This is a genomic window from Endozoicomonas numazuensis (assembly GCF_000722635.1).
Taxonomy (GTDB): Bacteria; Pseudomonadota; Gammaproteobacteria; order Pseudomonadales; family Endozoicomonadaceae; genus Endozoicomonas_A; species Endozoicomonas_A numazuensis.
This window is the reverse complement of the sequence record NZ_JOKH01000001.1, coordinates 1,246,887-1,304,557: the sequence shown is the minus strand read 5'-3', so window position 1 is coordinate 1,304,557 and position 57,671 is coordinate 1,246,887. Positions and strand designations below refer to the sequence as shown.

53 protein-coding genes and 1 riboswitch (2 of these 54 cut by a window edge) are annotated in these 57,671 nt (G+C 46.9%); of the genes, 17 read left to right on the top strand and 36 right to left on the bottom strand.

The features are described from left to right. The 4 genes from GZ78_RS05740 to adk all read right to left on the bottom strand — a co-directional run. Positions 1 to 531: the 5' portion of a peroxiredoxin gene (locus GZ78_RS05740; protein WP_034833410.1), read on the bottom strand. Its footprint begins 129 nt before the window's first position; only the first 531 of its 660 coding nucleotides appear in the window; it begins with the start codon at positions 529 to 531; its stop codon lies off the left edge, out of view. Positions 532 to 820: 289 nt separating this feature from the next. After that, positions 821 to 1,624 (bottom strand): undecaprenyl-diphosphate phosphatase, encoded by an 804-nt coding sequence (locus GZ78_RS05735; protein WP_034833409.1) that lies wholly within the window; start codon positions 1,622 to 1,624, stop codon positions 821 to 823. Between the two features lie 116 nt (positions 1,625 to 1,740). Then, entirely contained in the window at positions 1,741 to 2,412 is a 672-nt protein-coding gene (gene tsaB / locus GZ78_RS05730; protein WP_034833407.1) for a tRNA (adenosine(37)-N6)-threonylcarbamoyltransferase complex dimerization subunit type 1 TsaB, read from the bottom strand. 152 nt (positions 2,413 to 2,564) lie between these two features. Continuing rightward, positions 2,565 to 3,215, bottom strand: coding sequence for an adenylate kinase (gene adk / locus GZ78_RS05725; RefSeq protein ID WP_034833405.1), 651 nt, complete (start codon positions 3,213 to 3,215; stop codon positions 2,565 to 2,567). A 224-nt stretch (positions 3,216 to 3,439) separates the two neighbouring features. Here adk and GZ78_RS05720 point away from each other — a divergent pair, with 224 nt between their 5' ends. Beyond that, positions 3,440 to 3,925, top strand: a complete 486-nt coding sequence (locus GZ78_RS05720; protein WP_152558566.1) for a hypothetical protein — start codon at positions 3,440 to 3,442, stop codon at positions 3,923 to 3,925. Here the strand turns inward: GZ78_RS05720 and GZ78_RS05715 are convergent. Beyond that, positions 3,918 to 4,301, bottom strand: a complete 384-nt coding sequence (locus GZ78_RS05715; RefSeq protein ID WP_034833402.1) for a gamma-butyrobetaine hydroxylase-like domain-containing protein — start codon at positions 4,299 to 4,301, stop codon at positions 3,918 to 3,920. The genes GZ78_RS05720 and GZ78_RS05715 overlap by 8 nt on opposite strands. 300 nt (positions 4,302 to 4,601) lie before the next feature. On the opposite strand from GZ78_RS05715, the gene GZ78_RS05710 reads away from it, so the two are divergent. Continuing rightward, a complete protein-coding gene (locus GZ78_RS05710; protein ID WP_161787315.1) occupies positions 4,602 to 5,837 on the top strand; it encodes a Wzz/FepE/Etk N-terminal domain-containing protein in 1,236 nt (411 codons plus the stop codon). On the opposite strand, the gene hslU is transcribed toward GZ78_RS05710, so the two are convergent. The 4 genes from hslU to GZ78_RS27190 all read right to left on the bottom strand — a co-directional run bounded on the left by hslU (position 5,779) and on the right by GZ78_RS27190 (position 11,135). After that, positions 5,779 to 7,119 carry an HslU--HslV peptidase ATPase subunit gene (gene hslU / locus GZ78_RS05705; protein ID WP_034833399.1) on the bottom strand — a complete coding sequence of 447 codons (1,341 nt, stop codon included), beginning with the start codon at positions 7,117 to 7,119 and terminating at the stop codon, positions 5,779 to 5,781. The two genes, GZ78_RS05710 and hslU, sit on opposite strands and share 59 nt — an antisense overlap. Before the next feature lie 103 nt (positions 7,120 to 7,222). Continuing rightward, a complete protein-coding gene (gene hslV, locus GZ78_RS05700; protein ID WP_034833397.1) occupies positions 7,223 to 7,771 on the bottom strand; it encodes an ATP-dependent protease subunit HslV in 549 nt (182 codons plus the stop codon). 523 nt (positions 7,772 to 8,294) lie between these two features. After that, complete coding sequence (locus GZ78_RS05695) at positions 8,295 to 10,397, bottom strand: S9 family peptidase (protein WP_034833395.1); 2,103 nt, start codon at positions 10,395 to 10,397, stop codon at positions 8,295 to 8,297. A gap of 141 nt (positions 10,398 to 10,538) precedes the next feature. Continuing rightward, entirely contained in the window at positions 10,539 to 11,135 is a 597-nt protein-coding gene (locus tag GZ78_RS27190; RefSeq protein ID WP_051785859.1) for an SPOR domain-containing protein, read from the bottom strand. 595 nt (positions 11,136 to 11,730) lie between these two features. On the opposite strand from GZ78_RS27190, the gene argS reads away from it, so the two are divergent. Then, positions 11,731 to 13,473: an arginine--tRNA ligase gene (argS, locus tag GZ78_RS05685; protein WP_034834294.1), complete on the top strand. Its 1,743-nt coding sequence runs from the start codon at positions 11,731 to 11,733 to the stop codon at positions 13,471 to 13,473. Between the two features lie 59 nt (positions 13,474 to 13,532). Here the strand turns inward: argS and GZ78_RS05680 are convergent, their stop codons facing one another. From GZ78_RS05680 to pip, 3 genes are all read right to left on the bottom strand, one after another. Continuing rightward, complete coding sequence (locus GZ78_RS05680) at positions 13,533 to 15,149, bottom strand: FMN-binding glutamate synthase family protein (RefSeq protein ID WP_051785858.1); 1,617 nt, start codon at positions 15,147 to 15,149, stop codon at positions 13,533 to 13,535. A 341-nt stretch (positions 15,150 to 15,490) separates the two neighbouring features. Beyond that, a complete protein-coding gene (gene dtd, locus GZ78_RS05675; protein ID WP_034833394.1) occupies positions 15,491 to 15,928 on the bottom strand; it encodes a D-aminoacyl-tRNA deacylase in 438 nt (145 codons plus the stop codon). 90 nt (positions 15,929 to 16,018) lie between these two features. Next, on the bottom strand, positions 16,019 to 16,972 hold the full coding sequence (gene pip / locus GZ78_RS05670) for a prolyl aminopeptidase (RefSeq protein WP_034833392.1): 954 nt from the start codon (positions 16,970 to 16,972) through the stop codon (positions 16,019 to 16,021). Positions 16,973 to 17,211: 239 nt separating this feature from the next. Here pip and GZ78_RS29955 point away from each other — a divergent pair, with 239 nt between their 5' ends. After that, positions 17,212 to 18,849, top strand: a complete 1,638-nt coding sequence (locus GZ78_RS29955) for a CAP domain-containing protein (protein WP_051785857.1) — start codon at positions 17,212 to 17,214, stop codon at positions 18,847 to 18,849. Between the two features lie 230 nt (positions 18,850 to 19,079). On the opposite strand, the gene typA is transcribed toward GZ78_RS29955, so the two are convergent. Further along, positions 19,080 to 20,894 carry a translational GTPase TypA gene (typA, locus tag GZ78_RS05660; RefSeq protein ID WP_034833391.1) on the bottom strand — a complete coding sequence of 605 codons (1,815 nt, stop codon included), beginning with the start codon at positions 20,892 to 20,894 and terminating at the stop codon, positions 19,080 to 19,082. Between the two features lie 241 nt (positions 20,895 to 21,135). After that, positions 21,136 to 21,777, bottom strand: a complete 642-nt coding sequence (locus tag GZ78_RS05655) for a BUD32 family EKC/KEOPS complex subunit (protein ID WP_034834290.1) — start codon at positions 21,775 to 21,777, stop codon at positions 21,136 to 21,138. A gap of 322 nt (positions 21,778 to 22,099) precedes the next feature. Between GZ78_RS05655 and msbA the strand changes: the two genes are divergently transcribed. From msbA to GZ78_RS05630, 5 genes are all read left to right on the top strand, one after another. Further along, positions 22,100 to 23,938, top strand: a complete 1,839-nt coding sequence (msbA, locus tag GZ78_RS05650; protein ID WP_201772656.1) for a lipid A export permease/ATP-binding protein MsbA — start codon at positions 22,100 to 22,102, stop codon at positions 23,936 to 23,938. Positions 23,939 to 24,126: 188 nt separating this feature from the next. Continuing rightward, positions 24,127 to 25,560, top strand: coding sequence for a bifunctional D-glycero-beta-D-manno-heptose-7-phosphate kinase/D-glycero-beta-D-manno-heptose 1-phosphate adenylyltransferase HldE (gene hldE / locus GZ78_RS05645; RefSeq protein ID WP_034833389.1), 1,434 nt, complete (start codon positions 24,127 to 24,129; stop codon positions 25,558 to 25,560). Between the two features lie 121 nt (positions 25,561 to 25,681). Next, a complete protein-coding gene (locus GZ78_RS05640; RefSeq protein ID WP_152558565.1) occupies positions 25,682 to 26,050 on the top strand; it encodes a VOC family protein in 369 nt (122 codons plus the stop codon). A 130-nt stretch (positions 26,051 to 26,180) separates the two neighbouring features. Next, positions 26,181 to 27,548 (top strand): hypothetical protein, encoded by a 1,368-nt coding sequence (locus GZ78_RS05635; RefSeq protein WP_034833387.1) that lies wholly within the window; start codon positions 26,181 to 26,183, stop codon positions 27,546 to 27,548. A 116-nt stretch (positions 27,549 to 27,664) separates the two neighbouring features. After that, the gene (locus GZ78_RS05630; RefSeq protein ID WP_051785854.1) at positions 27,665 to 28,600 is read left to right on the top strand and encodes an SdiA-regulated domain-containing protein; all 936 of its coding nucleotides are present in this window, start codon (positions 27,665 to 27,667) and stop codon (positions 28,598 to 28,600) included. On the opposite strand, the gene GZ78_RS27180 is transcribed toward GZ78_RS05630, so the two are convergent. The 3 genes from GZ78_RS27180 to GZ78_RS05615 form a co-directional block, all read right to left on the bottom strand. After that, positions 28,601 to 29,425, bottom strand: a complete 825-nt coding sequence (locus tag GZ78_RS27180; protein ID WP_152558564.1) for a VOC family protein — start codon at positions 29,423 to 29,425, stop codon at positions 28,601 to 28,603. Positions 29,426 to 29,598: 173 nt separating this feature from the next. Continuing rightward, a complete protein-coding gene (locus tag GZ78_RS05620) occupies positions 29,599 to 30,468 on the bottom strand; it encodes an aldo/keto reductase (RefSeq protein ID WP_152558563.1) in 870 nt (289 codons plus the stop codon). Beyond that, positions 30,461 to 31,678: an FAD-dependent oxidoreductase gene (locus GZ78_RS05615; protein ID WP_034833385.1), complete on the bottom strand. Its 1,218-nt coding sequence runs from the start codon at positions 31,676 to 31,678 to the stop codon at positions 30,461 to 30,463. The genes GZ78_RS05620 and GZ78_RS05615 overlap by 8 nt, the downstream gene beginning before the upstream one ends. Positions 31,679 to 32,018: 340 nt before the next feature. On the opposite strand from GZ78_RS05615, the gene pxpB reads away from it, so the two are divergent. From pxpB to rsuA, 6 genes are all read left to right on the top strand, one after another. Beyond that, a complete protein-coding gene (gene pxpB / locus GZ78_RS05610; RefSeq protein ID WP_034833384.1) occupies positions 32,019 to 32,753 on the top strand; it encodes a 5-oxoprolinase subunit PxpB in 735 nt (244 codons plus the stop codon). 106 nt (positions 32,754 to 32,859) lie between these two features. Next, positions 32,860 to 33,849 carry a 5-oxoprolinase subunit C family protein gene (locus GZ78_RS05605; protein WP_034833382.1) on the top strand — a complete coding sequence of 330 codons (990 nt, stop codon included), beginning with the start codon at positions 32,860 to 32,862 and terminating at the stop codon, positions 33,847 to 33,849. 3 nt (positions 33,850 to 33,852) lie between these two features. Beyond that, a complete protein-coding gene (locus tag GZ78_RS05600) occupies positions 33,853 to 34,632 on the top strand; it encodes a LamB/YcsF family protein (RefSeq protein WP_034833381.1) in 780 nt (259 codons plus the stop codon). Next, the gene (locus GZ78_RS05595) at positions 34,632 to 35,324 is read left to right on the top strand and encodes a Dph6-related ATP pyrophosphatase (RefSeq protein WP_051785852.1); all 693 of its coding nucleotides are present in this window, start codon (positions 34,632 to 34,634) and stop codon (positions 35,322 to 35,324) included. Before GZ78_RS05600 ends, GZ78_RS05595 begins: the two co-directional genes overlap by 1 nt. A gap of 265 nt (positions 35,325 to 35,589) precedes the next feature. Next, positions 35,590 to 36,396, top strand: a complete 807-nt coding sequence (locus GZ78_RS05590) for a YccT family protein (protein ID WP_034833379.1) — start codon at positions 35,590 to 35,592, stop codon at positions 36,394 to 36,396. Further along, positions 36,383 to 37,084 carry a 16S rRNA pseudouridine(516) synthase RsuA gene (rsuA, locus tag GZ78_RS05585; protein ID WP_034833378.1) on the top strand — a complete coding sequence of 234 codons (702 nt, stop codon included), beginning with the start codon at positions 36,383 to 36,385 and terminating at the stop codon, positions 37,082 to 37,084. Before GZ78_RS05590 ends, rsuA begins: the two co-directional genes overlap by 14 nt. A gap of 93 nt (positions 37,085 to 37,177) precedes the next feature. Here the strand turns inward: rsuA and GZ78_RS05580 are convergent, their stop codons facing one another. The 18 genes from GZ78_RS05580 to GZ78_RS05490 form a co-directional block, all read right to left on the bottom strand. Then, complete coding sequence (locus GZ78_RS05580; RefSeq protein WP_034833376.1) at positions 37,178 to 37,711, bottom strand: DinB family protein; 534 nt, start codon at positions 37,709 to 37,711, stop codon at positions 37,178 to 37,180. Further along, positions 37,701 to 38,930, bottom strand: coding sequence for an MFS transporter (locus GZ78_RS05575; protein ID WP_034833372.1), 1,230 nt, complete (start codon positions 38,928 to 38,930; stop codon positions 37,701 to 37,703). The genes GZ78_RS05580 and GZ78_RS05575 overlap by 11 nt, the downstream gene beginning before the upstream one ends. Positions 38,931 to 38,946: 16 nt before the next feature. Beyond that, the gene (locus GZ78_RS05570; protein WP_034833370.1) at positions 38,947 to 39,855 is read right to left on the bottom strand and encodes a cyanophycin synthetase; all 909 of its coding nucleotides are present in this window, start codon (positions 39,853 to 39,855) and stop codon (positions 38,947 to 38,949) included. Then, entirely contained in the window at positions 39,852 to 40,706 is an 855-nt protein-coding gene (locus GZ78_RS05565) for an ATP-grasp domain-containing protein (RefSeq protein WP_051785851.1), read from the bottom strand. The genes GZ78_RS05570 and GZ78_RS05565 overlap by 4 nt, the downstream gene beginning before the upstream one ends. Before the next feature lie 35 nt (positions 40,707 to 40,741). Further along, positions 40,742 to 41,260 carry a ZIP family metal transporter gene (locus GZ78_RS05560; RefSeq protein WP_034833369.1) on the bottom strand — a complete coding sequence of 173 codons (519 nt, stop codon included), beginning with the start codon at positions 41,258 to 41,260 and terminating at the stop codon, positions 40,742 to 40,744. An 87-nt stretch (positions 41,261 to 41,347) separates the two neighbouring features. Continuing rightward, on the bottom strand, positions 41,348 to 41,821 hold the full coding sequence (locus GZ78_RS05555; protein WP_051785849.1) for a YHS domain-containing (seleno)protein: 474 nt from the start codon (positions 41,819 to 41,821) through the stop codon (positions 41,348 to 41,350). Positions 41,822 to 42,198: 377 nt separating this feature from the next. After that, positions 42,199 to 43,143: a CNNM domain-containing protein gene (locus tag GZ78_RS05550; RefSeq protein WP_034833368.1), complete on the bottom strand. Its 945-nt coding sequence runs from the start codon at positions 43,141 to 43,143 to the stop codon at positions 42,199 to 42,201. A gap of 109 nt (positions 43,144 to 43,252) precedes the next feature. After that, positions 43,253 to 43,738 (bottom strand): hypothetical protein, encoded by a 486-nt coding sequence (locus GZ78_RS05545; RefSeq protein ID WP_034833367.1) that lies wholly within the window; start codon positions 43,736 to 43,738, stop codon positions 43,253 to 43,255. 72 nt (positions 43,739 to 43,810) lie between these two features. After that, positions 43,811 to 44,383 (bottom strand): adenosyltransferase, encoded by a 573-nt coding sequence (locus GZ78_RS05540; RefSeq protein WP_034833366.1) that lies wholly within the window; start codon positions 44,381 to 44,383, stop codon positions 43,811 to 43,813. 204 nt (positions 44,384 to 44,587) lie between these two features. Then, a complete protein-coding gene (locus GZ78_RS05535; protein WP_051785848.1) occupies positions 44,588 to 46,441 on the bottom strand; it encodes a TonB-dependent receptor domain-containing protein in 1,854 nt (617 codons plus the stop codon). A gap of 4 nt (positions 46,442 to 46,445) precedes the next feature. Next, a complete protein-coding gene (locus GZ78_RS05530) occupies positions 46,446 to 47,369 on the bottom strand; it encodes a cobalamin-binding protein (RefSeq protein WP_051785847.1) in 924 nt (307 codons plus the stop codon). Between the two features lie 305 nt (positions 47,370 to 47,674). Next, positions 47,675 to 47,865, bottom strand: a riboswitch (cobalamin riboswitch). A 100-nt stretch (positions 47,866 to 47,965) separates the two neighbouring features. Next, positions 47,966 to 48,556 (bottom strand): cob(I)yrinic acid a,c-diamide adenosyltransferase, encoded by a 591-nt coding sequence (locus tag GZ78_RS05520; RefSeq protein WP_034833364.1) that lies wholly within the window; start codon positions 48,554 to 48,556, stop codon positions 47,966 to 47,968. 152 nt (positions 48,557 to 48,708) lie between these two features. After that, the gene (gene cobU / locus GZ78_RS05515) at positions 48,709 to 49,227 is read right to left on the bottom strand and encodes a bifunctional adenosylcobinamide kinase/adenosylcobinamide-phosphate guanylyltransferase (protein WP_034833362.1); all 519 of its coding nucleotides are present in this window, start codon (positions 49,225 to 49,227) and stop codon (positions 48,709 to 48,711) included. A gap of 11 nt (positions 49,228 to 49,238) precedes the next feature. Beyond that, positions 49,239 to 50,282, bottom strand: coding sequence for a nicotinate-nucleotide--dimethylbenzimidazole phosphoribosyltransferase (gene cobT, locus GZ78_RS05510; RefSeq protein ID WP_201772655.1), 1,044 nt, complete (start codon positions 50,280 to 50,282; stop codon positions 49,239 to 49,241). Positions 50,283 to 50,408: 126 nt separating this feature from the next. Then, on the bottom strand, positions 50,409 to 51,917 hold the full coding sequence (locus tag GZ78_RS05505; protein ID WP_034833361.1) for a cobyric acid synthase: 1,509 nt from the start codon (positions 51,915 to 51,917) through the stop codon (positions 50,409 to 50,411). Positions 51,918 to 51,954: 37 nt separating this feature from the next. After that, the gene (locus tag GZ78_RS05500) at positions 51,955 to 52,782 is read right to left on the bottom strand and encodes an adenosylcobinamide-GDP ribazoletransferase (protein ID WP_051785846.1); all 828 of its coding nucleotides are present in this window, start codon (positions 52,780 to 52,782) and stop codon (positions 51,955 to 51,957) included. Then, the gene (locus GZ78_RS05495; RefSeq protein ID WP_051785845.1) at positions 52,775 to 53,410 is read right to left on the bottom strand and encodes a histidine phosphatase family protein; all 636 of its coding nucleotides are present in this window, start codon (positions 53,408 to 53,410) and stop codon (positions 52,775 to 52,777) included. Before GZ78_RS05495 ends, GZ78_RS05500 begins: the two co-directional genes overlap by 8 nt. Before the next feature lie 71 nt (positions 53,411 to 53,481). Further along, positions 53,482 to 54,201, bottom strand: coding sequence for a hypothetical protein (locus GZ78_RS05490; RefSeq protein ID WP_034833359.1), 720 nt, complete (start codon positions 54,199 to 54,201; stop codon positions 53,482 to 53,484). Between the two features lie 87 nt (positions 54,202 to 54,288). Here GZ78_RS05490 and waaA point away from each other — a divergent pair, with 87 nt between their 5' ends. Further along, on the top strand, positions 54,289 to 55,578 hold the full coding sequence (gene waaA / locus GZ78_RS05485; protein ID WP_034833357.1) for a lipid IV(A) 3-deoxy-D-manno-octulosonic acid transferase: 1,290 nt from the start codon (positions 54,289 to 54,291) through the stop codon (positions 55,576 to 55,578). Between the two features lie 71 nt (positions 55,579 to 55,649). Here waaA and GZ78_RS05480 read toward each other — a convergent pair whose 3' ends face one another. Continuing rightward, entirely contained in the window at positions 55,650 to 57,050 is a 1,401-nt protein-coding gene (locus GZ78_RS05480; protein ID WP_034833355.1) for a TolC family outer membrane protein, read from the bottom strand. A gap of 399 nt (positions 57,051 to 57,449) precedes the next feature. On the opposite strand from GZ78_RS05480, the gene GZ78_RS05475 reads away from it, so the two are divergent. Next, positions 57,450 to 57,671: the 5' portion of a cupin domain-containing protein gene (locus GZ78_RS05475; protein ID WP_034833354.1), read on the top strand. It continues 429 nt past the right edge of the window; the window shows 222 of its 651 coding nt (coding positions 1-222); it begins with the start codon at positions 57,450 to 57,452; its stop codon lies off the right edge, out of view.

Below are 57,671 nucleotides of genomic sequence, written 5' to 3'. Positions count from 1 at the left end.
AGGGGTTGCGACTGTGTGCCTGCTGGTCAGTTGAATCGAATCCAATGACCGAAGTATTTCATCGAAATTCCTGCCAGTGGTCATTGGATAGGTCATCATTAGCTTAATCTGCTTGTCAGGACCAATAATAAACACAGTTCTAACCGTCGCATTAGTAGCAGCAGTTCTCCCCTCAGAGCTTTCTCCCGCATCAGCTGGCAGCATGCTATATAACTTGGCAACATTAAGATCTGTATCACCAATCATTGGGTACTGTGGCAGGTAACCCTGAGTTTCTTCAATATCTCTGGCCCAACGTTCATGGTCATCAACCGGATCCACACTCAAGCCAATAATCTTGCAGTTCCGCCGCTCAAACTCAGGCTGCAGACGCGCCATATAACCCAACTCCGTTGTGCAGACCGGAGTAAAGTCTTTTGGATGGGAGAACAAAATAGCCCATGAATCACCTATCCAGTCATGAAACCGGATAGAGCCACGGGTGGTTTGAGCCGTAAAATCCGGGGCAACATCATTAATTCTCAGAGTCATATCAAATCCTCAGAAACAGCTTTGGATTAAGCATTATTTTCTCATCGCGTTTATAAGGGTGAAAAAATTTTTCATCCCTATAAATCTGAAGCAGGTACAGTCTTGCCTGACCTGCCCTTAATTGCTATCTATGAGAAGTAAAGCCTGTTTAAGCAAATGATCAACTGGAATTTACAAACTGAAAATAAAGCCACTTTTTCAAAAAAAAATGTGAACTTTAATTCACCGATAAAACCACCCATTCAAACTGAAAAGGTGGTTTTATATCTGACTCTGAAAATAAGTACGGTTAAACAACCATCACTGCAATCAATACCGCACCAAGAATAAAGCGATAAATCACAAAAGGCATCAACCCGATTCGATTGATAAAAGACAGGAAGAAGTAAATACAGATCCAGGCACTGACTGCCGCGACCAATGCACCAGAGAACAGAACATTCCAGTTTACCGGCTCTGTGGCTTTCACCAGATCCAGCGTCAGGAGCAACCCGGCTCCCAAAATCACGGGAATGGAAAGCAGGAACGAAAAGCGGGCGGCTGCCTCACGAGTCATTCCGAGCATGAGGCCTGCGGTAATGGTAATGCCAGAACGGGAGGTTCCCGGAATCAAGGCAACAGCCTGAGCCAACCCGATAATCATAGCCTGACGAAAAGTCAGCTTTTCTATAGGCTGTATTTTTTTCCCCTTGTAGTCGGCCCAGCCCAAAAGAGCACCGAATATCAAGGTAGTACCAGCAATCACTGCGATACTGCGCATGGCTTCGTCCAAGCCCATAGATTTTAATAAAAAGCCAACCAGAATAGCTGGCAAGGTAGCAAAAATCAGATACCACCCCAAGCGGCTATTCACCGTTGAACCTTTACCACTTAAAGACCCAAACCAGTCCAGGCCAATCCGAATCAGATCTTTTCTAAAATACCCTACAACAGCCACCAGGGTACCTATATGAACGGCAACATCAAATGCTAACCCCTGATCACTCCATCCCAGCAGCTGTGCTGGCAAAATCAAATGACCTGAACTGGAAATCGGCAGAAACTCAGTAACGCCCTGAAGCAGAGCAAGAATAATAATCTGAAGGCTATCCACGATAGCATCTCCCTTTACTGGGTAATATCAGTCCTTGCAGGTTTCAAAGCCGACCTCATTGATGAGAAACCTTGGCACTTCAGGACTATAACTGTTATCAGTGAAGTGAATGATTTTTATCGTTCACTTTTTTTGAGCGCTACCTTATCTCTGAGATAAACAGGCCTGGTTCTTTCGGCAGGTACAGCATGCCCTTCGTTAAAATCGGCTGCTGCCAGAATTGCTATATCTGCCGCCCTGGGATAAGCATCAGGAAAACAATTAATTGTTTTGGCAGCCAGCTGATCCTCGAACTGCCAACCTGTTCCCATCCCCAACCAGTTTTCTTCACCTTCAGGTACGATCACCCGCTCAGGAGCTATGACCCTCTCGTTAATAACAGGTTGCATCAGTCCGTCTTTGGCCTTGAAGGCTCCCCAGTACACTTCTCCCATACGGGCATCAATAGCCGCCAACACAGCGTTTGATTGATGCACCCTGAGACCTTCCTGAGCCAGAGCTCTTAGTGTTGATACCTGTACGACCGGTTTATCAATAGCAAAGGCAAGCCCCTGCACCATAGCCGTAGCGACTCTGAGTCCTGTGAATGCACCGGGCCCACAGCCAAAAGCCAAAGCATCGAGATCAGACAAGCTGACATTCTGCTTTTTCAGTAGATTGTCGATCATTCCCAGTAGCTCACGACTATGTCTTCTGGGCAGCAACTCAAAATGCTCAACAATCTCACCATTCAGGTTCAATGCAACTGAACAGGCTTCTGTAGCGGTATCAAGAGCCAGAATTTTCATCAAAGTATCTCTGTAGATAGGTGCATCTCATGCATTCAACGGCGCATTATATAGTTGTCCGATCATGAGAGAGTATCCTGAAAACGTAAAAAAGGACGCACAAGCGTCCTTTTTCTTAAATACACATCTTGCGATGTGGTTTCAAAAGCGTATCAGGCAGTGACAGGCTTCAGGGCACTGATCACTTTCGCCTTGATCTCATCCACACCGCCAATACCTTCTACCCGACTATAACGGGTCTGGCCTTCAATATTCTTGTAGAAGCTGACCAGAGGCGCTGTCTGGTCATGGTAAACCCCCAGACGCTTGCGAACAGTCTCTTCAATATCGTCATCACGCTGAATCAGATCTTCACCAGTGACGTCATCTTTGCCTTCAACCTTGGATGGGTTGTAAACAACATGATAAGTACGGCCACTGCCAGGGTGAACACGCCTGCCAGCCATACGTTCAACAATGGCTTCGTCATCCACTGCTATCTCGATCACATGATCAATAGCTACACCCGCTTCACGAAGCGCTTCTGCCTGAGGAATCGTTCTTGGGAAACCATCAAAAAGGAAACCTTTAGCACAATCGTCTTTAGCAATACGCTCCTTCACCAGCTCAATGATGATTTCATCAGAGACCAGGGATCCGGAATCCATAACAGCTTTCACTTTCTGGCCCAGCTCGGTGCCTTCTTTGATCGCTGCACGCAGCATGTCACCGGTAGAGATCTGGGGAATACCAAACTCTTCCATGATGAACTGGGCTTGCGTACCTTTTCCGGCACCCGGGGCACCCAACAGAATCACTCTCATGAACAAGCTCCTGTCTGACAAGACCACGCGTTCGAGCCTTGTTTAGACGATTTTAAAAGGCACAAAGGATATACAGAGAGTCACTGCGTTACAAGTTGGTACAGAAAAATTCTAATCGAGCTGTGACTGAGACATGAACGAAGCAGGACAAACCTCAACTATGAAATTTTCAGGTCAAGTGGCCGATACAGTGTTCAGAAAGCTAATTCTGAAGAAAAGCAGACATGAGAACTTCATACCGGGTAAAAATACTGACGATACTGGCTATACTCATGCCCGTTGTAGCCCAGGCACTGCCCAACTCAAAAATCATGGGACACCGCTGGCTGCTGTCTGCCGTAAAAAGCAACCGTGCTCCCACAGGCTATCTGGATCTGAATAACTGCAAACTGAGTAAAAATATCAGTGACCTGCCTGCAGATAACCGCACTTACAGAATTTCATTTAACGAAAATTTCTCGTACGATCCAGACGACGGAAGCATTACCACCATCATGAACATTCTCTACCAGCAGACTCGAAATCTGGGTGGAACTCCTGTTCTGATGAGTAGGCCTGCCACTATCATCCTCACCAGCAAACCCCAGAGAGAATCTATCACTTATCAGGTAGTCATGACTCATAACGAAAAAACCATGATGCAGCTCTATGAATGTCCCTGGGATAAAGCTGTTTTCCTCTGGAAACCCAAAGGTTCATTGTTCAACTGATCATCAGTTTAACCACGTCCGTATCAGGCTCCCTGCTCTCGCCCGCCTGATGAAGCTTTTCAAGATAAGCCTCCCAGTATTTCTGCTGGTTTCTGCAAAGGTCGTACAGGTAGCCCCAATCGTAGATACCACTGTCGTGTCCATCACTAAAGTGAATTTTAATCGCATAATGGCCCACCATTTCCATACTGGTGATCTGAACCTGCTTTTTACCCGTTTGCAGTACAGGATTACCGTGCCCCCTGACCTCCGCAGAAGGGCTGTGGACACGAAGCATTTCACTGCTGAGCTGATAGGTTTCTTCCGAGCTGTACTTCAGCTCCAGCTGCTGTGACTGTCTATGGAGGTTCAATGCTTCAGGGATTTTACGCTGCATGTGGAGGACCTATTTGAAATTATCAAAATCCAGGAAGAACGTAGCCTACCAGAACAAAGGGGAAATCAAGCATTAAACCAGTATGCAAACCTATTATTCAATGCACTCAACTGAATATACTCGCAAGATTCTTGACGACAGTACCTAATATTGCCAGGAAATAATCGTTGCTCCATTAGCCTTGTAGGCAACTGTATTAGCCGGTAATCATGAAATCACAGAAGACATCGACTTGTATATTCAGGATAATAAGGCAAAGTTACTAATCTATAATCGAGCCTTAAGGATTTTATGTCAGGCATGAATAACCCACTGACTCCAAACTCGCTATACCATAACCACTATCCTGATGATGAAATCGATCTTTTCGAGTTGGTAGAGAAGCTCTTTTCACATAAATGGCTGATTCTTGCATCAACATTGACTGCTCTTTTTGCTGCCGCTCTGATTGCATTCATGCTCCCAAAAAGCTTCACTTCTGTGGCTATTATTAATGAATCTCCAGAAGCCAGCTTTGCAGCATGGAACAGCAGTACGCCTTTCATTCCCAACCAAGTCAAAGGCAGTGATAAAGGCAGTCAACAGACAGATAACTATCTGACACCAGACAAAGCTTACCAGCTCTATCTGAAATACCTTACCAGTCCAGCTACCAGCCGATATGCCTTTAAACAGTCATTACTGGCTATGCCTGACCCTGAAACCGGACAACCTCAAGACAAGAAATCACTGGCAGCTAATTACCAGGCATTTCTATCAAATCTTTCTATTTCATCTGATAAAAGCACGAAACGAACTCAAATTCACTATACATCTGACAACCCTGAAGAAACAGCTCGAGTAATCAATACAATTATTCTGCCTTATGCACGAGAACAGTTTAATCAAACCATGCAAGCAGATTTTTCTGCACAGGTTCGTGTACAGCATCAAAAATTAAAAACTCAAATTGAACACCTGGAATCAAACTTTGTTTCAAGTAACTCGCTGAGACTTACAGAGCTGGATGAAGCCTTAACTCAGGCTAGAGCCGCCGGCTTAACAGAGCTTAGAGCAACTGAAGTGAATGCCACCATTCTTAACGGTGCCACTTATTTACTGGGAGAAAAACTACTTAAATCCAGGATTGATGTTATTAGAAACAGGACTGAAAAATATCGTTTTTACAGCAATCCAAAACTAGAAGAAGACGCATCCAAGCCGTATATTAAAGGGGTATCTGGTCGTGTATTTGAACTGAAACAGCTTAACAGTCTGAAACTTGATTTTTCTGCCATGACACCAGCCACTATTGAACAGCCAGCTCTGGTACCTGTCTCACCCACCAAACCCAACAAAAAACTCATTATTGCTTTAGGTGGTATTCTTGGATTAATGGCCGGCGTTTTCCTGGCTCTTATTCGCATCGCTATTAACAATAGAAAAGAGAGACAGAAAATAGCCGGCCATAATTATCCCAGTATGACCGACGAGACAATCAGAGAATATAACGACTCAGATCTTCGTCCTGAACCAGCTCACCCAGATGCTCGTTAACATACGCAGCATCAATCAGCAGCGGTGACTCGCTGTGTTCCAGGGAGAGGTCTGCAGCACTGTATGAGACTTCTTCCAACAAACGCTCCATTACAGTGTGTAAACGACGGGCACCGATATTTTCGGTGTTCTCGTTAACAGTCCAGGCTACTTCTGCTATACGGGCAATGCCATCTTCAGAAAAAGAAATATTGAGCGCTTCTGTTTTCAGAAGCGCCTGATATTGCTCGGTCAGAGAAGCATCGGGCTCGGTCAGAATCCGCACAAAATCTTTAGTTGTCAGCGCTTTCAACTCGACACGAATAGGCAGGCGCCCTTGTAATTCAGGAATCAGGTCAGAGGGCTTAGCCAGATGAAAAGCACCTGAAGCCATGAACAGAATATGATCTGTTTTGATCATTCCGTACTTGGTGGAAACAGTGCAACCTTCGATCAATGGCAGCAAGTCTCGCTGAACACCTTCGCGGGATACATCAGCACTTCCTCCGGTAGAACGCTTGGCTACTTTGTCGATTTCATCAATGAAGACAATGCCATTCTGTTCAACGGAATCAATCGCCCGGGTTTTGAGCTCATCCTCATTAACCAGTTTTGCAGCTTCTTCGTCCTGAACCAGCTTCATAGCGTCTTTGACTTTCAGCTTACGCTTCTTCTGCTTACCCGTGTTCAGGTTTGAGAACATATTCTGGAGCTGACTGGTCATTTCTTCCATGCCGGGAGGCGCCATGATTTCCACGCCCATAGCCGCTTCGCGAACATCTATCTCAATGTCCTTATCATCCAACTGTCCTTCACGAAGCTTCTTGCGGAAGACCTGACGGGTTGAATTGTCCTGAGGCTTCTCGGACTCTTCCGAGAAAGAGCGAGGAGGAGGCAATAATGCATCCAGTATCCGCTCTTCTGCAGCGTCCAGAGCACGATGCTTAACTCGCTCAACTTCCTGTTCACGCAGCATTTTAATAGCCGCATCAACCAAGTCCCTGATAATAGACTCGACGTCGCGTCCTACATAACCAACTTCTGTAAACTTGGTCGCTTCCACCTTGATGAAAGGAGCATTTGCCAGCTTTGCCAGACGACGTGCAATCTCTGTCTTACCGACACCGGTAGGCCCAATCATCAAAATATTCTTGGGTGAGATTTCGTTTCGCAGCTCTTCATCCAGCTGCATACGACGCCAGCGATTGCGAAGAGCAATCGCTACGGCACGCTTGGCATCATCCTGCCCAATAATATGCTTATTCAGTTCGTGAACGATTTCACGAGGGGTCATATTCGACATGTCACAAACTCTGCAAAAGAAAGATCAGTCAATTCACCATTAAGGCATTGTCTTAGAGAAACCTGTTAATACAACTACGGTCTCCAAGTCACCGCTTTTCAGTTCAGGACTGCTCTATCTTGATTTCTTCAATAACTTGGTTCTGGTTGGTATAGACACAGACATCTGCAGCTATTGCCAGGCTTTTTTCTACGATATCCCGAGCGCCAAGATCAGTATTCTGATAAAGCGCCTTAGCTGCAGACTGAGCAAAAAAGCCGCCTGAGCCGATCGCCAGAATGCCATCGTCTGTGACCATGACATCACCATTTCCGGTAATCACCAGAGAAGCTTTAGCATCTGCCACGATTAACATGGCTTCGAGACGCTGCAAAGTTCTGTCAGTACGCCACTCTTTCGCCAGTTCAACGGCGGCTTTTTCCAGGCGCCCCTGGTGTTTTTCCAACTGAGCTTCAAAGCGCTCGAAAAGTGTAAAGGCGTCTGCTGTACCACCTGCAAAGCCTGCAATGACCTTGCCTTTAAACAGGCGACGCACCTTATGGGCATTGCCCTTGATTACGGCGTTACCCAGAGAAACCTGACCATCACCGCCTACGACCACACTGTCATTTCGACGAACGGACAGAATGGTGGTGCCACGATACTGTTCCAAGGTGGGCTCCTTTTGGCATTTTGCTTGATTTGAATCTTAATATTGGGGATGAGTCTGAATTATCAAGGGCGGCAGTCAAAAAAGTTTCGCAGGAGGCCTAGGAGGCTGACCGAGAATAGACAGCCCGGCCTGAAATCCAGAAAGAGCGGCCATCTTTTCCGTTGAATTTGCTTAAATAGGTCAACTATTCGCACAAATCCAACGAAAAAGCTGACTCGCTCTACTGAATTTCATGCTCGAAAGCTTAAGTCCGACAGGCTCCTGGTTCTGTTCATATAAAAGCCCGACTGCTTCGGGCTCAAAGGTTACTTTTCAGGAATATGAAAGTTCATCCTATTAATGAACAAACATCTGAAACACAAGAATTAAAACAGACGTAAACAACTTAAGGATTTGTCTCGAAATAAACCCTCAATTGAAACTCTAGTCCCGTTCATCCTGAGCCTGCCGAAGGAGGTAGCACTGGGCTTCGGCAGACTCAGCCGAAACAGGGCTTGGTCAAATTCAATGGTGACAGGTCTATTTATCTCATATCAAAACACTTCAGAATAAAAGCGTAATCAAAAGCTATATCCTCAATCCATTCATATCGCTTACTGGCTCCCGCATGGCCCGCATGCATTTTCATATTAAGGATCAGCGGATGGTCATCTGTTTTCAACGCCCTGAGCTTGGCCACCATTTTGGCAGGCTCCCAATACGTCACCTGTTCATCGGAAATACCCGAGTTGTAAAGCATCGGAGGGTAATCCTTAGCTTCAACATTGTCGTAGGGAGAGTATCCTGAGATGTACTCAAAGTCCTCTTTACTGGTGATGGGGTTACCCCACTCCTCCCACTCTGGAGCGGTTAAGGGCAATGACGCATCACTGATAGTATTGATCACATCGACAAAAGCCACATCAGCCACAACACAACCAAACAAATCCGGCCTCAGGTTGGTAACAGCCCCCATCAAGAGTCCCCCCGCGCTGCCGCCATTGATAGAAATCTGGCCTTTTGTCGTATAGTTACGATCAATCAGGTGCTCGCAGCCATCAATGAAATCATTAAACGTATTCATCTTGTGCTGCATCTTGCCATTAAGATACCAGTCATAGCCTTTGTCATCGCCACCCCGAATATGGGCAATGACATAGACAAAGCCGCGATCAATAAGGCTGAATTTAGGTGAGGAAAAGCCAGCAGACATGCCGTAACCATAGGAGCCATAACCATAAACCATGGCTTTATTCGAACCATCACGCTTTGTGCCTTTTCTGTAGATAATGGTCAATGGAATCTGCTGACCATCTCGCGCCTGAGCAAACTCTCTCTTCACCTCATACAGTGATGAATCAAAGTTGGGGACATCCTTGCGATAAACTTCTGTCAGAGCGCTACTTTCCAGATTCAGTTCAAAAACAGTGTTTGGGGCTATTGGCGAATCGTAGTCAAGCCTGACAACAGTGGCTTTATGATCCCAATCGCCATAGAACTCCAGACAATAAGCTTCATCGGGCATAGAGAGGGTTGAGAACGCTTTCGAGTTCATATCCATCACAACCACTTCATCCAGAACGTTCTGGTTATTCTTACGTTCAACAACCAAAAAATGACTGTAGAAATGAATGCTGCTCAAGCATAAGTTTTTCTGTTCAGGGATAAACTCCAGCCAGTTCTCCTGTGCCCACTTTGCCGAAGCGTCAGCTACTTGAGAGTCAGTCGGGCACTTCATCACTTTAAAGTCATTAGCCCCCCCCTGATTGGTCAAAATATAGAAATCACCCCGGTAATGTTCCAGTGAGAAAGAAACATCATTTTCGCCTACCGCAAACTTCTCAAACTGATCTGACTTCCGATCAGCCAGATACACGACATGAGTAGACCCACTATCCAGATGAATCATGAAATACTCACGATCATTGGTTCGGGATAAGGACAAAAACATGTTGTCGTATGCTTCGGGCTTGGAAAAGATCAGTTCTTTCTCAGCGACACCGCTATGAATATTAACCTTATAGACGTCTCGACCACGTCCTGACTCATCCCGCTCTACAATGTAAAGATGCTCATTACCGTGCCAGAGAAACGACCCATTACTATTGGGAAACTCCCAATCAAGATCCTGGCCAGTGTTCAGATCCCTTACCCGAACCGTCTTTTCCATAGAGCCTGTCAGATTGAAACTGTAGGCAAAATGGGTCTGATTAACGTTAGTGCCAGAAGCTCCGAAGATATAAAGCTCTTTACCTTCAGCTTCCTTATTGATGTCGAAGTAGATTTCTTCTGCGGCTTTCCGGGACCCCTGTTTGCGGCAGAGAATCGGATAGTCTTTACCTTTTTCTTCTCTTGAGTAATAGAAATAGTCACCTTCCTTGTACGGCCAGGACTCGTCATCCTCCTTGATACGGGACAGGACTTCACCGTAGAGGGTTTCTTCAACATCCTTGTAGCCTTTCATCAACTCATCTTTATAAGCATTCTCAGACTGGATGTGCTCCAGAACCGCCGGATCAGCAAAATCCAGATCACCAGCAATAAACTTCTGCCAGTTTTCATCTCTCAGCCAATGGTAATCATCCACCCGGCGAATACCATGTTGAACAATCTCATAGGGCTTTTTTGATGCTACTGGTGCTTTCATAATCTATACCTGAATGGTTCTATCATGGCTCAGGGGAAAATCACGTACTGTTGACGAACGCATTGAAAATACAGTCGAACGGGAAGAAGCGTTTTTTTATTCGTTCTGATAGGGCTCACTTCCCAATACTGGCCGAAAGGACTACTTCATTCTTAACAACAATCCATCAATCTTGAAGTCGGCCAGTACTTTTTTTGCCTGATCGATACTCTCGGACGTTTCAAACGGCCCCAGCTGAACCCGATGCCAGGATTCTCCAGCGCCAACGGTTACCTTAACAACCCGAGGCCCCTGTCCTGCCAGCAGTAACTGAGCCTTCAAGCGTTCTGCATCTTTGGCGCTGCGAAAGGAGCCTGCCTGTAGCAAATATTTCACCCCTGACTTAGTCGCCGTTTTCGTTTTGGGCTCAGATTCAGAGGCCGATTTCTCTCTGGCGGTTACTTTGGCAGGCTGACGGTCAACGGGTTCTGGCAAAATGACTTCTTGCTCGGGCAGTACCGTATAAAAATCAAAGACGGGCTCAGGCTCTTTCTTGTCTGACTTGACTGTTCCAGCTCCCTTCAAGGAAGCATCAACAGGAATAGGGGCAGGTGTCAGTCTGAACAGAAAAGCCACAAAAAAGCCAGCGGCAAAGCCTGTGATCAGCCACATCCAGCCAGGTAGTCTGGACTGTTGACCGGATTTCTTTCGAGAAGCCGCCTTGCTGGCGCCTCTTTTTGATGGGGTACGGGTGCTCATATGCCTGATGTAAAGCCCATGACAGGAGAGGTAGCTCGTTCACCCTCACACATGAACCATGGTTTTACACAATATCCTTTTTTAAAAGACCATTTTCACGAACGAGTTCATATTACCATGGATGCCTGACGTTACCATGGCAGTGACTGCCCCATATGACTTTAATTTCAGTAATGCTGGCTATTGTCTCAAAGTGGTTTTATTCGCTATTATTTCCCGCTATGAAATCACTCTCATCAGCCACTCCATCTGCCTCTCATTCGGTGAGTCATGAACGGCTTCAGTCAACATCAGGTATTGCCTTTATTCTCGGCAACCGCCCCTGTTGCCTGACAATCACCTTGTGACGATGCCAAGGCTGACAGGTTGCTTTTCAGTAACCACCACCATCGACACCATGCTTTTTTGCAGAACAAGGCTAACGTTGACCGGGAAGTTCAAACTGCCCTGCTCTTAGAGATGTTCATAGCGATAGAAACATATTTTGAAGCGCCTCCAGTAACGAGACACAGACAGCACATAATATTTTTCAAGATAAACCGCTATGAGCGAAAAAAATCATCGAATACGAGTTTCAGACCAAGGACTTTTTTCCATGAATATTCTTAAGCTGCTTGAAGACAGAGTCATCAAAGCACTGATGGCTGCCGGAGCTCCGGAAGATACCCCCACAATGGTTCGACAGAGCGCACGTGCCAACTTCGGTGACTACCAGTGCAATGCAGTGATGGCTGCAGCGAAGAAAATGGGACTCAAGCCTCGTGACCTGGCTCAGAAAGTAGAAGAAAACCTGGATCTGGAAGGCATTGCTGAAAAGACTGAAATTGCCGGGCCAGGCTTTATCAATATCTACCTCAAGCCTGAATGGCTGGCTGCCAAACTGCAGGAAGCCTTGAAGGATGATCGTACCGGTGTAGCCTCGGTCACCACCCCGGAAACCGTAGTTGTGGATTACTCTGCGCCCAACGTTGCCAAAGAAATGCACATTGGCCACATTCGCTCCACCATCATCGGTGATGCCACAGCACGTACTCTGGAATTTCTGGGCCACAAAGTTATTCGCCAGAACCACCTGGGCGACTGGGGCACCCAGTTCGGTATGCTGATCGCTCACCTAGAAGAACTGGAACAGGACAGTCAGGAAGCCGAGGCTATGGAACTGGCCAGTATGGAAACCTTTTACAAGGCTGCCAAAAAGCGCTTTGACGATGACGAAGAGTTCGCCACCAAGGCCCGGAAGTACGTTGTAGAATTACAGTCTGGCAATGAGCACTGCCTGAAGCTCTGGAAAAAACTGGTTGATATCACCCTGTCTCACAATCAGGAAGTCTACGAGCGACTGAATGTTTCCCTGACGCCATCCGACGTCATGGGTGAAAGCGCCTATAACGACAGCCTGCCAACCATCATTAAAGAGCTGGACAACAAAGGTTTGTTGAGCGAAGACCAGGGAGCCAAAGTGGTTTTTCTGGACGAGTTCAAAAACAAGGATGGTGATCCGATGGGCGTCATCATCAAAAAATCCGGTGGAGGCTTCCTATACTCCACCACCGACCTGGCAGCACTGCGCCACCGAACTCACAGCCTGAATGCTGATCGCGTGCTCTATTATGTCGATGCTCGTCAGGGGCAACACTTTAACCAGATCTTCACCATTGCCCGAAAAGTGGGCTTTGTAAATGAAGACACCCGTACTGAACACCATGCGTTTGGCATGATGCTGGGCAAAGATGGCAAACCCTTCAAAACTCGTGCGGGTACGACCATTAAACTGGTTGACCTGCTGGACGAGGCTGAAGAACGTGCCGCCAGACTGATTGCTACCAAAGCCTCTGACCTCAGCGAAGAACAAAAGGTTAAAGTCATTAAAGCGGTTGCCATGGGATCGGTGAAATACGCCGACCTGTCTAAAAACCGCACCAGCGACTACGTATTCGACTGGGATACCATGCTGGCTTTCGAAGGTAATACTGCACCTTACCTGCTCTATGCATACACTCGGGTTAAAAGCATTTTCCGTAAGGCCGGTGTTTCTGAATCCGATCTGGCTGGCAACATTCTTATCGAAGAACCTACAGAAAGAGACCTGGCTCTGAAATTGAATCGTTTCAGTGAAACCATTGAACAAGCTGCCCGAGAAGGCACTCCCCACGTGCTTTGCAGCTACCTGTATGACCTGTCCGGCGCGTTCATGAGTTTTTATGAAAATTGCCCGGTGAACAAGGAAGGTGTTAGCGACCCGGTTAAAAACAGTCGTTTACAACTCTGCGCTCTGACCGCCCATATTCTCAAAACAGGCCTTGATCTGATGGGTATTGAAACAGTCGAACAGATGTAATCCTGCTCACATCTATCCAATGCCGGCTTCTGAAGCCGGCTTTTTTTTTCTGCCTTTATTCAGGCAAACTTTTCAGTAGGCTGACTTGATCCCTCAAAAGGCAAAAACTCATCGGCCGATGCCTGAGCCCAGTAATCGCTGTATCCGAAAACATCTTCCCCCTCCAGCAAGCACCGTGCTTCCAGGACTGAGTAAATAGTGGCATAAGAGGCTTCTGTCTGATCAGCCAAACGGCGAAAGATATGCCTCGCACACAACGGGTCAGGGCTTTCCAACCCCATAGCACCGACAATATCCAGAAAGCTGGCCACCGTAGCCCGATGGTAGTTCGCTACCCTGATCTGTTTTTCAGCAATATTAATTGCCTTTCCCCTGATCGGATCCTGAGTCGTTACTCCGGTTGGACAATGGTTCGTGTTGCACTTCAAGGCCTGAATACACCCTACAGCAAACATCATGGCTCTGGCCGAATTACACAGATCTGCCCCCAGAGCGATTTTTGTCACCATATCAAAGCCTGAAGCCACCTTACCGCTGGCAATAATTTTCACTCTGTCTCTAAGACCCGTCCCCACCAAACTGTTATGTATAAAAACCAGTGCTTCATTCAGCGGCATCCCCAGGCGATCAGTGTATTCAACTGGAGCGGCCCCAGTCCCTCCCTCAGCGCCATCAACAGTAATAAAGTCCGGAGCCAAACCGGTTTCCAGCATCGCTTTACAGATACCCATAAACTCCACCCTGTTACCTGGACAGAGCTTAAAACCTACCGGTTTTCCCGAAAGACCCCGGAGACGGTCAACAAATAGCATCAACTCTCTTGGAGTAGAAAAGGCTGAGTGTGCGGGAGGAGACACAACCGTCACGCCTTCGGGCACACCTCTGGCTTCAGCAATTTCTTTCGAGACTTTGACCGCAGGCAGAACACCACCATGAGAGGGTTTGGCTCCCTGAGACAACTTAATCTCAACCATCTTCACTGCTTCATGCTTCACTTTCTCAGTAAAAACGTCTTCGTCGAAGCCTCCCGTTTCTGTACGACATCCGAAGTAACCCGTTCCGATCTGCCAGATCAGATCTCCCCCTTCTGCCAGATGATGCTGACTTAATCCTCCCTCCCCCGTATTTTGAGCAAAGCCCCCCCTGCGTGCCCCTGCATTCATGGCTTTAATGGCATTGGCACTTAAAGCACCAAAGCTCATACCAGAAATATTCAACCTTGAAGCCAGATAAGGTTGTGGACAAGAATGTCCACCGATCAATACCTTTCCATGAGAAATATCAACCTGCTTGGGTGTCAGGGAATGATTGGCACGATGATGGCCACAATCGGTCAGGTCAAACTGGGTGCCAAAAGGCTGGGTTTCGGAATTCCCCTTGGCTCTTGAATACACCAGGTTACGGATTTCACGATTAAAAGGTCTGCCGCTCTGATTCGACTCAATAAAATACTGATGAATCTCAGGACTGATAAATTCCAACGCATAGCGCATATGGCCAATGACCGGATAATTTTGCAAAACGTTATGACTGGTCCAAGTCAGATCAATAAGCCCAACCAGGATATAAGGCACCAGAAAAACAAATAGCCAGAGCAGTCCTGGCCAGAAGAACGACAGCATCAGCGTTATCAGCGAACCGCCAATAGCAATCCAGAAAAACAATTTACGGGCCATTTCTTCACCTTATTCAGCGAGAAAATTCAGGGAGCTGAGTCAGATGGATTTGAGTGTTGATGATAAAACGGGCTTTGGCAATTCTCCTCCGTTGTCTGAAGAGCGATGATTCAACACCTAATATCAGGATCTGAGTTCACCTACACAACTAAGGATTTGTCCCAAAATAACTTCCCGATTTTCACCCGGACTCCGTTCGCCCTGAGCCTGTCAAAGGGTTATGGCATTGGGCTTCGACAAGCTCAGCCCGAACGGATTTTGAGGAGACTTTAATAGAGTCAATGCCTGACCTCTCAATGCTGAATTCGCACCTGAGAGGACAGAACTGCAGGAATATCAGATTAAACTTCGAGATTGAAAGTAACGGGTCCATCATTCAACAAAGACACTTTCATGTCCGCCCCAAAACGGCCGGTTGCCACATCATGATGAAGAGTTTGTGCACACCCAACAAAATAATTGTACATTTTCTCACCATGATCAGGTGAAGCACCGGAGCTGAAACCGGGACGCAGTCCTTTGCGGGTATCGGCCACAAGAGTGAACTGCGAGACAACCAGCAGCCCGCCTCCGGTCTCTTTCAACCCAAGGTTCATTTTTCCATCCTGATCACTGAATACCCTATATTTCAGTACCTTGTCCAAAAGTTTGTCGGCTTTTGCCTGATCATCGTCTTTTTCTACACCCAGTAAAAGCAACAATCCTTCACCGATCTCACCTACGGTTTTACCGTCTACTTTTACATCGGCAAACTGAACACGTTGGATCAATCCACGCATGGGTTATCCTACTTCAGAAGTTTATCAAGGGTATCAGCCCCAACCTTGACGACCGGGGCTTCGATGAAAATCACTGGAACGGTTTTATCATCAACCGAATTTAACCGCCAACTTATCCGTTGCGATCACTAAAGCGTCTACGATACCAGGCTCGGTGGAAGCGTGACCCGCCTCCCTGACAACCTGAAGCTCAGCTTCGGCCCAATGATCCGCCAGCACCTGGGCATTATCCAAAGGGCAGATCATATCGTAACGACCATGGACAATAATGCCTGGAATCTGATCGATATATTTCATATCACGAATGATTTGGTGAGGTTCAATAAAACTGTCATTCATAAAGAAGTGAGCTTCAATTCTTGAAATAGCCAGCGCATTGTGAGGCTCACTGCAGTACTCCTCTACATCCGGGCAGGGCTTCAAAGTACTGATTCGCCCTTCCCATAGAGACCAATGCTTGGCAGCACTCATTCGTGCCAGTTCATCATCGCCGGTCAAGCGACGGTAATAAGCTTCCAGCATATTACCTCGTTCACTTTCCGGAATAATTTCTTCAAAATGTTTCCAGTGATCTGGAAATACTCTTCCGGCACCACTTTCACTGTAGAGCCAGTCAAAATCTTTCTGTCTGGAGAGAAATATACCCCTGAGCACCATAGCCATAACTCGTTTAGGATGAGCCTGAGCATAAAGCAGAGAAAGAGTAGAACCCCAGGACCCTCCGAACAAAATCCACTTATCAATGCCCAAATGCTCTCGGATCAATTCCATATCCGCAATCAGGTTCTGGGTGGTATTCCCTTTCAATTCTGCATGGGGAGCCGATCGGCCACAGCCGCGCTGATCAAAAAGGATAATCCGGTATTTCTCGGGATCAAAAAAACGGCGTGCTTTCTCCGAAGCGCCCACCCCCGGTCCACCATGGACAAACAATACAGGAATACCGTCAGGACTCCCGCACTCTTCCACATATACTTGATGAACAGCATCGACAGCCAGTTTGAAGACAGAGAATGGCTTGATAGCCGGGTAAAGCGTGCGCATGAACCTTCCTTCAGAAGTCACTGAATCAAGCGAAGCCAGTCAGCCGAACAAACAGAGTGTTTGATCCACTCCCTGAACCTATGACTCTGTACATTACTCTTAAAAACCAAAGTTTCCAAGAATTGTCACAGGTATACAACCTTAAGGAACTTTTACATCTCAGAACTATCAGAGTTTCATAGCTGATCAGGAAAGCAAGGAGCGTTCCTGCATAACAATGAAACAACGAGTAGGACTCAATGAACCATCCATTTATTCACAGAACCATTTATTTATTGATAAGTGCTTTGACCCTGTCTATTGCAACAGGCTTATCTCATGCTGCTACAGTAGATGTCTTCCCAATGACTCATCCTGATGAGCTGAATGAGTATCTCTCAAGTCATAGTTATAAAACGCCTGAAAGCTGCACAAAAAGCGCTGACCAGGGCAGTTGCTGGGCCCGATCCATCATGAAAGTGCTCAGTGACAAGGAACTCATAGAAATCTATCGCCAGGTCAGACAGCACCTCGAATATTACGATAATGACCAGATCAATCCAGCTGCTTTGCATATCTATATGGAAAGTCATACTGTTGGCCCTTCTCTGGGTGTGCCTATCAACAACCTGAACATTCAGCTGGCCATTCTTCTAAAGAAAAAAATCCTGACAGTAACGTTATTACCTGATGGACGGATAGCCACTCAGACCTTCACAGGGTTTGAAGGCGGCAGCTATGAAGTTGAAGAGAACATTATTTCTCTGGCTGAAGAACCAGAAACACTCTTCAGCGCCCTACTCACAGCAGATATCAGCCTCCTTTTAACACCTGGGGAGGGAGATACTCCCGGTCATGTACAACCCATTATCTTCGATTTTCAACCTCGACAGGCTCCAGAAGAAGTGTCTGTTAAAAGCTTGCTGAATTCCATAGTAAACAGCCCCGTCAGGGTGCTTGATATTTTTGCTGCCAGCAGTGGTGATATACCTTCTTACTTTTTCTCAGCGCTTCGATTCGGAGCCAGCAACGACAATGAGTCCCTCACCCAACTGAGGAGAGATAGGAAAAAACGTGAAGAGACCACAGCGAAAGCCAAGCTGCAACAAGAAGAAGAAAAGCGTAGAGAAGAGGCAGCCAGGAAATACCACGAGGGCGACACCGCTCGTTTCTGCAAAAACTGTGCAAAAATTGTAGCCAAACTGGGTGCTATCGGTGTTACAGCCGCTGCTACCTATCAGAAATGGGAAACCGTTAAAGGTTATTTACAAAGTTTCTGGAATGGAGTCATTGTACCCCGAATGCCCTTGATAGCCCGACTGGGCGGTATGGGTGAAGGAAAGGCTGGAGATATCCCCCCCGAATTGGCCAGCTATATAGATACCTTGCCGCAGAAAGGCCATGTAGCCTGGAAATACATCTATTCCAAAGCAGATAACTACGTTAAGTCTCTCGGACCTAAGACGCAGCCTACCCAAGGATTTGCCCATGCGATGCTAACAGCGGTCAATGCTATTCGTTCCAGACCACAAACTTGTGGCAGTACTCCTATGCCAGCAGTAGTAGCGCTAAAGTGGAATCATTCTCTGGAGGCAGCGGCTAAAAGACATTCTTTAGATATGGCAAACAAAGATTTCATGGATCACAAAGGTTCAGATAATAGCCAACCTGATGAACGAATTGAGGCACAGGGTTACATCTGGAAGAGCTATGGTGAAAACGTTGCCGCCGGCTACTCCACGGTGGACGAAGTTCTCAAAGGCTGGATGAGCAGTCCGGGACACTGCAAAAACATCATGAACCCCCATGTCACCGAGATGGGAGCCAGCTTCGTAGAGAAAGCCTTTAGTCAATACGAGATTTATTGGACTCAGGTTTTTGCTTCGCCGAGATTCTAGGAGGCTGACCGAGAATAGCGTCCGAGCATAAAATTCAGTAGAACGAGTCAGCTTTTTCACTGAATTTGTGCGAATAGTTGACCTATTTAAGCAAATTCAGTGGAAAAGATGGCCGTTCTTTCTGGATTTTAGGCCGGGCTGTCTATTCTCGGTCAGCCTCCTAGAAACCTTGGGCAATTGGCTAAGACTTCTAACCGGGAGCCTGACTCCCGGTTAGAACAGCCAATCAATTACTTGCTGCGACTGGCACGCTTGCGCTCATGCTCTTTCAGGAATTTCTTACGAATACGAATGTGGTTTGGCGTTACTTCCACCAGCTCATCATCGTCAATAAATTCCAGAGCCTGTTCCAGAGAATGCTTCACATGAGGCGTTAACTGGATATTCTCATCTGTACCTGATGCTCGAACGTTGGTCAGCTGCTTACCTTTAATCGGGTTAACCACCAGATCATTATCACGATTGTGCAGACCAATTACCTGACCTTCATACACTTCCACATTAGGTGGCAGGAACAAACGACCACGGTCTTGAAGGTTCCACAGCGAATAACCCAGTACCTTGCCATTAACCATGGAAATCAATACACCGTTCTGACGATGGCTGACAGAACCATCTTTCACTTCACCATAGTGATCAAAGACATTCGTCAGAATACCACTACCGGATGTCATGGTCAGGAACTGAGAGCGGAAACCAATCAGGCCACGGGCCGGCATAGTAAACTCAAGACGGATACGACCCTTGCCATCAGGCACCATGTTGGTCAGTTCTGCTTTACGCAGCCCCATCTCTTCCATCAATGAACCCTGATGCTGTTCTTCAACATCAATCACTACGTGTTCAAAGGGTTCCTGCAAAACACCATCGATCTCACGCACCACAACTTCAGGACGGGAAACACCCATCTCAAAGCCTTCACGACGCATGGTTTCAATCAGTACAGACAGGTGCAGTTCACCACGACCGGATACCTTGAACTTATCAGCATCTTCACCCTGTACAACACGAAGTGCTACGTTGTGCAGCAGTTCACGCTCCAGACGGTCTTTGATATTACGGGAAGTAACGTACTTACCATCCTGACCAGCAAAAGGAGAGTCATTAACCTGAAAGGTCATACTAACGGTAGGTTCATCAACCGTCAGTGGCGTCAGTGCTTCAACATGGCTTGGATCGCAAAGAGTGTCAGAAATGTTCAGCTTGTCGATACCCGTTACACACACAATATCGCCAGCACGAGCTTCTTCAACTTCGACACGCTCCAGACCCAGGTGACCCATCACCTTCAGAATCTTGGCATTACGTTCCTTGCCATCAGCACCAATCAGACGAATTGGGGTAGAAGGCTTCAGGGTACCACGCTTGATACGGCCGATACCGATGACACCCAGGAAGCTGTTGTAGTCCAGGGCAGAGATCTGCATCTGGAAAGGTGCGTCAACATCAACGTCCGGAGAAGGTACGTTCTCAACAATCATCTTGAACAATGGCGTCATGTCTTCGGCCATATTTTCAGGATCATCACCGGCAATACCGTTCAGGGCAGAAGCGTAGATAACCGGGAAATCCAGCTGTTCTTCAGTCGCACCCAGACGATCAAACAGATCGAACACTTCGTCCATGACCCAGTCTGGACGAGCACCAGGACGGTCAACCTTGTTGATAACTACGATAGGGCGCAAGCCCTGCTCAAACGCTTTCTGGGTTACAAAACGCGTCTGAGGCATAGGACCATCGACAGCATCCACCAGCAACAGAACCGAATCCACCATGGACATTACACGCTCCACTTCACCACCGAAGTCGGCGTGTCCAGGGGTGTCCACAATATTAATGTGGTAGTCCTGCCAATTGATCGCTGTATTCTTGGCCAGGATGGTAATGCCTCGTTCCTTTTCCTGGTCATTGGAATCCATGATGCGCTCCGCCCCCTGATCCTTACGACCCAGAGTTCCGGACTGCTGCAGCAGTTTGTCAACCAGGGTAGTTTTACCGTGGTCAACGTGTGCGATGATGGCAATATTGCGTAACTTTTCTATCACTATCTTTCTCTCTTGAAATCTTGTAGAGGCTGTCTGGAAAACCGGGGTCGAGATAAAAACTCAGTCGAACGAGTGGCAACCATGAACGTTCTGAACAGTCTCGATCAATTCGTGTGAAATAGTTGATCTATTTAATCGAATTGATCGAAACAGTCGTGAACGCTCTAGCAGTCTTGAACGCTCTAACAGCTGCGGACGCACTTTCTGAGTTCTTTGCCGATCGTTTATTCCAGCCAGGCTCTCAGGAGCGGTGCATCACAGCCGCGACCTTGTCCACTTCTACATCTGCCAGCCTGGCGTAGGTGGTACAAAATGTCTGGTCCTTAATCAAATACTGAACATCCTGCTCATATCGAGCGAGATGATGTAAATTCCTGAGCCTTAACTCTTGTTTCAGGGGGCTTCGGCTAAAGCGCATATCGGCAATGTCTATCAGCCCAAGAGCCCCATCAGGCAATTTCAGAATATTACCCATGTGCAGGGAGCGGAAATAAATGCCCTTCTCGTGGAGTTGGGCAATATATCGAGCTACCTGCTCAGCCAGAATGCGGTTTTCACCTTCATTCAGAGCCGGAAAAACCTGTCTGAGCGTCTGACCCGGTAAAGGCCGATAATGTACAGCCGTATTCTTATACCTTTCCAGACGATAGCAGCCAATGATGTCAACGGTTTGAATACCCCTGGCAGTCAACTCAATAGCATTTCTGGCAAACCGGACAGAATATGGCCTGAGCCAGGCGGAACTGATGGTGCTTTTAACCCGAAAGAGCTTTAAAAAAGTCTTATCCTTCAGCCTCAGGACCTTATAGCCGTCATGATCCTGTTCAATCACCTCAGCTCCTTCCGTCATGGCTTGATAAGCCGTGGAAGATAACCGCTGCATACCACTCATCTGTGTTGAATACCCACCATTACCGAGAACAATTCTCTGCATTATTAATGAATAGATGCCAGGGAATTGTATTCATAGCTCATGGCTGTATGCTGAACAGTCTGGCTCAACTCTTTTGAGATCATAGACCCAAGTCAGCATTTCCATAAAAAAAAGGCGGCCAATCATACCCTATACCGAGCAGAAAGTACCCATGAAGCTATGCTAAAATCGTCTTTTACAGTAAAAAGCATGGTTTTCAAGACTGTATCCATTGAGCCTGCCGCCAGATTCATCCAGAATAGCCTCTCATTTTCAACTGATTACAATGGCCATGTCAGAACAAGCCAAGGCGGGAAGCCTGCAGATCTACCTGCGCCTTCTCAGCTATGTAAAGCCCTACTCGGGCTTTTTTGCCCTAAGCCTGCTGGGCTATGTCATTTTTGCTCTCAGCCAGCCTGCGTTTGCCCGCTTGCTGGAATACTTTGTTGAAGCGCTTGAAGGGAGCTTCGCCACTATTAACAAAGATCTGGGGGGTGCTCTCCCTGCTTCCATCATGACCTCGGTAGCCCTGATCCCACTGGTCATGCTGTTTATAGCCATATTCAGGGGCATCGGTTCTTTTCTGGGTAACTACTTTCTGGCCAAGGTCTCGCTTTCCGTTGTCCACGACCTGCGCTGCCTGATGTTCAACCGTATGATTCAGCTGCCCAACAATTACTTCGACAACAATAACTCGGGTCATCTGATTGCCAGAATCACTTATAACGTCGGTATGGTCACCACGGCTGCCACCGACGCAGTCAAGGTGGTTGTCCGGGAAGGTCTGACGGTTATCTTCCTGTTTGGCTACCTGATTCTGACTAACTGGAAACTGACTCTGGTATTTATTGCTGTCGCCCCACTTATTGCCCTGGTAGTCAGTACCGCCAGCAAGCGCTTTCGCAAACTCAGCACCAAAATCCAGACATCTATGGGAGATCTGACCCATGTCAGCTCCGAGTCCATTAATGGATATCGTGTCGTACGTGGTTTTGGTGGCGAGAGCTATGAGACCAATCGTTTCTTTACCGCCAGTGACCGTAATACCCGACAGGGTCTGAAAATGGTCAAAGCCTCAGCGGTACATACACCCACTCTGCAGTTTCTGGTAAACAGTGCCCTGGCTGTATTGTTCTTTCTGGTTCTCTGGCTTAAAGGGGATGCCACAACGGCTTCTCTGGTCAGTTTTGTCACAGCAGCGGCATTGCTACCCAAGCCTATTCGTCAGCTCAGTGAAGTGAATGCCAACATTCAAAAGGGTATTGCCGCTGCAGAAAGCATTTTTGAAATGGCAGACCAGCCACAAGAGCCAGACCACGGAACGTTTGAAAAGAGCAGAGTGGAAGGTAAGCTGGAATTTCGCAATCTGATTTTTCAGTACCAAAATGCGGACAAGCCTGCCCTTAACAATATCAGCTTCACAGTAGAGCCGGGAGAAACCATTGCTCTGGTCGGCCGCTCCGGGTCAGGAAAGACCACACTGGCCAACCTGGTTCCTCGATTCTATCTCCATGAGCAGGGTGAGATTCTTCTGGATGACACTCCGATTAATCAATATGCACTGAAGAATCTTCGTAGCCATATTGCTCTGGTAGACCAGAATGTCACCCTCTTTAACGACACTGTTGCTCGCAATATTGCCTATGGCGACCTGCGAGACAAAGACGACTCAGACATTCATCTGGCTGCTGAAGCAGCCCATGCCAACGAATTTATCAAGAACATGACCCAAGGCATGGATACTCTGGTGGGTGAGGACGGTGTTCTGCTCTCTGGTGGCCAGCGTCAGCGCCTAGCTATAGCCAGAGCCATTCTAAAAGACGCCCCTATTCTGATTCTCGACGAAGCCACTTCGGCCCTGGACACTGAATCCGAACGTCATATTCAGGCTGCACTGGATGAAGTCATGAAAAATCGAACGACTCTGGTCATTGCTCACCGGCTCTCCACCATTGAAAATGCCGACCGTATTATCGTGATGGATAAGGGTGCAATTGTCGAAAGTGGCACTCATGCAGAGCTGCTGGCCAAAGAAGGTCACTATGCCAAACTGCACCAGATGCAGTTCCAGGAAGAGCAAGAAGAAGCCATAGAGGTAAAGCCTCTGGACTCTTCTCAGCCAGGAGCCTGACTGGGAATAGTGGTCGAATATGATATTCAATAGAACGAGTCAGACTTTTTAAGGGCTGAACTCTTTCAGAAAACCAAGGTCTTACCATGGAATTACCCCTCGGGACGTTTTCATGGTAAATCTACCAGGAGCCGGGCTGAGTTGATTGATCGGTCAGGCTCTTATGATACCCAAGTGGAAAAGACTGAATGAAACTGACTCTGCCACGATTTGATCAAGCCAGGGTTCTGGTGATTGGCGATGTCATGCTGGATCGCTACTGGCATGGCGGCACCTCCAGAATATCCCCTGAAGCGCCTGTGCCTGTCGTTCGCGTCAACCAGATTGAAGATCGTCCTGGCGGTGCTGGCAACGTAGCCCTGAATATCGCTTCGCTGGGTGCTCCAGCTTGGCTGATTGCCGCCACAGGTAATGATGAAGCGGCCGATTCCCTGCAAACTCGCCTGGAAGCGGCGGGCGTTTACTGCGACTTTGCCCGACTGGACGATATCCCAACCATTACCAAACTCAGAGTCATTAGTCAGCATCAGCAATTGATTCGCCTGGATCATGAAGAAGCATTCACTGGCTTGAGCAGCGATATTCTGAAAGAAAAAGCAGCTAACCTGCTGGAAAACATTGGGGCCGTTATTCTTTCCGATTACAACAAGGGCACTCTGCAAAATCATCAGCAACTGATCAAACTGGCTAGAACCCGCGGTATCCCGGTTCTCGTAGACCCCAAAGGCACAGATTTTGAGCGTTACCGTGGCGCTACGGTTATCACCCCCAATCTGCACGAATTTGAAACCGTTGTAGGTCCCTGCAAGGATGAGCAGGAGCTGGTCACCAAAGGTCACGCGTTACTGGAAGAGCTTGAACTTGAAGCGCTACTCATAACCCGAAGTGAACACGGCATGACTCTGATCCGCAGAGACGAACAGGAAGTTCACCTGCCTGCCAGAGCCAGGGAAGTATTTGATGTCACCGGTGCCGGAGATACGGTTATTTCCACTCTGGCCACGGCACTTGCTGCTGGAGCTGAGCTCCCTAAAGCAGCGGCTCTGGCCAATATTGCCGCTGGTATCGTGGTTGCAAAACTGGGTACCGCTACCGTGAGCATGCCTGAGCTGCGTCGTGAGGTGAACCGGGAGCTGGGGGCAGAACGAGGCGTAGTCACTCGTGACCAGCTCAAGATTGCTCTGGAAGATGCCCAGGCACATGGAGAGAAGATCGTCTTCACTAACGGCTGCTTTGACATTATTCATGCCGGTCATGTGGGCTATCTGGAGCAGGCTCGTCAGCAAGGTGACAGACTTGTTCTGGCTATCAACAGCGATGCCTCTGTTAAGCGATTGAAAGGCGAAGGCCGCCCCATCAACTCGGAAGATCGCCGAATGGCTGTACTGGCTGGCCTGGAAGCTGTGGACTGGGTCGTTTGCTTTGAAGAAGATACACCTGAAGAACTCTTGAGAATGGTCAAACCTGACGTCCTGGTCAAAGGCGGCGATTACACCATTGATGAAGTAGTCGGTGCTCCTATCGTCTACGAATACGGTGGTGAGGTTAAGGTTCTGGCATTTCTGGATAACTGCTCGACAACCGCTATTGTTGAAAAAATCCGCAAAGACAAAACGTCCTGAGAAGCAGCCTGATGCCTTCCCCTGAATGAGAGAAAGTCCAGGCTTTCTCTCATTCCCTCTTTCCATGCAATAGTCAGGGTTTTATCCTGCTGGCTTCCACCATACTTTCCCGGAACTCAGCATGATCATTGACCACATTGGCTTTTCCGTCATCGACTACCAACAAAGTAAAGAATTCTACTGCAAAGTCCTGACTCCCTTAGGGATAGAACGGGTCATGGAAGTTGAGGGCTGGGCAGGCCTCGGGGCTCAGAAAAAGCCAGAACTCTGGTTTGGACAAGGCGAAACGCCTCAAAACCCAATGCATCTCGCCTTCAACGCTCCTGATCGATCCGCTGTGGATAAGTTTTATCAACTGGCTATAGCAGCAGGTGCTGTGGATAACGGTGCGCCGGGCATCCGGGAAATCTACCACCCTGATTACTACGGCGCATTTGTTATAGATCTCAATGGCCATAACCTTGAGGCCGTTTGCCACAGCCCAGAGTAAAAAAGAAGCAGAATTACTGTCATATTTCCGACAGTTAGAAGGAGTCTTCTGCAAAACTCAAGGGTCGTCATAAATCAGGAACACGACCTCTATAATTACCTGAAAGCACTCAAAGTTCAGGGATAGAGTAATGAGTATTATCAGTAGCGGCAGCAAGATTCCTATCAGTTCAACATGGTCTGAGCATGGCCAACAGAAAGTCGATAAAACTCAGGGACGTCATAAAGGAGCCTCAGTATCTACCATAGAAAATACTGTTCCTCAGCAGGGAAAAGGCAAAAAGCTGCCTAGAAAAAGCATCTTCTCCCGAAGCGTCAACAATCCTGCAAAAGCCGCTGAAAAGAAAGCCGTAAAAGAGTTTACAGCAGCCCTTGGTGAACTCCAGAAAGCAGCCAGCAGCAAAAAAAGCACTCAAGCGTCGGTTTTAAAGGTTGTATCTCAACACGCCAAAAACCCTAGCGAACTTGAAGACCTGTTGGCAAACCTCACCAGAAAATCCGGTAAGGCCGCGGCCAAACCTCATGTTCAACAAGCCTTTCGAGAAGCCGGTATTTCCATGATGGTACTGAGTGCTCGATACGAAGCTCATCAACCCATGAAGCACGCACAGGATAATGGTCAGTCCTTCAGAGAAGGCCTGGATAAAAGCATGGATCAGTTGAGAACTCAAAGAGAGGAGCTCACTTCTTCATTTTTTCCTGACTCTATCAAAGCTCAGTTAAAATCTTATCCAGCATTAACCGAATGTCTGGTTGAAGAGTTTCCTGATGCTCAAGGATATTCTACAACGGGTAGCCTCTTCCCAACCACTCAAGCCCAAACTATTCTTACCTGCCAATGCTTTGAACAGGCTCGCCAAATTAAGAAAGATGTGGAAAAAGCCCTGGCTAACCCTCAACTCCCCCCAGAAGCAAGGGATAAGCTTGAGAGCACAATGAAAGAAGTCCAGGAAATTCTGGCAGCCACTCCAGAAGATCTTAGAAGCCTTGAACGCAATTATGCCATTAAGGGAGAAGGTCCCTTCCTGAGCCCTGAATACCGACAGGATATCGATAAAAGAAGTCATATGGAGCCTGTTAGAAGGGACTCCTTCAGTAAAGAGCAAATTTCCAGCAGACGTGAGTCGCTTAGCCAGTCCCGACCTGTTCAGGAAGAAGCTGTTCAAACGACCAATAAACCTTTAAATCGTCCAGCTCGAGTCGCACCCGCCATACCTTTCGAAGCCTCCCTTAATGCTCTGACAGAAAAGAAATCAGAGCTGTCATCTGAAGCAAACTCATTAAAAGACTACTTGAATGATCTACTGGCTTATAGCCAGTCATCAGATTTAGTAAACCTTCTGGGCCAAGAGTTTTCCGCCCATAAAGACCAGGGCTGGAGTTTTGAAGCTTACGCATCCATGTGTCAGCACGCTGCTGAAGCCATAGTCAACAACTCCTCACTAACACCTCATCAAGCAATAGATGTGGCTTATACCAAAGTGGGAACCTCTCATTAACTTCTCAAGCCCATCCCTGATGGGCTGCTTCAACGTCATCAATCCTTCATATGCTCTTCACCTTTCTTTCACACCCCACACTTAATAATGACTAAAACTCTATTAAGTGAACCGCTATGGATACTATCTATTCACAAAACCCATGGAAAAGGTTCAGGAATTTCCGTAGCAAACACCTGCTGCTGACAGCCCTTCTGATTCCAGCCTGTCTGGCTCTGATCGTTGTATATAACCCTCAGCACCCGTTCAAACTTTCCAGCACTCAACGCCTTCCAGCAGAAACCCTATGGCTAAATGACTATCAAGTCGATATTGATGCTCTGGAAGTCTCAGGTGTGACTCACAACCTCTCCGGCATCACCTGGAACACTCTCAGCCAAACACTCTTTGCCGTCATTAATGGCCTCAATCATATTGTTGAACTAAGCCCGGAAGGTTTATTGATCAGAACGATTGTGCTGAATGGCTTCAAAGATGTAGAAGCTATTACCTGGATGGGAGGCAATCAGTTTCTGGTGGTGGACGAACGGAGACAAAGTATTCACCAGATAACCATCGACTCATCAACCCATGAAATTTTCTTTGAGCAAACACCCCAGATTACGGTAGGTATTCAATCCGGGAAAAACAAAGGGTTTGAAGGTATTGCCTGGAATCCACTCAACAATCAGGCTTTTGTCGTCAAAGAACGTGATCCGATGATGCTGTACGAGGTAAGAGGCTTTAATGAAAACGGCCTGGGTAACAATATTATTATCAATACGACAGACACACTAAATCGTACACTAAGCCGTTCGAAAGATGACCTTTCCGGTCTTCATTACCATCAACTGAGCGGTCACCTTCTGGTATTGAGTGACGAAACCAAGCGTTTGACAGCATTGAGTCACGATGGTCAAATCATCAGTCAGATGGATCTAAGAACTGATGCCCATAATCTGAAAGAGTCCGTCCCTCAACCTGAAGGTGTTACTATGGACGACAAAGGCAATATTTATATAGTGAGTGAACCGAATCTTTTTTATCGATTTAACAAGACCAATTCAGGCTGATTAAGAGTCGGAGGACAAAATCTTAACGATGTAGCCATCCGGGTCATTCAGGATTTTGCCTTTCTCATACTCATTCGAAACAAGCGTTAAACCAAGAAAGCCTGTCTCAATACCTGTCCGATAATGAAACCCTTCTTGAGTCTCAGTACCGTGAATATGCTGCAACTCCAGCAAAGTATAAGGCCTTTGCCAAAGCCACTCCCGAATCTCGATAGCATCGATATCTTCCAGAGGCGCTTTCTCTTCGTCCCCTGTCAAAAAATAAAGCGTCATATTACGATCCGCAACCGACTGCCTTGAGACCAAACGCAAACCTATTTGCTCATAAAAAGAAAGGCTCGCACCTATATCACGACTTCTTAAGGTAGACAGGTTTAAGCACGCTGAATGCCAGACAGATGTCTTTATATCATTCAGCAAAGCGGGTGTATTTTTCTTAAAAGTCTGCTGGATCAGCTCTATACAATAACCATCAGGATCCTGAAGATGACAGAGAAAGGCTACATCAGGCACTTCAAAACAGTCACCGACAGAAGACACTCCCGAATCGATCAAATGCTGTCTGGCTTTTTGTAAATCAACAACGGAGATTGAAAATTTCCAATATCCCTCTGTTCGGCTGGGCTGAGGAGCTACCTCAGGCTTTACTCCCTGGCAGTATACCAGCTCTAACAGAGCTCCCTGAGTGTGTGGGTAAGCCAGAAAGCAATGTTCAGAATCACTCTCCAGTCTTCGAGACTCAAGGTTCATCCCTAACTTCTGACAGTAGAAGGACAGGGACTGATCCAGATCGGAAACCATTAGACGATGATGAGTCAGTTTCACTCTGCTCTCCTTAGGATTTGTCTTGAAATAACTTCCCGATTAAAACATGAACTCCGTTCACCTTGAGCCTGTCGAAGGGGGGTGGCTCTGGGCTTCGACAGGCTCAGCCCGAACGGGGTTTGGTCAAATAAGAAATTATTTCCGGACTATTCCTTAACTGAACCGTCAGAGACTCAGCTCTGCTGTGCTTTGATCACTCTTGCACAGGTCTCAGCATTGCTCTTCAAATGCTTGGGATTAATGGTGCCAATCACCGCCGCTGAAGTAGCAGGATGAGAGAAAACCAATTCCATACTGCTCTTTACCAGATTGTCACTGCTCTTTCGTCTAACTGCAGGTGACACTTTTCGCTCATGGCTGCCAACAGGATCTTCACCTTCCAGACAGGCATGACCGCTGGCCAGGGCTTTCTTGATCAAAATGCCCTTACCGTTCTCCAGTGCAAAATCCAATACCGGCTTTTCAGCCTGCTCCTTAAGATTGTATGTCACCATGGCAATATCCGATCTCTCCAGCGCCATAATGCCACCCTCAACCGTTTTGGTTGACATGCCCGAAGCCAGAATCTTGCCTTCTTTCTTCAGGTCTTCCAGCACTTCCAGACAACCATACTGCTCAATGATATGGACGTCATCGCCATTGGAGTGAACCAGCACCATTTCTATGCGATCAGTATTCAGCCGCTTCAAACTTCTCTCAATACTGAAACGAATATGCTCTGGAGTGAAATTGAAATGAGATTCACCGTTCTCGAACTCTTCACCCACTTTACTGCAGATAACCCAGTCCTCTCGTTGCCCCTTTAACAAAGGCCCCAAACGTTCTTCACTGGTGCCATAGGCTGGAGCAGTGTCCAGAAGATTTATGCCAAGAGACTGAGCCAGTTTCAGTAAACTCACCGCTTCCCGATCATCTGGAATCTTGAATCCAGAGGGGTACTTTACACCTTGATCTCTACCCAGCTTTACGGTTCCAAAGCCAATGGGAGAAACCCGAATATCAGTCCCGGCAATAACCCTGCTTTCAAGCCTGTAATCAGTCATGTTGATCGGTAAACGCCTCACTCCAGAATGGTTGACAGATTTCAGGATGCTCCACTTCGTCTGGAAGAGCAAAGCCCTCATTACCTGAAGGTGATAATTGCTCTCTGTTCAACACCTTCATGACTTCATCCGAAAGGTTAGGAGCCAGAGCCAGCTTGGTTGGCCAGGAAATAATGCCGTTCCCTGTCTCATGAATGAATGCAGCGTCAGGCCTCAAGAGTTTGGTCTGCCTGGGTTCGGCTCGGTTAACAAACAGTGTGGCCCACTGCGCCTCATCCAGATTGACCCAGGGTAATAGCGCCACCAGATCTCTGCGGGCAACCCGAATCTGTTCTTCCGGAGTACGCTCCATCCCGTCTTCGGCAATTTCGCCTCCCAGATACCAAATCCAGTTACCTTCTCCATCAGGATGGCTGGTTATCGTCATTCTTGGGACAGGCTTGGTGCCGAGGCAGTGAGCAAAGAGTGGTTCAGGGTGACGATGGCGAACCATAACCATGTGCAAAGGTCTTCTCTGCATCTCAGGCTGGGAAAGCCCCCACAACTTCATCAAACTTTCAGTGCCTTCACCGGCCGTCGTCACAAACTTGCGCGCTTTGATGTGAAACGTTTTGTCCCCGACTTTATGTTCAATAAACTCGACCTTATTGTCATCGGTTACAATACGAGTACTTTCTGACCAGTCTACTTTAAGAATCCGGTTTTCAAGGCCATTTACCAGTGCTTTTACGACCGTTTGGATGTCCAGCACCACCTCATTAAGCTGATAGATTTTGCCTCTGAACCCTTCGTGGCGAAAAATATCAGGAAACGCTTCTGGCTTCTTCAGCTGTTCCACCCGGCCACGCAGTGCCTTACTGGCAAAAAATGTCGTAAGCCTGGAGCCAACATCTCCGGGAGACCAGAGATACTGTGACTGAGAGAGAATATCTGCACCGGACAAATCCACCTCGTCCTCACCCTTGAGGGCTCGGCGCCAGCGGTCTGGCATGCCAGCTATGCACTCTGCAGCCTTGGTTAACGTACCGGTCAGAGTGTACTTGGTCCCGCCATGGACTATTCCCTGGGACTTGATAGTCTGACCACCACCAAGGGCAGCATTTTCCAGAAGAAGAGCCTTATAGCCTTGTTTATTGAGAGTATTGAACAGCCAGAGACCGGCAATGCCTCCGCCAATCACGACAACATCTGTTTCTATGGTCTGGGTCATATAGAGTGGGTCAGAGAGTAAGACAGGGAATTAGAATCACTGCAGTATACGCCTCATACCCGCCAGACACCAATAGCGGCGGCACCCCTTGAACTTTCGTCCATCGCAAGGGTCAAACTCCTATGACCTGACAGCTGATTTTTGCTCGAGAACCAAGATATGGATTCAGTAGGAAGAAAGGAAACAAGCCCACCAGACTTGTCTGCTGCTATAAAAACACAACCTCCCGTTGTGCCAGAGGAGAGTAATCTCCATCTGAGCCAAAAACCAAACCAGTATCAGTTTCATAGCCTGCCCATGTGTTAGAATCGATCAATAACCTTACAAATACGACAAGAATATGAACCACCCATGCCAGTGCACTCCTTTGGGTGACTCTGCCCTGCTGCTTAGCTTTGGTGACCAAATCAGTCCGAAGACAAATCAGATTGTTCATGCCGCCGCAAAACAACTCCTTAAAGCAGAATACGCTGAAGTGATTGAGATGGTTCCGGCCTACACAACCTTGACCGTCTATTACGATCCCTGCCAAATTCTATCTGGGACACCTTATGAAATATTAAAAGAAAAAATTCTCAACACCCTGCAATCAATCAAGGTGAGTGAGACAAAACCAGGCAATCTTATTGAGATTCCTGTCTGTTATGAAAATGAATGGGCTCCGGATCTGGAGCAAGTAGCCAGACACTGTCATCTAAGCCCAGAAGAAGTGATTAATCTTCACACCTCAGCAATCTATGACGTTTACTTCCTGGGCTTTGCTCCCGGCTTTCCCTTTCTGGGCGGTATGAATAAAAAGCTAGCCACACCCAGGCTTGATAACCCACGTCTCAAGATACCTGAAGGCTCAGTGGGTATCGCCGGAGAGCAAACGGGTATCTATCCCCTTTCTACTCCGGGAGGGTGGCAGCTGATTGGACATACACCCGTTCCTCTGGTGGACTTCGGTAGTGACTCCCCTACCCTGATTAAGCCGGGAGACAGAATACGATTTAAAACCATTTCCTTTGAGGAACATCAGGAAATGGGACACATATACCCACTGGATTTCAAGATGCTACTAGGCGACAAGTGAGCGAAGCCCTGTGAGCCTACAAGTAGTAGGTGATCAGGGTGAGCGAACGCTGGCAACAACGTAGCATCTTGAAAGGCGATGGGTATATCTCCATAGAGAGGAAAAGATGAGCCTGACTATCAAAGACCCCGGCATGCTAACCACCGTTCAGGATCTGGGGAGGTACGGTGTTCGCAATCTGGGCTTTTCAACCAGCGGAGCCATGGACACACTGGCAGTCAGAGTAGCCAACTTGATACTGGGTAATCCTGAGAGTTCTCCTGTACTGGAATTCACACTCACTGGACCCATTCTGGAATTTCACAAGTCTGCTGTTGTCTGCCTCAGTGGCGGTAGTGCTAATGCCACAATAGATAATCATCCTATTTCCACGCACTGCGTCACCACCATTAAAGCGGGACAAACGCTGAAGGTCTCCAGCCTGAGAAAGGGTTGTCGTGGCTATCTGGCCATTAAAGATGGATTTCAGGTCAATAAAGTTTTGGGCAGCTGCAGTACATACCTGAGAGCTGGCATAGGAGGTTATGAAGGAAGAGCTCTCAAAGAGAACGATCAGCTTAGCTTTAACGCTGGGTCAACAAAGGAAAGTTTCAAACCTGATATTGCTTTGGGCCATGAATTTATCTCGTTTCTTGAAGTGCATGAACACGTTCAGCCCATTCGATATATCTCTGGCCCGCAAGCCTCATGGTTTTCTAATCAGAGTCTGAAAACGTTCCAAAATCAGAACTACTCCGTTCGATCCGACTCCGATCGCATGGGCTATCGCCTGTCCGGACAAAAGATCGAAAGCAGTCACTCTGGAAATCTGATCACAGAGGGAACCACCGTCGGCAGCATTCAGATCCCCCCTGATGGTCAACCCATTATTCTGATGAGTGATTGCCAACCCACGGGCGGTTACCCCAAAATCGGGAATATTATTTCTGCAGATCTGCCCAGAGTCGCCCAGTTAAAACCAACCGACACCCTGACTTTTCAGGAAGTCAGTGTTGAAGAAGCACAGCGAGAGCTGATAGAACAGAGAATCAGCCTGAATCGCCTGGCCATTGCCGCGAAACATTACTGGAACCGTATCCAAACAGCCGTGAGCTAAAAAATGAACACAGATAAAGCACCGACACTGGATCTGAACTGCGACATGGGTGAAAGTTTTGGCCAGTATGTCATGGGCAACGATGCCGGAATCATGCCGTATATCAGTTCGGCCAATATTGCCTGTGGCTTTCATGCCGGTGACCCGAACATCATGGCCAAGACGGTAAAGCTGGCTTTGGAGCACCATGTCGCTGTCGGTGCCCATCCCGGATTACCAGACCTTCAGGGGTTTGGTCGCAGAAATATAAACATAAGCCCGGAAGAAGCCTACACTCTGACGCTCTATCAAATAGGCGCATTGAGTGCCTTTGTAACAGCCGAAGGCAGTCAACTGCACCATGTAAAACCTCACGGCGCTCTGTACAATATGGCAGCCCGAGACCCAGACCTTGCCAAAGCCATTGCGGAAGCAGTCTACCAATTTAATCCTGAACTGATTCTCTATGGGTTAGCTGGTAGCTGTCTTATATCCCAGGCCGAGACTATTGGCCTGAGAACAGCCAGCGAAGTCTTTGCCGACCGCAGCTATCAGAGTAATGGCCAGCTCACTCCCAGGGACCAGACCGGAGCAATGCTTGAAGACAAGCAAAAGTCCCTGGAACAGATCAGGGACATGGTTTTGCACAACCAAGTGACCTCACTGGATGGCCAGATAATTGCTATCCAGGCAGACACACTCTGTATTCACGGTGACGGTCCCTGGGCTCTGGACTTCGTCCGTGGCTGTGAACGTTTTCTTCAGGCTCAGGGCATCACGATTCAAACGATTCAGGCGCAGTAATGAATATTTCTCCCCAAGCTACCCTGCCCTCTTCAGGGGCTTTTTTTGCCTCTTCCTGGAGTGGCGGCAAAGACGGTTGCTTTGCTCGATGGGTTTCCAGTCAAAGCGGTGCAAAACCAGCTTGCCTTCTGACCATGCTCAAGGAAGGTGAACAAAGAACCAGTGCCCATGGACTGCACCAGGATGTTTTACAAGCTCAGGCTGATTGTCTGGGAACCCCTATTATTTTTGGTTCTGCCGGGTTCGGTGGTTATGAACAGGGTTTAAAAAAGGCACTGGCAACGGCTATCGATGAGTATTCTGTCAGCCACCTGGCTTTTGGCGACATCGATCTGGATGCCCACAAAGATTGGTACGACCGTATTCTGGAAGAGACCGCCATACAGACTTGCTACCCACTCTGGCACTATGACCGCAAACAGCTGCTGAAAGATATGTTCTCAGCAGGTCAGGAAACTATGATTGTCAGCGTCAAGAATGAGTCTCTGGATCAGAGTTTTCTGGGACAGATCCTGACACCATCGCTGGCAGATGAGATTGAAGCTAAAGGCATCTGCCCTACCGGAGAAGAAGGCGACTTTCATTCTCTGGTGATTAACGGTCCTGACTTTAAACAGCCACTGTCCGTCAAAAAAGCCGATATTTGGCAGGATGACTGGGGACACTCCGTGCTTGAGCTCAGTCCTGCCTGATCGGTCTCAAGGCTGAGAAAGGTTACATGCTGGAAGGAAAACTCCATTCCTATGCCCGTTGGATTTCAAGATGCCACCAGGTGTTAAGTGAGCGAAACCCCGTGAGCCTGCGATTAGCAGGTGACCGGGGTGACAACAACTGCACATGACAGCTTTCTACTACCTGTTGACAACATCCCTTATGCCACTTGCTTTTACCCCCTGAGTCCGGCATGTTGTGCAGCCTCTTACCCTCATTTTTATAAGTTGTAATAAGGGGACAACTATGCGTTCTCACTTGAATGATTTTTCCCGACGCTTTTATCGCTCAGGACAGAATAATTGCTCATGGCTGAATAATCGCTCATGGCTGAATAAACTCCTGGTGGCCACGCTCAGCCTTTTCATGATCACTTCGGCCTGGGCAGCAGAAACCAAAACCAAACATGCCACTCTGAAGCTGCCCGTAAAATCCGAATTACTGGTTCTTGATGGTACTAATGCCAAGGACCTCGACTTTACCGTTGAAGCCAACAAGCCCATCACGCTTTCCGATGAACGCCACCAGGTTGTTTTCCAACTGTCTGACGTGGTCACTGATGGCGGCGACAGAAACCGTTTTACCTCCAAACCTTTTATTCTGACATTCCACCCCATTGCCGGTCAGAGATACAGTATTGATGCTCCAAAGTTAAAAAACATGCGTCAGGCTGAATCCATCAACAGTAACCCTACCAGCAAGATTACGCTGATGAATGCCAAGGGAGAATCTGTTCCCTTTGAGTTCGCCACTCTGCCAACCAAAGGTATTCAGTTTGGTCGTAACTATGCGGCAGATGTTCAAAAATTTAATCGTACTGACAGTCCAGCTGCGGCCAGTGAGTTCTCGGGCATGGGTGTATTCGCAGAACAAAACACAGGCTTTGCCAATGCTTCCCAGAATGAAAAAATCTATGGCTCTGCTGCCAATAAAGAGGGTGATGCCAATATGAGTGCCAGTATGCTGCGCTACTGGTTTGAAAAAGCCGATCCGGCAACTCAAAAGGCTTTTATCAACTGGGCTCAGGAACAGGTTACCCGTGAGACTCGATAAATTTCTTTGTGAAAGTACGGAACTGACTCGGTCAGAAGCCAAAAGACTTCTGAAAACCGGGTCGGTCAGTGTTGATGGCACCACCATCAAAAATCCAGCCCAAAAGATAGCCTCTGACTCTGAAGTTCTGTTGGATGGCGAAAAACTCTCTCTGGTTGGGTTTCGCTACCTGATGCTTAACAAACCTGCGGATACTCTTTGTTCAACGCTCGCAGGAACAAGGGCCGAAATGTACCCATCCATCATAGAGCTGCTGGATGTGGTCAAGTCAGATCGCCTGAGGATTGCAGGACGACTGGATGTCGATACCACCGGGCTGGTGCTGGTTACTGACGATGGTCAGTGGTCTCATAGAATAACGTCTCCCGGAAAAGAGTGCGGAAAACGCTATCGTGTAGAGCTTGATTCACCTCTGGATAAGACTGCAGTCGAGCTATTTGCAGAAGGCATCCAGCTGAAAGGGGAGAAAAAGTTGACCCGCCCGGCACAACTCGAGTTTCTTTCAGACCAGGAAGTATTGCTGACTATTCATGAAGGTAGATACCATCAGGTCAAGCGCATGTTTGCCGCACTGGGTAACCATGTGGTTGCCCTTCACCGGGAAAAGATTGGGTCTATTACTCTCGACCCATCTCTGGAAGCGGGTGAATGGCGCTACCTGACTGAAGACGAAGTTAATTCCGTTTAAGATTTACCTCGAAATAAACTTCCTATTGAATCTTGGCCTCCGTTCACCCCGAGCGGAGTTTGGTCCTATAAAAAATGATTTCCGGACTATTCCTTAGGAAACAACCGTCTGACTTCTGGTAAAACTGGAAGTAGCGGGCGCCATACCCACGGATGGGTCGATGTTGTTGCCCGCTACTTTTGCTATTGTGGCCATCAGCGCCAGATGATGGGTCAAATGACTACTGGCAAAAATCAACTCTCTTGCCAGACTCGATTTCAATCTCACACTGCTGTTTTCTGACAAGAGAACTTCTGTTTTCATCTCGACCTCAACCGCCAGATCATCGGCTTTCAATGCCTGAAGCCATTGCTGTAAATCCTTCAACTCGGCCAGGCCGGCATTCTTTTCATGCTCCAGCAACAAGCCTCGACGTCTGAGGTCATAGTCCACCGCCCCCTCTACTGCAGGTGATCGGATAGCCTCATATAGATCCAGAACATGACGCAGATGCTGACCTATTGTACTTTGAAACAGCTCTGAGTCTCTGAACCGATAGTCCTCTGAACTCAGGCCTGAAACAAAACCCATTAACTGCTCAACCGCTTCCTGATTACCCTCAAGTATCAATTCAAAATCAGCATGCATGATACGAATCCCCTTTCGCTTCAATTGCTTTTATTCTTTTGCCCGCTCTGACTGTCGAAGACCGGGTCTGCCAGCTATAGCGGAAATAAATCAAAACCAGAATCGATGAAACAAAATACACAGTCTGAAGTGCTTCTAAAGGAGGCTGCCCAGAATTCAGAAGCAAAGCTGTAACACCGAACAAAACAGCCACACCTAATTGCGAGCAATAACTCTTCAGCAAAAGGTAGGCATGAGTAGTCGTTTTATCGGCACGATCAAAGAACACTTTGTTAAATGCCAGTCGAAACAGGCTGGTCAGGAAAGCGACCACCAGAATGACGGCATACTGAAATTGAGTTGAGTGAGCTTCATCCACGAGGCCCCTCAGCAGCCAGCTGAATGCATAGAGAATAATGGCCACCCGAAAAAGTCGTATAGCCACCGTGCGGTCAATAAATGTCTGTACCAGTTTGAACAGAGCAGCGACGGCAATCGCCAGAACCACCATCATCCCTCCCAGCTCAAGCAGACTTTCTCTGTTGATAAAATAGAGCGAGAGGGTCCAGAAATAACTTTCCAGGAACAGAAACAGGCCGTCCGCAAAAAAAACTCCACGAGAACCGAAGCCATCACGAAACCGAAGAACTTCTGAAAAGCGGACAACAGGGGCAGAAAACGCTGCGTTGATTTCGACAGCCACCTTGCTTCTATAAGTTTGAGCCATACCTGCCGCAGATATCAGTGCGCTAATAACAAACAGAATTGTGTAACTGGCCTGCTCTAAGAGAAAAGCCCCCGCTACAATGCCCACTTTAAGCATCACTGCGACTAATATCTGGAAGTTGCCAAAGTGTTGACCTGAATTCCGGCTATGGCTGATAGACTTGAACAACAGTCGTTGCGCCATCCAGTAAAAGCAACCATAAACGCCATTCAGAATGGCCAGCAGCAGGAGACCGGTGAGTCCATTGTCTGCTAGCTGTTGAAAGAAAAATAATCCGGCAACCAGCAACACCTCTGTCAAAAACGAGGCCCTTACCACCCAGATGCGGCCTTTTCCAGATCTCAGGTACTCCCAAACCATCAGGGTAAAGAAGTAAGCAATGCCGGACAGGGCAATAAACACTGCGATTTCGGTCAGTGAATAACCCTGTTGCCACAACAAAGTCGGCAGGAAGAATGGCAACAACCCGACCAGAAATGCATGAATACCTGAGAACTGAAAAAAGTAATGCACTGCTATCGCTCCCGCCTCAGAAAATATCAGCCTGGGCGACCTGGAGTTTGTCCAGCTCTTCAAACACCCCGGAGATATCTTCTTTTTTGCCATATCGGGGGTAGTCGTGCATTTTCACGTAGGGACGGGAATTCACTTCCAGAAGAATACATTTCTGATCTTCATGACTGTGCTCTATACCTTTTTCCAGGATGACATCGATACCGAGAATATTGGCATCAAAGGTATCCAGCACCTTTTCCATCAACCGTATATTCTCTTTAGCCACCTTATTAACCGGGATGGTTTCAATCACACCACCGGGTGCCAGAGCAATCCTATGAAACAATTTTACCTGCTCTCGCTCTGCTGGCACTGAGCTCAAGTCATACCCCTGTTTCGCCAAATACTTTTGGGTCTGCTCACTTTTCTGAAGAGGATACATGCAGTCCAACAGCCCCATTTCTTTACGAATAGCGTTTTCCTGATCAATGAGGGAGCTAATCGATTCCTGGCCATTGCCAGTTACAAATGGCGCAAAGCGCTGAATCACTGATACTACTTTTCCATTGGCGACCAGTACCCGGTAGTTTTTACCTTCAAGATACTCCTCTACCACACTGGATGGCCACCAGATTTTGGCCAGCAGAGCCGCTTTCCATAATTCCCGAAAGTTACGAATAGGAAAATAACTGCCTCTTGAAAAGCCCCCTACATTGGGCTTAACCACCAGAGGAAAGCCATGCTGTTTGGCAAAACGAATGGCATTCAATGGATTGATGAAGATTTCACCCTGGGCATGAGGAATATCATTATTGCTGAAGGCGGACCTTGCCTGAGCTTTTGAGCGACAACTCTTGCGTACTTCCAGTGAGTTGTACTGAGTGCAGCCATTCATGAACTTCTGACTGATGAAACTGTAGACCGCTTTCTTAATGAACTTCACAGTACCATCTCCTCTTCTGGCTTGGCTGACAGTTTCTTTAAATTCAGTCGGTTGAGAACTAACAACTTTCTGAAAAAAATGGACTTCCGTTTCTGGGTTGAAGGGATTTCACCGGTCACTTCTGCTAACTGACGGGTCAGCCCTACTACCCACTTCAACTTTTCGAGCGTTCCAAGATTTTTGCTTAACAGCACCAGGGGCATGGGGAGGAACAGGTTAACTTCAAATATTTTGAACGTCCCTTGGGCCAGCGCTTCAATATTGTCTGCTCTGATACCATAACGAGCTATTCGGAAGTTTCCTGCCTGACTCAGATGCCCGCCAAGTGTGTCCATTTGCTCCTTGCTCAGTTCAGAGGTTTTATCCAGATAAAAAGTTTCCCTGTTGTAGATGCCATTCACTGGATGTGAGTCATTACTGGTATTCATCACTTGTGTCACAGACAGTGTTTTAAAGCCGTTTGTTGAATCCAGAGAACGAATCACGAACACCTCAAACTCTCTTTTCTCCTGCGCACTCTCCTGTATTAAATAGGGCACACTTTCCTGACTGCGATTCGCTCTTGCGGCTTCCAGCTGAATCTCATTATCGATTCTTATGACACCGGCAGAGTTTTGCCCCCACTCTGGTTTCAGAAAAACCGGGTAATGCTCTGGCCTTATGTCATCGGTATCCAGGTATTGCTTTAAACGCCACCGCCTGGGAATCGACTGATCCATATCAAGTTTGGAATAGAGCCCCTTATCATCATTGAAGTAGTCAGCATTCAATTGAAAAAACTGCCAGGGCTTCACTCTTTGTTTTAAGGCCTGCCAGATAAACCCCAGAACCAGTAATGAACGAATAATCATAATGACCACATCCTAATGTAGCTGTCCTGAAGGCGTTATAGGGCGGCTCTCGCCTGCCTTTCTTCATTCAGCAGTGAGAAGTTCGCAACGGCCATCACCAGACCCAATACCAAAATGGATACGGCAGCATAAAACAGGGAACCACCGTCACTCTGTCCCTGGTGCAGAACTTCAATACCCAAAGGTGTAGCTAGATGGAAGAACACTGCGCCCAGCATCACTCCTGATGCCGCAAAGCCTCCAACACAATGAATGAGGCTCTGAGTCATTCTCCCTGAAGATCCAGCGACTTTATTCTTGACAAATAAAGCAACAGGCGACAGCAGAAGTATTGATATAAGTAGCTCGGACGTACCTACCGCATAAGCACCATATTGGATAAACCACTCTCCAATTGACTGACCAAGCACTCCCTGCATCCATTGACCAATCGTTCCGAAGATATGCTGGGTATCGGGATGGCCAGTGAATTTGTAAGGCAATGACGATAGAAAGACTTTGACGATCCAGAGTGTGGTTAACCAGCTGAATACTTGTATGATTTGTTTTTTCATGATCAAGGTTTCCAGACACCGGTTAGCGCGAACTCTAACCAACCAGTGTCGTGAGAACAATTTACTAGTAAATTATTATCAGGTTTTTTACTTCAGGACGTTGGGCCAGTTGTTATCAGCATCTTTAATAAGATTCACTTTATCTTTGGCCCATTCTTTCTGAATGGAGGCATTGTAATTCATATAGAGCTTGCCATCTTCAATGGTCCATTGATGAGGGTCAGCACTGGCCGTATCGCCTTTAGCTACTGCCCAGGCACAATAGCCACCGTATTGAGGTGCATATTTTTCGGGGTTATCCAGAAACAGTTTTTTATGCTCTGCACTGTTGAAGTACCAGGTAGCCTCTTTATAACGGGTAGTGAACTTATCTGAACCTTTTACGGGCTTACCTTCAGTGAAGTAAGCCACCGGGTCATAGCCGCTAACAGCCTTGTCGCTAAAAAAACCGGTATAAACTTCATCTTCTGCCATAACCTGCACCGAGAACACCAGTGTCAGCATCATGATAAGCCTGGCCCATAGGCTCACAGGGAAAGAAAAACGGATCGGCCTGGTCATTTGTTTTGCCTCTTTAACATTCAAAAGTAATCGTCCTTATGACTGGATATACGACATGACAAATTAAATGGTTTCAGAAAAAAGGAATAAAAATAAAACACTACCAAAGTGTCATTTACTTTACATTTAGAGGGTTTATTGCCTGAAAAGCACTGATAAGGATCTGGCCAGTTGCTTTCGTAGATTCTGGCGAGTGGATTTTATCATCCTTCAAGGCAAAACGCCGAGCGCGTTGCCTTCGCCAGAACCAGAGCTGGGACGCAGAAGGATGGAAAAAGCCGCCGTCCAGATACTCGAAAACAACGGGTTAGTCTGGAAATCTCATAAAGTCCTGACTGGAGCGGCTTTATGAATTTTCCGGGTTGGTATGCAGGCTTTCAAGAAGCCTGCAAGATAGCTTGATAGACCTGCTTAGCCGTCACCATACGAGTCTGTTCAGGATTTTGTCCTGCCAGAAGTGCTACCGAAGACCGAGCCTGGTCAAAGGCCTTAACGGCATCCAGCAGGGTATTACCTTCCTCCAGGAAAATAACCTGCTTCGCCAACTCTCCAACGGTTTTTTCTGAGCTGCCATTAACCAGACAGCTAGTAATATGGCGGTACAGAACAATACCCACTACTTCACCAGCATTCACAACCAGGTAACGTTTATAAGAGTGCTTGCAGATAAACGCCTGGATGTCCTGCACTTTGGAATCAGAGGGGAGCCAAACCATTGGCCCGTCTTCTATTGTCAGGGCTGCCAGAGTCTTCTGATTCATTTTTAACGCTAACTCTGCCATTTTACGCTCTTCGCGTTCAATAACACCGGACTTATTGAAATGACGGATGATGCCCTTGAGCTCATCACGACTGGGTTCTTGAGCGTTTTCTATTCTGAACAACCTGACCCAGACCAATGTCATCTTCAATAATGGTCGAAGTACAAAACAGATAACACGAACAGAACGAGCAGAACGATTAAGTACCGACTCAGCCATTTGAACGGCAAAAAGTTTGGGCAGAATTTTGGCAAACACCAACATGCAGTAGGTTAACAAGGCCGTAAATACAGCCAGGCCAGCATCATTAAAATGCCTTGCGGCAATAGCGCCAATCAGAGAGCTACCGGCAATACTGATAAAAGTGATCAGCATCACCATAGAAGATAAATGAGCTTCCTTATGTTTGATGACATACTTGATATCAGCTTTGTTTACGGGCTTGTTTCTGAGAATAGTTGCCAGTCTGAGGTCATCAACATATATGATGGCAGATTCAATAATCGAGAGAATGGCTGTAACGGCAACAATCAGACAGGCGACAGCAACAACCAGAAGCATTCTTGCTCCTCCATTTTTTCATCAGTGGGAATACTCTTTTATCGGTCACCTCACCCATAAGTTTAAATTAAGCTTTTATGACGCATGGCTTAACTTTAAATAGAAGTATTCAATAAAAGCCTTTCTTTACGAAAGCAACATTGGAAATGTACTTTCCTTTTTTCTTGACACGGAAAAGAGTCACAGTACCAATGAAATGATCCTGATCTGGAGAAAAAGCCAATTCAATTCTTCCATTCATACCTTCAGGTATGGACTGGTGCCCTTGCCATTGGTAGGTTAAATAGCCGTATTGCCCACTTTTATTACAGTTCATTAATTGTTTCTGCTGGTTGAATTCTGGCTTAATCAACACCAGAAAGACTTCATCCTTAACCCGGTCCGTAATCGTCAGCATTGCAATGGTAGAGTCATCCCGGTTCGTGATATCTAAAGACAAATCAAGGTGATCAGAGACTGCATTATCAAAACGGCCTTCTTTATTTACGGTACATTCAAACTCAGCAAAACTATTGAAACTGAACACCAGACAGGACAAAGCTACGAACTTCAAGACACTACACACCAAGGATTGAGAAGAAAGTCCCTTTCTCATTATGGTCTCCATTTTTTATTTTTATTTTAGAACCATATTTCTATCCTAAGTCTCATTTACGCTAAAAAACAACTAGTTTTTCTCATAATGCCGCTTTGAAGGAGGCCGGGATTGATAGCTTTTACTGACATATTCCGGTTCTTTTATCCCCAGCCTACCATTGATAACCACCGTCAAACGGAAGAATAGATTGCAAAGCATATTGGCAAACCGGTGCAGTTCATCAGGTACTTCTATTCCTTTAGCATCCACAGCAACCATAGCTCTAATCGCTTTTTTGGCCTGTGAACGGCAAGAGTGAAGCAGCTGGACCGGTCTTGGCCCTCTGGGTAACACAAACCCTTTAATACGACCTGCAATCTCTTCCTGGTAACGATCAAAGTAGCCCGCCAACCATTCGATATCTTTCTCGAATATTGCCTGCTTACCTCGAATAGAAGCGTTCAGATTGAAAATCTTGGGTTGCAACAGAGACAAAAAATCATAAATGTCCTGAAAGCGTTCATCGCCTTCCAGCTCATAGATAGCCCCACCCAGCGTCGTGCACATTTCATCGGTAATGATTTCATGATCACAAAGAGGTGAAGATTCGTAGATAAAGGGATAACAGAGTTCTCTGATATCCTTGGATTTTTTAAGGGTCATGAGTAAACCTTAATATTAGTTCTCACAGAGTCTAGGACATCGAGAAATGTTGGCTCCCATGCTCCTGCGTGTGAACACATATGGATTAGTAATTCGGTGTATGCATTCCCACGGAGAACCGTGGGAATGATCGTTCAATTTTTGAAAAAAAACAGAGCCCTGTGAAAATGAGTTTAAAGCACAGGAGCAGAACCTAAAGCCTCTTTATATTTCGGGTGTCCATGTAAAAGTAACAAACACACCTGAAGGCTCTCCTCGGTAGCCATATACTGCCTGATACTCCTTATCAAACAGGTTGACAACTTTCAGACCAGCTTTTAACTCAGGGGCCACATCAACACTCATTCTCAAATCCACAGTACCAAAGCCTGCAACCTCGACTTGATTCGCTGCATCTTTATAAGACTTTCCTTGCGCCCTGAATGTAGCTCCCAAGCCGAGTCGATTAAACTGCTTATCCACATCCAATCTGAAGAGTTGCTTAGCTCTGTAAATCAGTACTTTACCTTTATCTGTAGCAGTACGATTCTCTGGATCAAGAAGAGAAAGGCTGGAATTTAAATCCCAGCCAAGGGTCTGGGTTTGAATGGTAAATTCAACACCTCTGATTCTTGCTTTTTCAACATTTTGTGATTGATTCACATTAGTGTCATAGATAATCATGTCATCCATGTTATTTTGGAAAGCTGAGAGTCCCCAGTTGTAATCTGCCAGCTTACCTTTCAAAGCTGCTTCATAGTTCTCAGACTTTTCTGGTTTAAGCTTTGAGTTGCCTCCAAATGGATAATAAAGATCTGACAGTGTGGGTGCTCTGAATGCCTTTCCATAAGAGAGGATTAGTCTCAACTCGCTAGCGATGTCATAGCCCAGGGAGGCTCCTCCTGTTGTATTCGAACCATAGGCTTCATTTTTATCATTTCTTAAACTGAGCTCCAGATCACTGTTACCAAGATATGATGTATTTTGAACAAAGACACCGGTATTATCTCTGGAGTCATCTTTGTAGTCAGTACTTCCATCATACTGATCCTTGCTGTAATCCACGCCAGCTATCAAATATTGAGACTCGTGCCATGCGATATCATTTTTCCAGCTGATAGAGTAACGCTTGTTATTCGAAAAATAATCGTCGGATGACTCACCTGTACTATTATCGATGACATTACCTCTTGATAACTCTTCCATATAACCTGCATCGACCCTTGTAGACCATGCTTCTGTTACTGGAATAGAGGTATAGACACTCGCATTGGCTATACGGAAAATATTATAAGGTTGTGTTGTATAGTCCACAGCAGGGTAATTATTATCATACTCAGACTTACCTTCGGCATGTGAGAATGCTCCCCCTACTTCCAGACCGTTAGAAAAATGCTTTGATACGCTACCAAACACAGATTTGTTTCTGTAGGCATCTTTATCGCCATCTCCATCCTTCAATTCCAGAGTATTATCATACCCCCCTGTCTCATAAAGGTTGGCTCCCAGATTGTATCGAACATCAGTACTGCTACCACTGAAATTGATGCCATACTCACCTGTATTTCTCGACCCTGTTCCAACTTTGAGGCTCAGCTTAGGCTTCTGAGTCCCTTTTCGGGTAAAAATTTGAATAACACCACCAATGGCATCGGCTCCATAAAGACTAGAACGCGGACCGCGAACGATTTCAATACGCTCAATCTGGCTAGGATCAATATACTGCAAAGGGGCACTACCACTGCTGGGAGCATTGACTTTCATTCCATCAATCAACACCAGAGTTTGAGGAGTACTTGTTCCACGCAGATATACATTTGGAAGACTCCCCGCCCCACCATAAGTTGAAATCTGCATGCTGGGTGTTTTGCTCAATAACTCTGGTACACTCGTCGCCTGGCTCCGCTCAATATCTTCTCGGGTAATAACAGTAACGGGTGCCAGAGCTTCATCAACGGACTGCGCGGTTCTTGAAGCGGTTACTACCACCTCTTCCAATTCAGTAGCTTCATTAGCCTGAATTGTACCCGCCAGACTTGCAGTTGCCAGTGCAACTGCAATATGCAGCTTATGAGACATGTGATTATTCCTTATGTGTGTTTTTTAGCGTTTTTGAAGCTTTGACTAGGCTTTCTTTTCTAACGCTTTCGAGTTGTTGACAGAGAATGACAGCCGCGTCCAGTGCCCTTGGCGTCGGCCTTGAGATCAGATTTCCATTGATGGTAAACAGATGACCTTCCTTGACCGCCTTCAGATTTTTCCATTTCGCCCAGCGCTGCTCGATGGTCTTTCCATCTTTCAGATTATCTGAGCTGACAATAACCTCGGGGTTCATCCCCAGCAGAGACTCCATGCTGACCTTTGGCACTCGACCGACAGCGTCTGCAAAGATATTTTTCCCTCCACACACTTCGATCACCTGCCCGATGATCAACTCTCTACTGGTAGTCATCAGAGGCTTGCTCCAGACTTCATAGAATACGGTGACAGGTTTCTGGGGTTGGTATTGCAGCTTGATAGACTGATAACGTTTATCAACGTCATCTGCCGCTTTGTTTGCAACCTTTTCGGTGCCGAAAAAAAGACCTAAACGGCGTAAAACAGACGAAATATCCTTGAAAGAGATGGGGTCAATATAGAAAACCCTAATGCCAATGGATTCCAGTTTGGCTGTTGCCTTGGGATTGTTACCACCAGCCCATGCAATCACTGCATCGGGCTTTAATGCAGCAATAGCTTCTATGTTGATATTAGGAAAGCCGCCGATATGCTCAACACTTTTCACTTCAGGCGGGTAGTCGCTGTGATCATCAGCAGCAATAACCCTGGAGCCAGCACCTGACGCATAGATCAGTTCAGTACTACCAGGTGACAGGCTAATAATGCGTTTCAAAGGTTCTTCAAGACATACCTGTCGTGACTTATCATCTGTAACACAGACTTGCTGTGCATAAGTCGAACTACAGTATGAGAGCAGTGCAAACAAAAAGAGGGAAAAGTGTTTCATGTATTTCCTGAGATAAGTAATATTTCTCAGGGCAGTAGACGGCAGGCTAGGTTTACCCAGCTGTAGAGAGAATCATTAGATTTTCCCAACCGCCAGGTAACCCGCCCGGTTTGGAGGCAGACAAAGATAAAATGGTCATACATGAAATTCATGCCTCCCATTTATACCCGTTGATATTGGAAATTTGAGTAAACGGTAAACCTGAAAGGCTCCATTAATCTCGCCCTGCGGTTGATTGCGGTGAAGCATTGCAGCCAGCAAACTCAAAATTTCAATGGTAATGGGTATATCTCTGTCAAACTCCTTTGGTTGCATTACATAAGGCAGGTCTCCTGGCTCCGGTGTCATCGTGACTTCTCCACCTTCCCAAACCGGTTAAGTTCAGTGGTGCTGTAGAGAAGCACTCCTCCGTCACAGTTGCGGGCACAGCCGGGTTTTAAACCCCGTTCCCTGTCTGGCAGATCAAATTTACCAGACCTACAGATTCATACTGGTGCAGCTTATTCTGTAGAACCTTTGTAAAGAGGCAGGCATATTAACTGAACTTTATTTTTAAATCATCATTAAAACCGGCTTATCAGAGAGAGCACAGATAATCACTCATTTTTCTTAGTTGGAGATGCCACCCAAAGCACCTCACCTTCATTCTTACGGGCACAATGACGACAGAGAACGTACATCAGATCAGACAAACGATTCAGGTAAGTCAATAACGGGCTGTTAATTTCAACTCCGGTTTCTCTCAAACGGATCACGGCTCTCTCTGCTCTTCTGGAAACTGTGCGAGCGACGTGGCAATGACTGGCTGTAGTACCACCACCTGGTAGCGTAAAGTTTTTCAAAGGTGGTAATGGTTCATTTAACTCATCAATCAATGTCTCCAGGTCGGTCGTATGATCATCACGGATGATCTGATACCCCGGCATAGCCAGCTCTCCGCCCACATCAAACAGCCTATGCTGAATATCAGCCACCTGATTGAGCTGCTCTTCTGTCAAGTCACCACTGGGCTTCAGAACATTCAGCATCATCCCCATCCAGCTGTTCAGTTCATCAACAGTGCCTATCGCTTCAATTCTCAGGTCACTCTTGGAGAGAACCTGTCCTCCTCCAATACGTGTCGTACCTTTATCACCAGTACGGGTGTAGATTTTGGTCAGGCGGTAGCCTTTTCGTTCTTCAGTCATATTAGTTAACCTTGTTACAATAAAAATACCGCTTTAGTGCCCTACAATTTTTTTGTTGCGAACCAAGCAGCATAGAAATGTTAAAGAGTAGCTCTGACTATGAGCCTCATGACCTCAGCCAGTAGTTTTCTAGACCATACCTGAGTGATCAGTCAGGCATGGTCTTTCAATATATGAGGAAGCCCTGCCACAGTCAGAATTACGGTCTGGGAAAGTGCTGCAACATCCTGATGAAGCCTTCCCGACTCATCACAGAAGCGCCTAGTCAGCTCTCCCATTGGCACAATACCCATTCCCACTTCATTCGACACCAGAATGATCTTACCTTCCAAGGTGGTAAGCCCTTCCAAAAAGCACGCTCGTTCTCTAGCAAATAATTCTTCATCGCTATGACACAGTAGATTAGTCATCCAGAGCGTAAGACAATCCACGAGTATACAGCGATCCTCACGAGCGTATTCCCGAAGAACACTGCCTAATGCCAGAGGCTCTTCAACCAGTTGCCAGTATTCTGGGCGCTGACGACGGTGGTGCGATATCCGCTCCGACATTTCTTCATCACCGTCTGTAGCAGTAGCAATATAAATAACCTCCAGACCTGATTCCTGAGCCTTTTTCTCAGCTAAACGACTCTTGCCTGATCGGGCTCCTCCCAATATGAATTCAATCATGGAAATATTCCCTATACCGTTACACCAGCTTCAGCAAAGCTGGCCATATCATTAAAGAATTTACAGGATGCCCTCACCAGTGGCAGAGCCAGAGCCGCACCCGTACCTTCTCCTAGTCTCATCCCCAGATTCAGCAATGGAGTAGCATCCAGTTCAGCTAAAACGGATTCGTGGCCCAGCTCATCGGATTGATGACAGAACACCAGATAATCTCTTGCTTCAGGGTACATTCTAACGGCCAGTAAAGCCGCTATAGAGGCAATAAAACCATCGATCAAAACGATTATTTTTTCCTGAGCCCCCTGAAGTATTCCTCCAGTCATCTGGGCAATTTCAAAACCACCGACTGCAGCAAGAATGCCTAGTGGCGTCTCGATAGAACCTTTATGCAGCTCCAGTGAATTGGCGATAAGTTGTCGTTTTGTTTGCAACTGCTGATCATCAATACCAGTACCTCGCCCAACACATTGTTCTACTGGCAGCTTGAGCAAGGCACACATCATGGCTGCTGCTGCAGAGGTATTCCCGATCCCCATTTCACCCAATGCTACCGTGTTGCAGCCCTGATTGATCAACGCCTGAACCTGGCTGGCACCCAGCCCTATACCTTTTTCTGCCGTTGCCACAGACATAGCCTGAGTCAGGCTAAAATCTGACGTCCCCTGCCCTAAACTCTGATTGATCAAATTTGGTTCATTTACCAGCTTCTTCTTCATACCAGCGTCAATTACTTTCAGTTCCATATCCACAGACTCACAGAAGCAGTTGATTGCAGCCCCTCCTGCCAGAAAGTTAGACACCATTTGAGTTGTCACATCACTGGAAGCAATACTGACACCACGTTCAGCTATACCATGGTCTGAGGCAAAGACTAGTGCAGTAGGCTTAGTGACCTCTATGTGGATAGAGCTCTGAATCAGCGCAACCTGTAAGGCAAGTTGCTCCAGCTGGCCTAATGCTCCGGGTGGTTTTGTCTTATTGTTGATAATATTCTGAATATCTTTCTGAGTTTCGCGATTCACACGATGAATATCAAAGTTCATGACACTGGTCATAGTTAGTATCCATTGAAAAAGTAAGAGAAAATAATACGAAACGGATATGAGCAGAAAATGGAGACATCATCTGCTCACCTTTACAGGAGCTCTGACTGCTTGCAGGCAGAATGACAGGTACTTGACTTAGAGTTCGGCAACCTCAGAACCCACTTCAAACATTACGCCCATTATTCGACTCATATCCATCGAGTCTTCAATAGCATCAGCCATTCGATCTATACCTTCCTCACGAATTGAGTTGTAGTCAGACACTATCACCTGTTCTAACCCAGCCCATTCCAAAATACTTTTACAGGCATCAGGGTGATCAAATATCCCATGAAGGTAGCTTCCCAATATTTGTCCATCTTCTGATATAGCCCCATCGTTATGTTCTTCTAAAGAAACAATCGAATTTTCCAGTGCCTGGCCTTTAGTGTTTCCAGCATGAATCTCATAACCGGTGATACCCACCTGCTCCTGTCCAGGCAGTTTCAAAACCCCCTCTACTCGTCTTAGCTGCTTTTCAGGCTCCAACGTAGTTTCCAGGTCCAGAAGGTCGAAGCCCTGGCTACTGCCTGAAGGGCCTTCGACACCATCAGGATCATGAACAAAGCGACCCAGCATCTGGTATCCCCCACATATCCCCATCACTTTTCCACCAAAACGAAGGTGACGAAAGACATCCTGATCCCACTGATTGTCCCGAATAAACTCCAGATCTGAGCGAGTACTCTTACTTCCGGGCAATACAATCAAATCACAAGAGGGAAGACGTGTCCCCTGACGCACAAATGTTACGTCGACGGAAGGGTTTAATCTGAGAGCATCAAAATCAGTATGGTTACTCATTCGAGAGAGAACCGGTACAACGACCTTTAAGGTCTGTGTACCTGAGTCATTCAATTGCTGTTCTTCAATAGCGTCTTCTGCTTCCAGATGCAGACCATGTAGATAAGGTAAAACGCCTAAAACGGGCTTACCTGTCTTTTCTTCCAACCATTCTAGCCCTGACTCCAACAGTTTGATGTCACCCCTGAAGCGATTGATGACAAAACCTTTAACACGCTGCTGCTCTGATTCCGAAAGAAGAGCCAGTGTACCGAAGAGATGGGCAAACACTCCTCCACGATCAATGTCGGCCACTATGATGACAGGGCAGTCTGCTTTTTCCGCAAAACCCATATTAGCGACATCATTTTCACGAAGATTGATCTCGGCCGGACTCCCTGCCCCTTCAATAACCACCGCCTGATATTGGCTCTGAAGTCTGTCGTAGGATTCCATAATGGCATCCATGACCTTGGGTTTATAATCGTGATAGGTTACCGCATCCATATCTCTCAGAGCCTTGCCATGAACAATGACCTGAGCACCAATATCAGTATTAGGTTTAAGTAGTACTGGATTCATATCAGAGTGAGGCTCAAGACCACTGGCTTGAGCTTGTACTGCTTGTGCCCTGCCAATTTCCCCATTGTCTACCGTCACAGCACTATTCAGCGCCATGTTTTGAGGCTTGAAGGGGGCTACCGAAATCCCCCTACGACTAAGTAAACGACAGAGTCCGGCACAAATGACACTTTTTCCAGCATCAGAGGTCGTCCCTTGTACCATGATGGCTCTGGGTGCAATGCGCCTGTGAATGCTCATACTACATAGATTCCTGTTACTGTTTGGCAGAAGTGTATCAGCCAGAAGATTGAAAAAATAATGCAGCAGTTACCAGCAGACATGCCTCTAATAATTCAATCACAGCGCCAGCGACATCTCCTGTAAAGCCACCAATCCGCTGAGTACTTTCTCTTTTTAGCCAGACCCAGAAAGCGAGTGAAATCAGAGCTGGAAGCCACAATGTATTTCCAGCCGCCAGTAAAGGTATGCACAGGCTCAAAAACAGCACAAATTTACACTGGGCTCTCCCTGAATAATCAGCAAAAGCCTGCCCAAGCCCTTTCGGTCGTACATAATCAGAAAAGATAAACAGAGCCATACCCGCCGAACGACTTAGAACAGGAATCAATATGAGCACTAACCACCCAGACATCATAACCAGAGAAACTACTGCAGCCGCTTTCAATAAGAGCAGAACGACCAATATAAAGACCGCCATTGGCCCACAGGTAGGGTCTTTCATGATTTCCAGTGTGCGGTCTCTGTCACCCATACCGCCTACCCACGCATCAGCACAATCAGCAAGCCCATCGAGATGTAAACCACCACTGGCAAGTGTTAATACCGTAAAGGTAATAAATCCGATCAGGATGGTATGAACCATTGATAATGAGCCATGCCAGCTCATAAGAACCAGTTCAAGCAACCACCCAACGGACACGGCAAAAAGGCCCAGAATCAACCCCGCCATTGGCAAGTAAAGTAACGCCCGCCCCATATCATCGTCTTTGATCTGCTTTAATTGCCAGGTTGGAAACCGGGTAAAAAAAGTAATCGCCAAAGTTAAGGCTCTGCCATGAGCAACTAAATTAGTATTACAAGAAAGAGTATTATCCTTATCCATAATTTTCCTCACGACCATTCACGAACATTACCCTTGGCCACTGCTTCCCTTGCTCGTCGCGGTATACCTCAATACGTGTCAGACTGGCATAAGGAATATGCAACCGGGACATGGCCAGACTTTTGCTAATATCCATTCCTAAAATTAATGACAGCAACATGCGTATTACACCTGAATGGCAAACAAGAAGGATCTTGCTACCCGCTCTATGTTCCAACAACTTTTCCCAAGCCGACTGTACCCTGTTGTAGAAATGAGACAGGCTTTCCCCCTCAGGTGGTGTATGCGTCCAGGGATCACGCCAGAAATTTGATAACTCTGAAGCATTATGATGATGCAACCACTCATAAGAGTGGCCATCCCAAACACCAAAATTCATCTCCTGCCAATCACTCTCAATAGTAAGAGGCAGTTTTTTTTCGGCGGCATAAGTTTTTGCAAAAGCCTGACATCGCCTCAGTCCAGAGCTAACGATCAAGTCGTACCCTTCCAGTTCCTCCGTTGCCTTATGTAGCTGTTGCCAGCCCAAATTTGACAGAGGTAAATCGGAGCGTCCCAGCAGACAGTCATTTTTTTCTGGAAGACCATGACGTAGAAGATCAACTTTTGTGATCAAAACTTCAGTCAAAAGAACTCCTGGATTGTTCAGAGGAATACAATATTTCAGAAGCTGAAAAAGGGGTGGTAGTGTGTTGCTGATTAGTAGAGAGATGCAAGCGCTTTATTGATTTCCAGCATCATTTCTTTATCGGATTCTCTGGATGCCTGGCACCAGTGATCGAAGGCACTTCTATCGCTGAAAGTCTGATAAGCAAGCTCTGACAGTAAGGCTCTAGCTGAGGTGAGTGTCATCATTTGATTAGGGTTAATATCCCTTTGAGCCATCATGAGCTCAAAGCATTCTTTGAGTGAAGCCTCCAGTCGGTTAATTTTACTGGCCGGGTCACGAAGCTGCTGTTGAAGATAAGCAATAAATTGCGGGGTTTTCGAGGCATCTTGCCAATGACGGCCCACCTCACTCACAAAATCTTCCAGAGAGTTTGATTTTCCATTCAACTCCGACCCTTTACCAGTGCACTCTCGCAGCTTAAAAACAGCCTGAATAAACTCATCCGTCTTCTGTCTTATTGCTGCCACCAGGGTATCTTTGAGATGCTGTCGACTTCTTCGGTCAATAGCCTTTCTTTTTCTGGCGACCAAGCCTAAAGCTTTGAATAGACGGGGCTTTACCCACTGCAACTTTCTTCCCAGTTTACGTATCACACTGCTTCGTTTCAGCCGCTGAGAAAAAGTTTGTCTTCGGGTGACAGTACTCCTAAGCTTTACCAGCTTTCTCCCTTGAAACCAGACCAATGGAGACGACTGACCAATAGTCAGCAGCTTCTGATAGATCCGGGTTTTCTCGATTTTGAAAGCCATGAAGATTCAATCCATAAATCTGTTTCGGGTCAGGGTCTATCTGTTAACATAGCTGATACCGCAACTCCCAACGAATCCAGCCCTAGCATGAGTCGAATTTTATATTCAATATTATTGTACATGGCAATACCTGCTGTCTTAATCAAGCTGGTTCTGCGCGCTAGAAAATCCCCTGCCTACCGTCTTCGATGGGGAGAACGTTTTGGGTTTATCCAGAAACTGCCCCAAGACAAGCCGGTCATCTGGATCCACTCGGTCTCTGTGGGTGAAGCGATAGCCAGCGCCCCCATGGTTAAAGCCTTGATGGGTCATTACCCTAATCACCAGTTTGTTATCACGACCATGACTCCAACCGGCTCAGAGCGTGTTAGAAAGATTTATGGTGACAGCGTTTATCATGTGTACTGCCCCTATGATTTACCTGATGTGCAAAACCGGTTTTTAAACCGGATTCATCCACAAATGGCTCTGATGATGGAAACAGAGCTTTGGCCCAATACCATTGCAGCCTGCAAAGCCAGAAATATTCCTGTTGTAATTGTGAATGCCAGATTGTCAGAAAAGTCCTCCCGGGGTTACGCAAAATTGGGGTCCCTGACCCGGAAAATGATGCAAAATATTCATCAGGTTGCCTGTCAGAATGAAAACGATGGAGAAAGGTTCAGGCAACTGGGCTTACCCAACGAGCACCTGACCATTACCGGCAGCGTTAAATTTGACTTATCAGTAGATGATGAAATCAATAAAAGCGCAGCTCTGCTGAAATCCTCCTGGGAATCAGGGTTAGGTCATAAAGCCCAAATTCTGATTGCCGCCAGTACCCACGATGGTGAAGACAAACCGGTTCTGGATGCCTTTAAAACAATACTCAAGAAACGACCAGACACCTTGTTGCTTCTCGTTCCCAGACACCCCGAGCGCTTCAATAGTGTTTTTGAATTGTCTAAAAGCCAGGGACTCAACACCATCAGGCACAGTCAGGCCACAGAAACGTCACCCGACACTCAGGTGATTATTGGCGATACCATGGGTGAGTTAATGAAGCTCTATGCAACATCAGACATTGCCTTTGTTGGGGGCAGCCTGATTAAGAATGGAGGCCATAACATGCTGGAGCCCGCTGCACTGGGAGTTCCGGTTTTATCAGGCCCCAGCGTTTACAACTTCACTGATATCAGTCAGCAGTTGGAAGACGCTGGAGGCATGAGGACTATACAAAACTCAGAGCAGCTGGCAGCCGCTGTTACAGAGCTTCTGGCAGACGATGCGGCCAGAAAAAAGATGGGCAGCCAGGCACAGGCTTTTGTTGAAGGCAATAAAGGAGCACTGCAAAAGCTTCTTAAGCTGGTAACAGAAACTATTGATCGTCTTCACTGAGAATAACGCCATATAAAAAAATAGCGCCGATGTCAGCGCTATTTTTTTCTACCTTATGACTGTTTAGTCACTCAGTCTGCTCGACACTGGGCAGGAATGGATATCTCTTCTGAAGAAACAATCCAGCTGTTCAGTTCAGAAAGATCTTCAGGGTTCAGAGTCCCTGCTGTCTGCTTCAGTTTCAGAGTATTCACAATGAAATCATAACGAGCATTCAGATAATCACGCTGCGCCGCAAACAAAGTCTTCTGTGCATCCAGAACGTCTGTAATGTTGCGAGTACCCACTTCATAACCACTTTGAGTGGCTTTCAGAGCACTTTCAGAAGAAACAATACCCTGACACCGGGCTTCTACACGGGAAACATCAGAGTTAACCGTACGAAACAGGTTGCGGGTTCCAGAGTTTATCTCACGCAAGGCCTTGTCGTAATTCTGCTGCACAGACTCCATCTGGTAAGTGGCTTGACGTACCTTGGAGCTGGTTCCACCACCAGCAAACAGAGGCAGTGTGAACTTGACGCCTACTACCGTCTGGTCACCGTCTCCGGTAGTCAAAGCGCCATTGGAAGATGGCAGACCTCTAGAGTGATCACCATTGCTTGAGTTATAGGTATAAGTGGCAAAAGCATCGACTGTTGGGGCATGCCCTGACTTCTGAACCTTTATGTTGCTCTCTGAAGCCTTCAGGCTTTCACGCGCTGACTCAAGCTGCAGGTTGTTCTTGATAGCGTTGTTCACCCACTCATCAGAATTGGCAGGTGCAGGAGCACTGACCGGCATGGTTTTTTTCAGCTTGCCAATGTCCTGAATATCCTGATCAGTGATTGTTCTCAATGATTCATAAGCAACTGAGAGATTATTTTCCCCATCAATTCTGGCCACTCGAGAATCGTCATAGCGTGCCCTGGCTTCGAGGACATCAGTCTCCGCGATAAGACCAACATTATAACGTTCACGAGCCTGATCCAGCTGCTGCTTAACAGCCTTTTCTTCAGCAACGTCCGTGATCAGGCTGTCTTCCGCTCTCAGCACATTAAAGTAAGCTTCTGAAACTCTGAGGATCAGGTTTTGCTGCTCGTATCCAAAGGTAGCTTCAGCTTGAGCACTCTGAAATTTGGCAGAATCGTAGCCAAACCAGCTGGCCAGATTAAATAGCGGTTGATTAAGGGACGCTCCCCAAGTATTGGAGTTATAGCTGTCCTTTACGTCATCCGCAGTCGTTTCAGTTTTTGTCTTGTTATACTGTGTGCCCCCGGACAGGGAGAGGTTAGGCAATAAGAGCGCACGCGCCTGGGTACTGCCTTCCTGGGTTGCCATCATGTCAGCCCGAGCCGCAGCCAGTTGGGCATCATTTTTCAACGCCAGATTATAAACATCGAGTAAGTTGTACTCTGTCTCAGCCGCTTGGGCAGACAGTATTGAGCCGGCCAGGGCTGCCAGCAAAAAGCCTTTACGAAAAGTTCGTGGCATATCTCCAGTTCCTTGAAAAATGGGCCCGAAAGCCGAACAATGATGTGAGTATAACTGCTGTAACTCAAGCGCAACCGGGTGAATTTACACTAGGAGCCTGACCGAGAATAGTGGTCAAGAATAAAATTCAGTAGAACGAGGCCATTTTTTCGATAAATTTGTGCGAATAGTGGGCCTATTCAATCAAATTTATCGGAAAAATGGGCCGTTCTTTCTGGATTTTAGGCCGACCTGCCTATTCTCGGTCAGGCTCCTAGTTTACCTGTCGTCAAAAGCAATAAACCGGGTTTGTGAAGATTTTAACTTAATTCTTCACAGTCACGACCTCAACAACAGCCCGATCAACATTCCGGCACCGAATTATCAACCACAGTCTTTTAATTAGGCAGGTACTGTTTCATGCTGAACATGAACTTTCAAGAATCCATTATCATTCAAACCGAGAAACAAGAGTGGCAGCCCAGTCCAGCCAGCACAGTATTCCGCAAACAACTGGCCCGTGAAGACAAAGAGTCCGGACATGCAACCAGCATTGTCCAATACGTTGCAGGAGCCAGTTTTCCTGAGCATCCACACCCCACTGGCGAAGAAATTTTAGTACTCTCAGGGATTTTCTCTGAT

Coding starts and splice junctions, on each gene's coding strand:
- hldE (WP_034833389.1), top strand. CDS start 24,127: ATGAAACTGACTCTGCCACGATTTGATCAAGCCAGGGTTCTGGTGATT.
- hslU (WP_034833399.1), bottom strand. CDS start 7,119: ATGTCGAATATGACCCCTCGTGAAATCGTTCACGAACTGAATAAGCAT.
- argS (WP_034834294.1), top strand. CDS start 11,731: ATGAATATTCTTAAGCTGCTTGAAGACAGAGTCATCAAAGCACTGATG.
- adk (WP_034833405.1), bottom strand. CDS start 3,215: ATGAGAGTGATTCTGTTGGGTGCCCCGGGTGCCGGAAAAGGTACGCAA.
- GZ78_RS05560 (WP_034833369.1), bottom strand. CDS start 41,260: ATGAAAAAACAAATCATACAAGTATTCAGCTGGTTAACCACACTCTGG.
- cobU (WP_034833362.1), bottom strand. CDS start 49,227: ATGATTGAATTCATATTGGGAGGAGCCCGATCAGGCAAGAGTCGTTTA.
- GZ78_RS05595 (WP_051785852.1), top strand. CDS start 34,632: ATGAATATTTCTCCCCAAGCTACCCTGCCCTCTTCAGGGGCTTTTTTT.
- GZ78_RS05580 (WP_034833376.1), bottom strand. CDS start 37,711: ATGCATGCTGATTTTGAATTGATACTTGAGGGTAATCAGGAAGCGGTT.
- msbA (WP_201772656.1), top strand. CDS start 22,100: ATGTCAGAACAAGCCAAGGCGGGAAGCCTGCAGATCTACCTGCGCCTT.
- GZ78_RS05720 (WP_152558566.1), top strand. CDS start 3,440: ATGAGAACTTCATACCGGGTAAAAATACTGACGATACTGGCTATACTC.
- GZ78_RS05620 (WP_152558563.1), bottom strand. CDS start 30,468: ATGACTGATTACAGGCTTGAAAGCAGGGTTATTGCCGGGACTGATATT.
- GZ78_RS05630 (WP_051785854.1), top strand. CDS start 27,665: ATGGATACTATCTATTCACAAAACCCATGGAAAAGGTTCAGGAATTTC.
- GZ78_RS05680 (WP_051785858.1), bottom strand. CDS start 15,149: ATGGCCCGTAAATTGTTTTTCTGGATTGCTATTGGCGGTTCGCTGATA.
- GZ78_RS05655 (WP_034834290.1), bottom strand. CDS start 21,777: ATGCAGCGGTTATCTTCCACGGCTTATCAAGCCATGACGGAAGGAGCT.
- GZ78_RS05530 (WP_051785847.1), bottom strand. CDS start 47,369: ATGAAACACTTTTCCCTCTTTTTGTTTGCACTGCTCTCATACTGTAGT.
- GZ78_RS05710 (WP_161787315.1), top strand. CDS start 4,602: ATGAATAACCCACTGACTCCAAACTCGCTATACCATAACCACTATCCT.
- GZ78_RS05695 (WP_034833395.1), bottom strand. CDS start 10,397: ATGAAAGCACCAGTAGCATCAAAAAAGCCCTATGAGATTGTTCAACAT.
- GZ78_RS05565 (WP_051785851.1), bottom strand. CDS start 40,706: ATGATTATTCGTTCATTACTGGTTCTGGGGTTTATCTGGCAGGCCTTA.
- GZ78_RS05520 (WP_034833364.1), bottom strand. CDS start 48,556: ATGACTGAAGAACGAAAAGGCTACCGCCTGACCAAAATCTACACCCGT.
- GZ78_RS29955 (WP_051785857.1), top strand. CDS start 17,212: ATGAACCATCCATTTATTCACAGAACCATTTATTTATTGATAAGTGCT.
- GZ78_RS05540 (WP_034833366.1), bottom strand. CDS start 44,383: ATGACCCTTAAAAAATCCAAGGATATCAGAGAACTCTGTTATCCCTTT.
- tsaB (WP_034833407.1), bottom strand. CDS start 2,412: ATGAAAATTCTGGCTCTTGATACCGCTACAGAAGCCTGTTCAGTTGCA.
- cobT (WP_201772655.1), bottom strand. CDS start 50,282: ATGACCAGTGTCATGAACTTTGATATTCATCGTGTGAATCGCGAAACT.
- GZ78_RS05505 (WP_034833361.1), bottom strand. CDS start 51,917: ATGAGCATTCACAGGCGCATTGCACCCAGAGCCATCATGGTACAAGGG.
- GZ78_RS27190 (WP_051785859.1), bottom strand. CDS start 11,135: ATGAGCACCCGTACCCCATCAAAAAGAGGCGCCAGCAAGGCGGCTTCT.
- GZ78_RS05480 (WP_034833355.1), bottom strand. CDS start 57,050: ATGCCACGAACTTTTCGTAAAGGCTTTTTGCTGGCAGCCCTGGCCGGC.
- GZ78_RS05615 (WP_034833385.1), bottom strand. CDS start 31,678: ATGACCCAGACCATAGAAACAGATGTTGTCGTGATTGGCGGAGGCATT.
- GZ78_RS05500 (WP_051785846.1), bottom strand. CDS start 52,782: ATGGATAAGGATAATACTCTTTCTTGTAATACTAATTTAGTTGCTCAT.
- pxpB (WP_034833384.1), top strand. CDS start 32,019: ATGAACCACCCATGCCAGTGCACTCCTTTGGGTGACTCTGCCCTGCTG.
- GZ78_RS05640 (WP_152558565.1), top strand. CDS start 25,682: ATGATCATTGACCACATTGGCTTTTCCGTCATCGACTACCAACAAAGT.
- GZ78_RS05545 (WP_034833367.1), bottom strand. CDS start 43,738: ATGAGAAAGGGACTTTCTTCTCAATCCTTGGTGTGTAGTGTCTTGAAG.
- GZ78_RS05535 (WP_051785848.1), bottom strand. CDS start 46,441: ATGTCTCATAAGCTGCATATTGCAGTTGCACTGGCAACTGCAAGTCTG.
- GZ78_RS05590 (WP_034833379.1), top strand. CDS start 35,590: ATGCGTTCTCACTTGAATGATTTTTCCCGACGCTTTTATCGCTCAGGA.
- GZ78_RS05550 (WP_034833368.1), bottom strand. CDS start 43,143: ATGCTTCTGGTTGTTGCTGTCGCCTGTCTGATTGTTGCCGTTACAGCC.
- GZ78_RS05605 (WP_034833382.1), top strand. CDS start 32,860: ATGAGCCTGACTATCAAAGACCCCGGCATGCTAACCACCGTTCAGGAT.
- dtd (WP_034833394.1), bottom strand. CDS start 15,928: ATGCGTGGATTGATCCAACGTGTTCAGTTTGCCGATGTAAAAGTAGAC.
- GZ78_RS05490 (WP_034833359.1), bottom strand. CDS start 54,201: ATGGCTTTCAAAATCGAGAAAACCCGGATCTATCAGAAGCTGCTGACT.
- pip (WP_034833392.1), bottom strand. CDS start 16,972: ATGCGCACGCTTTACCCGGCTATCAAGCCATTCTCTGTCTTCAAACTG.
- GZ78_RS05555 (WP_051785849.1), bottom strand. CDS start 41,821: ATGACCAGGCCGATCCGTTTTTCTTTCCCTGTGAGCCTATGGGCCAGG.
- GZ78_RS05600 (WP_034833381.1), top strand. CDS start 33,853: ATGAACACAGATAAAGCACCGACACTGGATCTGAACTGCGACATGGGT.
- GZ78_RS05635 (WP_034833387.1), top strand. CDS start 26,181: ATGAGTATTATCAGTAGCGGCAGCAAGATTCCTATCAGTTCAACATGG.
- waaA (WP_034833357.1), top strand. CDS start 54,289: ATGAGTCGAATTTTATATTCAATATTATTGTACATGGCAATACCTGCT.
- GZ78_RS05715 (WP_034833402.1), bottom strand. CDS start 4,301: ATGCAGCGTAAAATCCCTGAAGCATTGAACCTCCATAGACAGTCACAG.